This is a genomic window from Jatrophihabitans sp. (assembly GCF_036000465.1).
GTDB lineage: Bacteria > Actinomycetota > Actinomycetes > Mycobacteriales > Jatrophihabitantaceae > Jatrophihabitans.
This window is the reverse complement of sequence record NZ_DASYFV010000044.1, coordinates 112830-170500: the sequence shown is the minus strand read 5'-3', so window position 1 is coordinate 170500 and position 57671 is coordinate 112830. Positions and strand designations below refer to the sequence as shown.

52 protein-coding genes (2 of these 52 cut by a window edge) are annotated in these 57671 nt (G+C 71.4%); 31 read left to right on the top strand and 21 right to left on the bottom strand.

Annotated features, from left to right (window positions below):
- The 5 genes from VGN18_RS14695 to VGN18_RS14675 form a co-directional block, all read left to right on the top strand.
- Window positions 1–515, top strand: partial view of a redox-sensing transcriptional repressor Rex gene (locus VGN18_RS14695; protein ID WP_327540453.1) — the 3' portion only. Its footprint begins 274 nt before the window's first position; 515 of the gene's 789 nt are visible here — the last part of the coding sequence; its start codon lies beyond the left edge, outside the window; the stop codon is at window positions 513–515.
- A gap of 82 nt (window positions 516–597) precedes the next feature.
- The gene (locus tag VGN18_RS14690; RefSeq protein WP_327540452.1) at window positions 598–1893 is read left to right on the top strand and encodes a glutamyl-tRNA reductase; all 1296 of its coding nucleotides are present in this window, start codon (window positions 598–600) and stop codon (window positions 1891–1893) included.
- Window positions 1890–2813 carry a hydroxymethylbilane synthase gene (hemC, locus tag VGN18_RS14685; RefSeq protein WP_327540451.1) on the top strand — a complete coding sequence of 308 codons (924 nt, stop codon included), beginning with the start codon at window positions 1890–1892 and terminating at the stop codon, window positions 2811–2813. Before VGN18_RS14690 ends, hemC begins: the two co-directional genes overlap by 4 nt.
- The gene (locus VGN18_RS14680) at window positions 2810–4366 is read left to right on the top strand and encodes a uroporphyrinogen-III synthase (protein ID WP_327540450.1); all 1557 of its coding nucleotides are present in this window, start codon (window positions 2810–2812) and stop codon (window positions 4364–4366) included. The genes hemC and VGN18_RS14680 overlap by 4 nt, the downstream gene beginning before the upstream one ends.
- Before the next feature lie 217 nt (window positions 4367–4583).
- On the top strand, window positions 4584–4736 hold the full coding sequence (locus VGN18_RS14675) for a hypothetical protein (protein ID WP_327540449.1): 153 nt from the start codon (window positions 4584–4586) through the stop codon (window positions 4734–4736).
- Between the two features lie 10 nt (window positions 4737–4746).
- Here VGN18_RS14675 and VGN18_RS14670 read toward each other — a convergent pair whose 3' ends face one another.
- The 3 genes from VGN18_RS14670 to VGN18_RS14660 all read right to left on the bottom strand — a co-directional run bounded on the left by VGN18_RS14670 (window position 4747) and on the right by VGN18_RS14660 (window position 6531).
- Window positions 4747–4974: a hypothetical protein gene (locus tag VGN18_RS14670; RefSeq protein WP_327540448.1), complete on the bottom strand. Its 228-nt coding sequence runs from the start codon at window positions 4972–4974 to the stop codon at window positions 4747–4749.
- Window positions 4975–5005: 31 nt separating this feature from the next.
- Window positions 5006–5743 carry a hypothetical protein gene (locus tag VGN18_RS14665; protein WP_327540447.1) on the bottom strand — a complete coding sequence of 246 codons (738 nt, stop codon included), beginning with the start codon at window positions 5741–5743 and terminating at the stop codon, window positions 5006–5008.
- A 137-nt stretch (window positions 5744–5880) separates the two neighbouring features.
- Window positions 5881–6531, bottom strand: coding sequence for a DUF6318 family protein (locus tag VGN18_RS14660; protein WP_327540446.1), 651 nt, complete (start codon window positions 6529–6531; stop codon window positions 5881–5883).
- A gap of 124 nt (window positions 6532–6655) precedes the next feature.
- On the opposite strand from VGN18_RS14660, the gene hemB reads away from it, so the two are divergent.
- Genes hemB through hemL form a run of 3 tightly spaced genes read left to right on the top strand, consistent with a single transcriptional unit; the run spans window position 6656 to window position 9935 of the window.
- Entirely contained in the window at window positions 6656–7651 is a 996-nt protein-coding gene (gene hemB, locus VGN18_RS14655) for a porphobilinogen synthase (RefSeq protein ID WP_327540445.1), read from the top strand.
- Entirely contained in the window at window positions 7648–8583 is a 936-nt protein-coding gene (locus VGN18_RS14650; RefSeq protein ID WP_327540444.1) for a GNAT family N-acetyltransferase, read from the top strand. Before hemB ends, VGN18_RS14650 begins: the two co-directional genes overlap by 4 nt.
- 47 nt (window positions 8584–8630) lie before the next feature.
- Window positions 8631–9935, top strand: coding sequence for a glutamate-1-semialdehyde 2,1-aminomutase (gene hemL / locus VGN18_RS14645; RefSeq protein ID WP_327540443.1), 1305 nt, complete (start codon window positions 8631–8633; stop codon window positions 9933–9935).
- On the opposite strand, the gene VGN18_RS14640 is transcribed toward hemL, so the two are convergent.
- A complete protein-coding gene (locus VGN18_RS14640) occupies window positions 9932–10714 on the bottom strand; it encodes a maleylpyruvate isomerase N-terminal domain-containing protein (protein WP_327540442.1) in 783 nt (260 codons plus the stop codon). The genes hemL and VGN18_RS14640 overlap by 4 nt on opposite strands.
- A gap of 39 nt (window positions 10715–10753) precedes the next feature.
- Between VGN18_RS14640 and VGN18_RS14635 the strand changes: the two genes are divergently transcribed.
- From VGN18_RS14635 to ccsB, 5 genes are all read left to right on the top strand, one after another.
- Entirely contained in the window at window positions 10754–11383 is a 630-nt protein-coding gene (locus VGN18_RS14635) for a histidine phosphatase family protein (RefSeq protein ID WP_327540441.1), read from the top strand.
- 63 nt (window positions 11384–11446) lie between these two features.
- Window positions 11447–12037 carry a TlpA disulfide reductase family protein gene (locus tag VGN18_RS14630; protein ID WP_327540440.1) on the top strand — a complete coding sequence of 197 codons (591 nt, stop codon included), beginning with the start codon at window positions 11447–11449 and terminating at the stop codon, window positions 12035–12037.
- Window positions 12037–12792 carry a cytochrome c biogenesis CcdA family protein gene (locus VGN18_RS14625; RefSeq protein ID WP_327540439.1) on the top strand — a complete coding sequence of 252 codons (756 nt, stop codon included), beginning with the start codon at window positions 12037–12039 and terminating at the stop codon, window positions 12790–12792. The genes VGN18_RS14630 and VGN18_RS14625 overlap by 1 nt, the downstream gene beginning before the upstream one ends.
- A 2-nt stretch (window positions 12793–12794) precedes the next feature.
- On the top strand, window positions 12795–14363 hold the full coding sequence (gene resB, locus VGN18_RS14620) for a cytochrome c biogenesis protein ResB (protein ID WP_327540438.1): 1569 nt from the start codon (window positions 12795–12797) through the stop codon (window positions 14361–14363).
- Window positions 14364–14366: 3 nt separating this feature from the next.
- Window positions 14367–15377 (top strand): c-type cytochrome biogenesis protein CcsB, encoded by a 1011-nt coding sequence (gene ccsB / locus VGN18_RS14615; protein WP_327540437.1) that lies wholly within the window; start codon window positions 14367–14369, stop codon window positions 15375–15377.
- Between the two features lie 109 nt (window positions 15378–15486).
- Here ccsB and VGN18_RS14610 read toward each other — a convergent pair whose 3' ends face one another.
- From VGN18_RS14610 to VGN18_RS14575, 8 genes are all read right to left on the bottom strand, one after another.
- Window positions 15487–17571 (bottom strand): ArnT family glycosyltransferase, encoded by a 2085-nt coding sequence (locus VGN18_RS14610; RefSeq protein WP_349259920.1) that lies wholly within the window; start codon window positions 17569–17571, stop codon window positions 15487–15489.
- Window positions 17568–18779 carry a bifunctional glycosyltransferase family 2/GtrA family protein gene (locus VGN18_RS14605; RefSeq protein ID WP_327540435.1) on the bottom strand — a complete coding sequence of 404 codons (1212 nt, stop codon included), beginning with the start codon at window positions 18777–18779 and terminating at the stop codon, window positions 17568–17570. The genes VGN18_RS14610 and VGN18_RS14605 overlap by 4 nt, the downstream gene beginning before the upstream one ends.
- Window positions 18780–18799: 20 nt before the next feature.
- Entirely contained in the window at window positions 18800–19006 is a 207-nt protein-coding gene (locus VGN18_RS14600; RefSeq protein ID WP_327540434.1) for a ferredoxin, read from the bottom strand.
- A complete protein-coding gene (locus VGN18_RS14595; protein ID WP_327540433.1) occupies window positions 19003–20256 on the bottom strand; it encodes an NADH-ubiquinone oxidoreductase-F iron-sulfur binding region domain-containing protein in 1254 nt (417 codons plus the stop codon). The genes VGN18_RS14600 and VGN18_RS14595 overlap by 4 nt, the downstream gene beginning before the upstream one ends.
- Window positions 20253–20888 (bottom strand): hypothetical protein, encoded by a 636-nt coding sequence (locus VGN18_RS14590; protein WP_327540432.1) that lies wholly within the window; start codon window positions 20886–20888, stop codon window positions 20253–20255. Before VGN18_RS14590 ends, VGN18_RS14595 begins: the two co-directional genes overlap by 4 nt.
- Window positions 20878–21138: a hypothetical protein gene (locus tag VGN18_RS14585; protein ID WP_327540431.1), complete on the bottom strand. Its 261-nt coding sequence runs from the start codon at window positions 21136–21138 to the stop codon at window positions 20878–20880. Before VGN18_RS14585 ends, VGN18_RS14590 begins: the two co-directional genes overlap by 11 nt.
- 88 nt (window positions 21139–21226) lie before the next feature.
- On the bottom strand, window positions 21227–22561 hold the full coding sequence (locus VGN18_RS14580; RefSeq protein WP_327540430.1) for a HAMP domain-containing sensor histidine kinase: 1335 nt from the start codon (window positions 22559–22561) through the stop codon (window positions 21227–21229).
- A gap of 3 nt (window positions 22562–22564) precedes the next feature.
- Window positions 22565–23254, bottom strand: coding sequence for a response regulator transcription factor (locus VGN18_RS14575; protein WP_327540429.1), 690 nt, complete (start codon window positions 23252–23254; stop codon window positions 22565–22567).
- A gap of 166 nt (window positions 23255–23420) precedes the next feature.
- Here VGN18_RS14575 and VGN18_RS14570 point away from each other — a divergent pair, with 166 nt between their 5' ends.
- From VGN18_RS14570 to VGN18_RS14545, 6 genes are all read left to right on the top strand, one after another.
- Window positions 23421–24884 (top strand): menaquinone biosynthesis decarboxylase, encoded by a 1464-nt coding sequence (locus VGN18_RS14570; protein WP_327540428.1) that lies wholly within the window; start codon window positions 23421–23423, stop codon window positions 24882–24884.
- Between the two features lie 110 nt (window positions 24885–24994).
- Window positions 24995–27217, top strand: a complete 2223-nt coding sequence (locus tag VGN18_RS14565; protein WP_327540427.1) for an MMPL family transporter — start codon at window positions 24995–24997, stop codon at window positions 27215–27217.
- A 25-nt stretch (window positions 27218–27242) separates the two neighbouring features.
- Window positions 27243–28307: an alpha/beta hydrolase gene (locus VGN18_RS14560; protein ID WP_327540426.1), complete on the top strand. Its 1065-nt coding sequence runs from the start codon at window positions 27243–27245 to the stop codon at window positions 28305–28307.
- Between the two features lie 37 nt (window positions 28308–28344).
- Window positions 28345–29244 carry a menaquinone biosynthesis prenyltransferase MqnP gene (gene mqnP, locus VGN18_RS14555; protein ID WP_327540425.1) on the top strand — a complete coding sequence of 300 codons (900 nt, stop codon included), beginning with the start codon at window positions 28345–28347 and terminating at the stop codon, window positions 29242–29244.
- Entirely contained in the window at window positions 29241–29870 is a 630-nt protein-coding gene (locus VGN18_RS14550) for a UbiX family flavin prenyltransferase (protein ID WP_327540424.1), read from the top strand. The genes mqnP and VGN18_RS14550 overlap by 4 nt, the downstream gene beginning before the upstream one ends.
- 10 nt (window positions 29871–29880) lie before the next feature.
- Complete coding sequence (locus tag VGN18_RS14545) at window positions 29881–30354, top strand: Lrp/AsnC family transcriptional regulator (RefSeq protein WP_327540423.1); 474 nt, start codon at window positions 29881–29883, stop codon at window positions 30352–30354.
- Here VGN18_RS14545 and VGN18_RS14540 read toward each other — a convergent pair.
- Window positions 30351–30788 carry a hypothetical protein gene (locus tag VGN18_RS14540; RefSeq protein WP_327540422.1) on the bottom strand — a complete coding sequence of 146 codons (438 nt, stop codon included), beginning with the start codon at window positions 30786–30788 and terminating at the stop codon, window positions 30351–30353. The two genes, VGN18_RS14545 and VGN18_RS14540, sit on opposite strands and share 4 nt — an antisense overlap.
- An 8-nt stretch (window positions 30789–30796) precedes the next feature.
- Window positions 30797–31120 carry a hypothetical protein gene (locus tag VGN18_RS14535; RefSeq protein WP_327540421.1) on the bottom strand — a complete coding sequence of 108 codons (324 nt, stop codon included), beginning with the start codon at window positions 31118–31120 and terminating at the stop codon, window positions 30797–30799.
- Between the two features lie 212 nt (window positions 31121–31332).
- Between VGN18_RS14535 and VGN18_RS14530 the strand changes: the two genes are divergently transcribed.
- On the top strand, window positions 31333–32826 hold the full coding sequence (locus VGN18_RS14530) for a hypothetical protein (RefSeq protein WP_327540420.1): 1494 nt from the start codon (window positions 31333–31335) through the stop codon (window positions 32824–32826).
- Between the two features lie 6 nt (window positions 32827–32832).
- On the opposite strand, the gene VGN18_RS14525 is transcribed toward VGN18_RS14530, so the two are convergent.
- From VGN18_RS14525 to VGN18_RS14515, 3 genes are read right to left on the bottom strand one after another with little or no spacing between them, the layout of a single operon-like run.
- Window positions 32833–33732, bottom strand: a complete 900-nt coding sequence (locus VGN18_RS14525; RefSeq protein WP_327540419.1) for an SAM-dependent methyltransferase — start codon at window positions 33730–33732, stop codon at window positions 32833–32835.
- On the bottom strand, window positions 33729–34436 hold the full coding sequence (locus tag VGN18_RS14520; protein WP_327540418.1) for a TetR/AcrR family transcriptional regulator: 708 nt from the start codon (window positions 34434–34436) through the stop codon (window positions 33729–33731). Before VGN18_RS14520 ends, VGN18_RS14525 begins: the two co-directional genes overlap by 4 nt.
- Window positions 34433–36688, bottom strand: a complete 2256-nt coding sequence (locus tag VGN18_RS14515) for an MMPL family transporter (RefSeq protein WP_327540417.1) — start codon at window positions 36686–36688, stop codon at window positions 34433–34435. Before VGN18_RS14515 ends, VGN18_RS14520 begins: the two co-directional genes overlap by 4 nt.
- Window positions 36689–36820: 132 nt before the next feature.
- Between VGN18_RS14515 and mqnE the strand changes: the two genes are divergently transcribed.
- From mqnE to VGN18_RS14465, 10 genes are all read left to right on the top strand, one after another.
- Window positions 36821–37966, top strand: a complete 1146-nt coding sequence (gene mqnE, locus VGN18_RS14510) for an aminofutalosine synthase MqnE (RefSeq protein ID WP_327540416.1) — start codon at window positions 36821–36823, stop codon at window positions 37964–37966.
- Between the two features lie 169 nt (window positions 37967–38135).
- Entirely contained in the window at window positions 38136–38627 is a 492-nt protein-coding gene (locus VGN18_RS14505; RefSeq protein WP_327540415.1) for a hypothetical protein, read from the top strand.
- Between the two features lie 51 nt (window positions 38628–38678).
- Entirely contained in the window at window positions 38679–40511 is a 1833-nt protein-coding gene (locus tag VGN18_RS14500) for a DUF4012 domain-containing protein (RefSeq protein ID WP_327540414.1), read from the top strand.
- Between the two features lie 57 nt (window positions 40512–40568).
- Window positions 40569–40871, top strand: a complete 303-nt coding sequence (locus tag VGN18_RS14495) for a DUF4229 domain-containing protein (RefSeq protein ID WP_327540413.1) — start codon at window positions 40569–40571, stop codon at window positions 40869–40871.
- 313 nt (window positions 40872–41184) lie between these two features.
- Window positions 41185–41670: a hypothetical protein gene (locus tag VGN18_RS14490; RefSeq protein WP_327540412.1), complete on the top strand. Its 486-nt coding sequence runs from the start codon at window positions 41185–41187 to the stop codon at window positions 41668–41670.
- Between the two features lie 98 nt (window positions 41671–41768).
- Window positions 41769–42845, top strand: a complete 1077-nt coding sequence (locus VGN18_RS14485; RefSeq protein ID WP_327540411.1) for a hypothetical protein — start codon at window positions 41769–41771, stop codon at window positions 42843–42845.
- Window positions 42842–44911 (top strand): hypothetical protein, encoded by a 2070-nt coding sequence (locus VGN18_RS14480; RefSeq protein ID WP_327540410.1) that lies wholly within the window; start codon window positions 42842–42844, stop codon window positions 44909–44911. The genes VGN18_RS14485 and VGN18_RS14480 overlap by 4 nt, the downstream gene beginning before the upstream one ends.
- Window positions 44912–45322: 411 nt before the next feature.
- Entirely contained in the window at window positions 45323–45562 is a 240-nt protein-coding gene (locus tag VGN18_RS14475) for a hypothetical protein (protein ID WP_327540409.1), read from the top strand.
- Between the two features lie 78 nt (window positions 45563–45640).
- The gene (locus tag VGN18_RS14470) at window positions 45641–47047 is read left to right on the top strand and encodes a DUF4331 domain-containing protein (RefSeq protein ID WP_327540408.1); all 1407 of its coding nucleotides are present in this window, start codon (window positions 45641–45643) and stop codon (window positions 47045–47047) included.
- Window positions 47044–47367 carry a hypothetical protein gene (locus tag VGN18_RS14465; RefSeq protein WP_327540407.1) on the top strand — a complete coding sequence of 108 codons (324 nt, stop codon included), beginning with the start codon at window positions 47044–47046 and terminating at the stop codon, window positions 47365–47367. Before VGN18_RS14470 ends, VGN18_RS14465 begins: the two co-directional genes overlap by 4 nt.
- A gap of 6 nt (window positions 47368–47373) precedes the next feature.
- On the opposite strand, the gene VGN18_RS14460 is transcribed toward VGN18_RS14465, so the two are convergent.
- Window positions 47374–48231 (bottom strand): class II glutamine amidotransferase, encoded by an 858-nt coding sequence (locus VGN18_RS14460; protein WP_327540406.1) that lies wholly within the window; start codon window positions 48229–48231, stop codon window positions 47374–47376.
- Between the two features lie 11 nt (window positions 48232–48242).
- Window positions 48243–49529 (bottom strand): reverse transcriptase family protein, encoded by a 1287-nt coding sequence (locus tag VGN18_RS14455; protein ID WP_327540405.1) that lies wholly within the window; start codon window positions 49527–49529, stop codon window positions 48243–48245.
- 394 nt (window positions 49530–49923) lie between these two features.
- Here VGN18_RS14455 and VGN18_RS14450 point away from each other — a divergent pair, with 394 nt between their 5' ends.
- The gene (locus VGN18_RS14450; RefSeq protein ID WP_327540404.1) at window positions 49924–51216 is read left to right on the top strand and encodes an HNH endonuclease signature motif containing protein; all 1293 of its coding nucleotides are present in this window, start codon (window positions 49924–49926) and stop codon (window positions 51214–51216) included.
- A 110-nt stretch (window positions 51217–51326) separates the two neighbouring features.
- Here the strand turns inward: VGN18_RS14450 and VGN18_RS14445 are convergent, their stop codons facing one another.
- Both VGN18_RS14445 and VGN18_RS14440 read right to left on the bottom strand, forming a co-directional pair.
- Window positions 51327–53984: a fibronectin type III domain-containing protein gene (locus tag VGN18_RS14445; RefSeq protein WP_327540403.1), complete on the bottom strand. Its 2658-nt coding sequence runs from the start codon at window positions 53982–53984 to the stop codon at window positions 51327–51329.
- A 150-nt stretch (window positions 53985–54134) separates the two neighbouring features.
- On the bottom strand, window positions 54135–57671 hold the 3' portion of the coding sequence (locus tag VGN18_RS14440) for a DUF7594 domain-containing protein (RefSeq protein WP_327540402.1). 174 nt of this gene lie beyond the right edge of the window; the window shows 3537 of its 3711 coding nt (coding positions 175–3711); its start codon lies beyond the right edge, outside the window; its stop codon occupies window positions 54135–54137.

Sequence of the window (57671 nt, the reverse complement as noted above, 5' to 3'; positions counted from 1 at the left end):
GCAAGGACCTCTCCTTCCTCGGCTCGTACGGCATCCGCGGGGTCGGCTACGAGGTCACCACCCTCACCGAGCAGATCTCGCGGACGCTCGGCCTCACCGTCCACCGGGCCGTCGCCCTCATCGGCGTCGGCAATCTGGGCCAGGCGCTGGCCGGGTACGCCGGCTTCGCCTCCCGCGGCTTCCGGGTCGAGGCCCTGGTCGATGCCGACCCGAACCGCGTCGGCACCACGATCCGCGGGCTCGTCGTCGGCGACATCGCCGATCTCGCGAGCATCGTCGCCGAGCACGAGATCACCATCGCCGTGCTCGCGGTCCCGGCCGCGGCCGCGCAGGAGGTCTGCGACCGCCTCGTCGACGCCGGGGTCACGAGCATCCTGAACTTCGCGCCGACCGTCGTGTCGGTGCCGGCGCACGTCGACATGCGCAAGGTCGACCTCGCCGCCGAGCTGCAGATCCTCTCGTTCCACGAGACGCGCAAGGCCGCGGCGGCACTGGCCGAGGCGGCGTCGTCATGAGCGACGCGCGCGGGGCGAACCATGGGCACGGGTACGAACCGGCGACGGGCCCGAACGCCGTGAGTGACCCAGAGGTGGGCTCATGAGTGTTCTCGTGGTCGGTTTGTCGCACCGGACGGCGCCGGTGTCGGTGCTGGAGAAGGCGTCCGTTCCGATGGACGACGTCCGCAAGACGCTCGACGAGCTGCACGACGCCGAGATGATCAGCGAGGTGCTGCTGCTCTCGACGTGCAACCGCATCGAGGTCTACGCCGACGTCGCCCGCTTCCACCCGGCGGTCGCCGAGATCACCACCGTGCTCGCGCGCCACGCGGGGCTGTCGGTCGCCGACCTGTCCGACCACCTCTACGTCCACTTCGCCGAGGCCGCGGCCGAGCACATGTTCACCGTCGCCGCCGGACTCGACTCGATGGTCATCGGCGAGTCGCAGATCCTCGGCCAGCTGCGCTCGGCCTACGCGCTCGGCACCGAGATCGGGTCGATCGGCAGCGTGCTGCACGATCTCGCCCAGACCTCGCTGCGCGTCGGCAAGCGGGTGCACTCCGAGACCGGCATCGATCGCGCCGGCGCGTCGATCGTCTCGGTCGCGCTCGACCACGCCGAGGCGCAGCTGGGCTCGCTCGACGGGCGCCGCGCGCTCATCATCGGCGCCGGGTCGATGGGCGCGCTGTCCGGGGCGACGCTGCGCCGCCGCGGCGTCACCGACATCGTCGTCGCCAACCGGTCGGCCGAACGGGCCGAGCGGCTCGCGGCCAACCTCGACGGCCGGGCCGTCACGCTGGCCGAGGTGCCGGCCGCGATCGCCGGCGTCGACCTCGTCGTGTCGTCGACCGGGTCCACCGGGCTGGTCGTCGAGGCCGACGCAATCGGCTCGCGCACCTCACCTCTCGTCGTCCTCGACCTCGCCCTGCCGCGCGACGTCGACCCGGCGGTGGCCACCCTGCCCGGCGTCACCTATGTCGACCTCGACACCCTGCGCACCGACGGCGCGATGGTGAGCGAGGGCGAGGTCGAGTCCGCGTCGACGATCGTCGCCGCCGAGCTCCGCGCGCATCTCGCCGCCCAGCAGAGCCTGGCCGTCGCGCCGACGGTCACCGCGCTGCGGGCCCGGGCCAACCAGGTCATCGACGGCGAGCTCGTCCGGCTCGACGCCCGGCTGCCCGATCTCGACCCGGTCGCGCGCCGCGAGGTCGCCGACGCCGTCCGCCGCGCGGTCGAGAAACTGCTGCACGCGCCGACGGTCCGGGTCAAGGAACTCGCGGCCACGCCCGGTGGCGACCAGTACGCCACCGCGCTCCGCGAGCTGTTCGGCCTCGACCCCGCCGCAGCCGAGTCGGTCGTCGCCGTGAAGCAGCCTGCACGCGAGGGGGGCCAGTGACGGTAACCCGAACGCTGCGCGTGGGTACCCGCGCCAGCGCCCTCGCCCGTACCCAGACGGACCTGATCGCCAACGCGCTCGGCGTCCCGTTCGAGATCGTCCCGATCGTGACCGAGGGCGACCGCTCGTCGGCCGCGCTGACCCAGATCGGCGGCACCGGCGTCTTCGTGTCGGCCCTGCGCACCGCGCTGCTCGAGGACCGGATCGACGTCGCCGTCCACTCGTACAAGGACCTCCCGACCGCACCGGCCGACGGCATCGTCGTCGCCGCGGTCCCCGCCCGCGAGGACGCGCGCGACGCGCTGATCGCGCGCGACAACCTGACCCTCGGGGAGCTGCCGCCCGGCTCGCGGGTGGGCACCGGCGCGCCGCGCCGCGCGGCCCAGCTCAACGCCCTCGGCCTGGGGCTGGAGATCGTCCCGATCCGGGGCAACGTCGACACCCGGGTGCGCAAGGTGACCGAGGGCGAGCTCGACGGCGTCGTCCTCGCCTACGCCGGGCTGCGCCGTCTCGGCCGGGCCGACGAGATCACCGAGATCCTCGATCCGATCCAGGTGCTGCCCGCACCGGCCCAGGGCGCACTGGCCATCGAGTGCCGCGCGTCCGACCAGTCGGCGATCGACGTGCTGTCCGCGCTCGATCACGCCGACACCCGGGCCACCGTCACCGCCGAGCGGGCCCTGCTCGCGGCGTTGGAGGCCGGTTGCTCCGCCCCTGTCGGTGCCCTGGCGGAAGTCGCCGAAGGGGACGACGGGGTGCTCGAAGTGTTCCTACGGGGTTCGGTCACGGCGATCGACGGCAGTGCTGCCGTCCGGTTGTCGGCCACCGGACCCACCACCGATGCCGAAGGCGTCGGCCGGCGGCTTGCCGCCGAGCTGATCGCCGAAGGCGCAAACACCATGATGGGGAGCTCTACATGACCCGCGCGCGCAAGATCGTCGGCCGGATCACCTTTGTCGGTGCCGGCCCCGGCGACCCCGGGCTGCTGACGACCCATGCGGCGGAGGCGATCCGAGCCGCGGACATCGTCATCGCCGACGCGACGGTGCCGTCGACGATCACCGCCCTCGCCACCGGTGAGGTCCGTCCCGCCGAGACGGTCCCGGCCGAGACCGCGAAGGGCCTGCTCGCCGAGGCGCGCAACGGTCACAACGTCACCCGTCTCGTGGCCGGCGACCCGTTCGTCGACCAGGGTGCGGTGAAGGAGGCGCTCGCCGTCGCCAAGACCGTCGTCCCGTTCGACGTCGTCCCGGGCATCGCGCTCGGCGCCGGCACCGCGGCCTACGCCGGTGTGCCGCTCGGCGCCGTGCGCACCGAGGCCGACCTCTCCGACGTCGCGAACGCCGACTACGACTCGCTCGCACACGCGGCCGGCACCCTGGTGCTGACGGTCGAGGCGTCCGAGGTGCAGTACGTCGGCGAGCAGCTCGTGGCCAACGGCCTCAAGCCCGACACCCCGGTCGCCATCAGCTGCAGCGGCACGACGACCGGCCAGCAGACCGTCGTCGGCGTCATCGGCGAGCTCGAGCTGGCGGCGGTCGGCATGACCGGCACCGTCGTCGTCGCGGTCGGCAAGGCCGCATCGCAGCGCGAGAAGCTCGCCTGGTGGGAGTCGCGCGCGCTGTACGGCTGGAAGGTGCTCGTGCCGCGGACGAAGGAGCAGGCCGGCGCGATGAGCGACCGCCTGCGCGGCTTCGGCGCCGTGCCGGTCGAGGTGCCGACCATCGCTGTCGAGCCGCCCCGCACGCCGACCCAGATGGAGCGCGCGATCAAGGGCCTCGTCACCGGCCGCTACGAGTGGATCGTCTTCACCTCGACGAACGCCGTGCGCGCCGTCCGGGAGAAGTTCGAGGAGTTCGGTCTCGACGCGCGCGCGTTCGCCGGCGTGAAGATCGGCTGCGTGGGCGAGGCGACGGCCGACGCCGTGCGCGCGTTCGGCATCAAGCCCGAGCTCGTGCCGTCGGGCGAGCAGTCGTCCGAGGGTCTGCTGGCCGACTTCCCGCCGTTCGACGACGTGCTCGACCCGATCGACCGCGTGCTGCTGCCGCGGGCCGACATCGCGACCGAGACGCTGGCCGCCGGCCTGCGCGAGCTCGGCTGGGAGATCGACGACGTCACGGCATACCGCACGGTACGGGCGGCTCCGCCCGCAGCCGAGATCCGCGACGCGATCAAGTCCGGCGGCTTCCAGGCGGTCTGCTTCACGTCGTCCTCGACCGTGCGCAACCTCGTCGGCATCGCCGGCAAGCCGCACGCCCGCACCGTCGTCGCCTGCATCGGCCCGCAGACCGCGGCCACCGCGCGCGAGTTCGGCCTGCGGGTCGACGTGCAGCCCGAGTCGGCCACGATCCCGGCGCTGATCGACGCGCTCGCAGAGTTCGCGGTCGCCCGCGCGGCCGCCGAGAAGGAGAAGGCGGCCGAGCTGGCCGCCAAGAAGGCGTCCCGGCCGTCGAGCCGCCGGGCGTCCCGCTAGTCCCGTTGCCGGGGCCTGTTGCTGCCGCTGGTATTTCCCGGTGGGCAGCAACCGGCCACGGCACAAGCTGACAATTCGCGTTCACCCGGCGGTCGTCCGGCGCCTCTAGTCCTCGTCGCAAATCCGACGAAGGGGACATGATGCGCGCACGAGCACTACGCAAGAGTCCGGCTCGACCGTCTACGACACCGTCGTCTTCGCCGTCAACGGCACGAAGGTGTCGAACGCGAGCACCTCGAGTGCCTGGTTCCGGACGACCGCCTCGCTCGGGGCGTACGCCGGGCAGACGGTGACGCTGACGATGACCGCGACCAACGACAGCAGCCTGCCGACCTCGTTCTGGCTGGACGACGTGAGCGTGCTCGCCTGAGGCGCCGCGATCAGCTCTCGTCGTCGAGGTCCGGCGTGAGAGCCCGGCCGCCGGCGCCGAGGTGCGGGCGGGGCCGGCGGGGTTCCCGCACGCCCGCTCCGCCGCCGTCATCGGGCCCGGGGTCGTTACGACGAAGCTGCGCCATCTTCACTCGGACGGTCGAGGTGAACGGATCTTCGCCCTCGGTCCAGAGGTGCTCCAGGGCGGCCGCGTGATCGTCGGCAGGTGGCTCACCCATGGGACCAGTGAAGCACCGCTGTTCCGGTTCGTCAGGGGTTCGGGGGCGGGACCAGGATTCCGCGGGCTTGCATGAGCGTGATCGTGTGCTGGGCGGTCGGGCCGGTGATCGGCTGCGGGATGTCGGTCCAGGTCGCGTTGTCGAAACTGAACTGCGCGTGCCAGGTGACGGACAGCGAGATCGTCATCGGACCGGTGCGCTCGTAGGTGTGGCCGTAGTAATCGGCGCACTGGGCGGTGTGGCACGGGTCGCCGGTCTTGTCGTAGGGCTTGCCGGGGGTCGTGACGGTATCCGTGCTGCCGTCGCCGAAGTTCCAGGCCGCATGGTCGAACGCGATGCGCAGGTGCACCGTCCGGCCGACGATCTGCACCGCGCCGAGCGAGCGGTCGGTGCCGGTGCCGGCCCACAGCACGGTTTCGGCCTGGACGAGAGCCGTGGTCGTCCAGGCCGACCCGATCGCGACGTGCGGGAGCAGACGAAACGCCTGTTCCTGGATGTCGGCCATGGTGACGGCCGGGGCTGCCACGCCCGGGCACCAGACCACGGGGTTGCGCCACGCGCTGTTCACCAGTGTCAACGTGGCGAAGGCGGTCTTCACGATCGTCTTGTGGCTGAGCGGATCGATGGACGTGCACGACTGCGGCGGACCGCACTCTGCATTCCAGCCCTTGCTGGCGAGGGCTACCGCGCTGCCGCAGGCGATGGTCTTCGTGGGCGGACCGGTCGGAGCGGCCTCGCTGAGGTCCGGAAGGCAATGGCCCTTCAGCATGACGCCCTGCGCCCCACCCAGCACGCCGGTCGATCCAGCGATTACGCAAGGCGACCCGTCCGGCGACGTGGCGCCGGCGGGATTGCAGCTGGCAAATGCGGTCGCGAGCAGCGCGATCAACAAGGCGATCGCGGTCTTCATCGGAGAGTCAATTCGACTACCGACCAGGCGGCGTTGTGCCATCGCAGGTAGGGCCGCTCACGGTAGTCGGTGAAGGCTCCCTGACCGTCGATGAATCGTCCGGTGGAATCCACGACCTCGACGGACGTGACATCGAAATGCACGAACTCACTGGTCTCTGCCCCGTTTGGACCACCGAGCCCTCCAGGAACCAACTTGCGGATCGTGAAGCGGCCACCGATGAAGTGGCGAGTTCGAGAGCCTGCGCCATCGATCGCCTTCTTCAGGCTTGCGCAGCCCACGCAATCTGGTGCGGCGAAGTGGCGCATGTAGGTAGTGCTCGTCGTCGCGTAGGCCCAGTCGATCGTCTGGATGAAGAACTTGGCGAAGGCGGCGGCTCCGGCGGGGGTGTGCTTGGTCGCGGCGAGGGGCATGACGGGCGGGTGCTCGCCGGGCTTGATGTTCGGGCCGGTGGTCGGGACATCGGCCGGCACGGTCGGGGTGACCGGGGCGGGAGTCGTGGCGATCGAAGAGGTGGTCGGGACCGGCGTGCTCGGCGTGCTCGAGGTCTGCGCCGGGGTATGGGCGGGCGGGGTCGACGAGCTCGTGCAGGCAGCGACGCTGGCCGCACCCAGCAGGCATGCCGCAATTGCCCGGATTCTCCGCACGCCTAGATGATGCCCGAATCGGATGTCGGGCGACACCGGAAGCGGGCGACCTGTGGACAACGGTCCGCCGCTGCGGCCGGAGAAGCGGGGTGGTCGGAAGGTCGCCGCGCGTAAGGTCGAAAGCGTGCCGCTGCCCGAACTGCCGCCGTTCCCGATCAGCCGTCCGCGCCGCCTCCGCCGCACGCCGGCGCTGCGCCGCCTGGTGAGCGAGGTCCACCTGCGACCGAGCGATCTCGTGCTGCCGATGTTCGTGCGCGAGGGCATCGACGGCGCGCAGCCGATCAGCACCATGCCCGGCGTCGTCCAGCACTCGATGGACACGTTGGTGAAGGCGGCGGTCGAGGCCACCGAGGCCGGCGTCGGCGGATTGATGATCTTCGGCGTGCCCGAGCGCAAGGACGCCCGCGGCTCCGGTGCCGACGATCCGGACGGCATCCTCAACGTCGCGCTGCGGCGCCTGCACGACGAGCTCGGCGACGCGACCGTGCTGATGTCCGACCTGTGCCTCGACGAGTTCACCGACCACGGCCACTGCGGCGTGCTCGACGCGCAGGGGGCGGTCGACAACGACGCCACCCTCGAGCGCTACGCCGCGATGGCCCTGGCCCAGGCCGAGACCGGCGCCCATCTGCTCGGCACCAGCGGCATGATGGACGGCCAGGTCGGCGCGGTGCGGCAGGCGCTCGATGCGGCCGGTCACGTCGACACCGGCATCCTTGCCTACGCCCCCAAGTACGCCTCCGGCTTCTACGGCCCCTTCCGCGAGGCGGTCAACTCGAGCCTGCAGGGCGATCGCGCGACCTACCAGCAGGACGCGAGTCGCAGCGTCGCCGACGCGCTCGCCGAGGTCGCGCTCGACGTCGCCGAGGGCGCCGATCTGGTGATGGTGAAACCGGCGCTGCCGTACCTCGACATCCTGCGCGCGGTCGCCGACACCAGCCCGGTTCCGGTCGCGGCGTACCAGATCAGTGGCGAGTTCGCGATGGTCGAGGCCGCGGCCGAGCGCGGCTGGCTCGACCGCGAGCGCGTCATGCTCGAGACGCTGACCTCCATCAAGCGGGCCGGGGCCTCGGTGATCCTGACGTACTGGGCGACCGAGGTGGCTAACCTGCTCGGGTGAATTCCGAGGCGGCGTCGACGTACGACGAGCCGGCCCGCTCGTTCGCCGGCGTCTGGTTCTTCACCGCGCTGATGGTGGTCGGGTTCGGCATCGACGCCGTACTCAGCGGGCGGGGCGCCGTCACCCACCTGCCCGGCTGGCTGCTCGCCGCCGCGCTCGTGATCGGCGTCAACCTGCTCGTCGTGCACGCCGCCCGGTCGACGAAGTCGCTGCACCTCACAGCCGAGGAGTTACGAGTGGGGGACGAGGCGATCGGACGGGCCGAGATCGTCGGCGTCGGCATCGGCCATGACCCCGAGCTGCCCGTACTCGGCTGGACGACCGGCATGCCGCGGGGCGTGAAGGGCGTGACCGTGCGGCTCTTCGACGACCAGGACGTCGTGATCCCCACCCGCTTCCCCGAGCGGCTGATCGCGGCGCTCGGGATCGGGCAGTCGACCGAACGGGCCCCGGCCGAGGTGCGTCCGGCCACGGCCGACGACCTCGCCCGGCTGCCCGAGATCGACGAGCGGGCCGAGACGATCTTCCGCATCGCCGGCTACGACCTGCCCGAGTTCGCCGAGCCCGACGATCACGACATCCTCGCCGTGTTCGTCATCGAGAGCCCGGCGGTCGGCTACCTGCAGCTGGAGGAGCGCGACGGGCTGGCCTACATCCACGAGGTCGCGGTCATCCCCAAGTCGATGAAGCAGGGGCTCGGGTCGCAGCTGCTCGAGCACGCCTGCGATTGGGCCCGCGAGCACGGCTACGACGCGATCACCCTGACGACCTACGCCGACGTGCCATGGAACGCCCCCTTCTACGCCCGCCGCGGTTTCGTCGAGATGGAGAGCACTGCTCTCGGTCCCGAACTCGAGGCGACCCGGGCCCGGGAGGTCGAGGTCGGCCTCGACGCGGTCGGGCGGCGGATCGCCATGCGGCGCGACCTGTAGCGCCGCCGCCAGCATCGGGCCCCGGCCTCTTTGCGAGACTGGAAGGCGTGTCCGACGCTCCCGCCTCCGCTGCCCTGTTCGACCGCGCCCAGCGCGTCATCCCCGGCGGGGTGAACTCGCCGGTCCGGGCCTTCCGCGCGGTCGGGGGCACGCCGCGGTTCATGGTCAGCGGCAGCGGGCCCTACATCACCGATGCCGACGGCGAGCGCTACGTCGACCTCGTCTCGTCCTGGGGGCCGATGATCCTCGGTCACGCCCACCCGGCGATCGTCGAGGCCGTGCAGAAGGCGGCCGCCGAGGGGTTGTCGTTCGGCACGCCGACGATCGGAGAGGTCGAACTCGCCGAGGAACTCGTGAACCGCATCGCGCCGGTCGACGAGGTGCGCCTGGTCAACTCCGGCACCGAGGCCACCATGTCGGCGGTGCGACTGGCCCGCGGCTTCACCGGCCGCCACCGCATCGTGAAGTTCGCCGGCTGCTACCACGGCCACGTCGACTCGCTGCTCGCCTCGGCCGGCTCGGGCGTCATCACCCTCGGCCTGCCCGACACCCCCGGCGTCACCGGGGCACAGACCGCCGAGACGATCGTGCTGCCCTACAACGATCTCGCCGCCGTCGAGGCCTGCTTCGAGGAGTTCGGCGGCGACATCGCCTGCCTGATCACCGAGGCTGCCGCTGGCAACATGGGCGCGATCGCGCCGCTGCCGGAGTTCAATGCCGGGCTGCGCGAGATCACGCTGCGCCACGGCGCGCTGCTGATCATGGACGAGGTGATGACCGGCTTCCGCGTCTCGGCGTCGGGTTGGTACGGCCTCGACCCGGTCGACGCCGACCTGTTCACCTTCGGCAAGGTGATGAGCGGCGGGCTGCCCGCCGCGGCGTTCGGCGGTCGCGGCGACGTCATGTCCAGGCTCGCGCCGGCCGGCCCGGTCTACCAGGCCGGGACGCTCTCGGGGAACCCGGTGGCCGTCGCGGCCGGGCTCACCACGCTGCGCACCGCCGACGCCGCCACCTACGCCACCCTCGACGCCAACGCCCGCACCGTCGGCGCGATGACCTCGGCCGCGCTCACCGCCGCCGGCGTCACGCACCAGCTCCAGCACGCCGGCAACATGTTCTCGATCTTCTTCGCCGACGCCCCGGTCACCGACTTCGCGGGCGCCCAGGCGGCCGAGACGTGGCGGTTCAAGCCGTTCTTCCACGCCATGCTCGACGCCGGGGTCTACCTGCCGCCCAGCGCGTTCGAGGCCTGGTTCGTCAACGCCGCGATGGACGTCGATGCGATGGCGATCATCGAGGCGGCCCTTCCAGCCGCCGCCCGGGCTGCCGCCGAGGCCGCGCCACCCGCCTAGATGGCGTCGTTCACCACCGCCTGCAACCGGGCGAAGTCGTCGCGGTCGCCCTCGATCGCGACGTCCTCGAGCGTCGGCCGCTGCCACAGCCAGGCGTCGAGGTCGCGGGCCGTCGCCGTCACCGTGAACGTCGGCTCGCCCGACTCGAGCACGAGCACGCTCGGCTCGTCGGCGTAGACGGTGCCGCCGGGGTGCGTCCCGCTGAGCGTGCCGACCTGCAGGAGCAGGTCGGTCCTCGTGTCGGTCATGACGAGGCGCCCGACCGGGCCGGTCGGGGCGAACGTCGCCCATGCCGGGGTGCGCCCGCCGTAGAAGATCTCGAACCCCTCGACGACGCCGTCTGCGGCGAGGGTCGGGTCGAGGTCGGTGACCGCGCCGACGGTGAGCTCGGCGTCGAGGCGGTGGATGAGCGCCTCCTGGGCCATGCGGCGCCGGATGAAGCCCATCGTGTGGTCGTCGGACCACGTCCAGACCGGCACGTCGTCGGGGCTCGCCTCGAGCGCGGCGATCAGCTGCGCGCTCGCGGTGTCGAACTGGGCGAGCAGGCCGTCGTAGTCGTCGGCGCGGGGCGGCTTGGCCGCCTCGGACGGCCCGGGATCGTCGAGCCGGTCGCGCGCGACGACACCCCAGAACAGCTGCACCTCGGTCAGGTGCCAGAGCAGGTCGGCGGCCGTCCAGTCGGGGCAGCTCGGCACCGGCGCCGCCGGGTTCGCGTCGCGCAGAACGGTGACGAAACGGTCGGACTCGGATCGGACGTGGCGCAGGAAGTCGATCGGCATGAAACCGACGCTAGCCGGGTCGTCTGACACGATTACCGCGTGACGACAACGGTCCACCTGCTCCGCCACGGCGAGGTGCACAACCCCGACCGGGTGCTCTACGGACGGCTGCCCGGCTTCCGGCTCAGCGACCTCGGCGTGCGCCAGGCCCAGGCCGCAGCCGACTGGCTGCGCACCCGCGACATCGCCTACCTCGTCTCCTCCCCGCTCGAACGGGCCCAGCAGACGGCCCGGCCGCTCGCCGACGCCCTCGACCTCGAGATCGGCACCGACGAGCGCCTCATCGAGGCCGACAACCGGCTCCAGGGCCGCGCCGTCGCCGGGGGCAAGGGGCTCTTCACCGATCCGTCCAACTGGAAGTACTTCACCAACCCGATCCGGCCGTCCTGGGGCGAGCCCTACACCGAGGTCGCGGAGCGCGTGCTCGCCGCCGCCCGGGCCGCCCGCGAGCGGGCCGAGGGGCGCGAGGCGGTGTGCGTCAGCCACCAACTGCCGATCGTCGCCGCCCGCCGCAGCGCCGAGGGCAAGCGGCTGTTCCACGATCCCCGCAAACGGCAGTGCAACCTCGCCTCCGTCACGTCCCTGACCTTCGACGGGGAGGTGATCGTCCGGGTCGACTACGCCGAACCGGCGGCGGCGCTTCCGGCCGGCCACGGAGCGGGTGCCTGAGACAGGTCACAGCCGGCTGAGGGGGTGTCGCCGCACTTATCCGCGTCATTCACACTGGACGCGATGTCCGTGCGTCGAAACCTGCCCCGCGCCGCCGTCGCCCTCGCGGCGTCCGCGGCGCTGTTCCTGTCGGCGTGCACCGGCAAGAACGCGGTCGACCAGAGCGGCAACGGCGGCGGCTACCAGTTCAAGTCGGCCACGAAGCTCGGCAGCCTCGTCGCCCCGGCCGGTCGCGAGCAGGCTCGCAACTTCACCGGCGAGCTGCTCGGCGGGGGCAGGACGAGCCTCGCCAGCACGAAGGGCAAGGTCGTCGTCGTCAACTTCTGGGCCTCGTGGTGCGGCCCGTGCAAGGTCGAGACGCCGCAGCTCGACCTGCTCTACCGGCGCATCGCGCCCAAGGGCGTCGCCTTCCTCGGCATCGACACGAAGGACGACCGCGAGCACGCGCAGACGTTCGTCGACGGCTACAAGATCAGCTACCCCATCATCTTCGACGAGGCCGGCGAGACCGCGCTGCACCTGGGCAACATCCCGGCCAACCTGCCGTTCACGGTGTTGCTGGACAAGCAGGGCAAGGTCGCCGCGGTGTACTTCGGCGGCCTGACGGTCAAGGACCTTGACGGTCCGATCAACCAGCTCCTAGCGGAGACCTGATGTACCTCGCCGACGGTGGGTTCACCCACGCGGTGCAGGACGGCCCGCTGCTCGTGGCCGCCGGTGTCGCCGCGCTCGTCGGCGTGATCGGCTTCCTGTCGCCGTGCGTGCTGCCGCTCGTCCCGGGCTACCTGTCCTACGTGGCCGGGCTGTCGGGCGACGCCGAGAAGCCGAGCCAGCGCCGGATGGTCGTCGGGGCGCTGCTGTTCGTGCTGGGCTTCACGCTGCTGCTCATCGCCGAGGGCGCGCTGTTCGGTCAGCTCGGCAGCTCCATCCGGGCGCACCTGGCGGGCATCGAGCAGGTGTTCGGCGTGGTCACGATCCTGATGGGTCTCGTCTTCCTCGGTCGGATCGGGTTCCTGCAGCGTGAACTCAAGATCCACAAGCTGCCCCGGGCCGGCCTGGTCGGCGCTCCCTTGCTCGGCCTCGCCTTCGGGCTGGCCTGGACACCCTGCCTGACCCCTACCTTCACCGCGGTCTACACCCTCTCGATCAGCGAGGGGACGGCCGGCCGCGGCGCCGTGCTGATGGCGTTCTACTGCCTGGGGCTCGGCATCCCGTTCGTCCTCGTCGCCGTCGGCCTCGGTTGGGTGTCGAGCGCGCTCGGCTTCGTGCGCCGGCACCGGCGCGCGGTCAGCGGTGTCGGCGGCGTCCTGCTCATCACCATCGGCGTCCTGCTCGTCACGGGCACCTGGAACCACCTGATGACCCTGCTGCAGACCCACATCTCGCCCGCGTCCGGCTTCGAGGTATGAACATGCTGCGGACGGCGTGGCGCCGCCTCACCAGCATGCGCACGGCGCTCATCCTGCTGTTCCTGCTCGCCGTGGCGGCCGTGCCGGGATCGCTGCTGCCGCAGCGTCCGCTGAACCCGAGCAAGACCAGCTCCTACATCAGGTCACACGGCTCGTGGGGCACGTTCCTCGACCGCATCGGCATGTTCGACGTGTTCGGGTCGGTCTGGTTCGCCGCCATCTACCTGCTGCTGTTCATCTCGCTGGTCGGCTGCCTCATCCCGCGGATCAAGGTGCACGCGCGGGCGATGGTGCGCAAGCCGCTGCCGGCCCCACGGCACCTGTCCAAGCTGCCCGAGTCGGCCCGATTCGAGATCGCCGACGAGCCGGCCGTGTACGCCGCCGCGGCCCGCGAGGCACTGGGTCGGCGCTGGCGGGTCACCGAGCGCACCGAGGGCACCGGGGCGATCACGCTGTCGGCCGAGAAGGGGTACAGCCGCGAGACCGGCAACCTGATCTTCCACGTGGCGCTGCTCGCCGCGCTGCTGCTGATCGCGATCGGACGCCTCTACAGCTACCAGGGCACCCGCATCGTCACGCAGGGCGCGGGGCAGGGCTTCTGCAACACGATCTCGCAGTACGACTCGTGGCAGCCCGGCCGTTTCGCCGCCGAGGGCAAGATCTCGCCGGCGCCGTTCTGTATCGACGAGCTGTCGAAGTTCACCGCGACCTACGGTGCGAGTGGCGAACCGACCGAGTTCGCCGCCGACGTCACCTACCGCCCGACCCTCGGCTCGGCCGCCCGGAGGACCACGATCACGGTCAACCATCCGCTGCGGCTCGAGGGCGACCGCGTGTATCTCATCGGGCACGGGTTCGCGCCGAGCATCACCGTCCGCATGCCCGACGGGAAGGTCGTCCACGACAACCAGGTGTTCGTGCCCACCAACGCGACGACGCTGTACTCCGAGGGCGCGTTCAAGGAGCAGGGCATCCCGGGCGCAAACAAGGACGTCGGCATCACCGGCTTCTTCGCACCGACACCGGTCGAGACCTCGCCCGGCGTGTTCACCTCGTCCTCGCCCAAGGTCGACAACCCGGTGCTCGGCATCTTCGTCTACGTCGGCGATCTGAACGCCAACGGGCAGCCGCAGTCGGTCTACACGCTCGACACCACGAAGATGAAGAAGATCGGGGCGGTGAACCTGCGTCAGGGCGAGACCAGGAAGCTCTCGAACGGCGTCCAGGTCACCTTCGATGGTTGGGTTCCGTGGGCCAGCCTGCAGGTGTCGCACGACCCGGCGCAGGGTTACCTGCTGGTCGCGGCGGTCGCCATGGTGATCGGGCTGTTCGGCTCGCTCGGGGTCCGGCGCCGGCGGTTGTGGCTGCGGATCGCCCCGGCGCGCGGTGATGGGGGAAGTTCGCCTACCGTGGTGGACGTCGGCGGGCTCGCTCGCAGCGACTCGGGCAACTTCACGGCGGAATTCGCGGCTTGGCAGGAACGGCTGCGGCAGGCGGCGACGCCGACGCAGGAGATGGTGACCGGCTCGCAGGGGGCGGTCTCGCAGGGCGCAGGCGCAGGGAAGGACTGACGCGTGGCTGGCATCAACGGATCCATGGCCCATCTGTCGGACGGGCTGTTCACGACGGCGATCGCGACGTATGCGCTCGCGATGGTCGGCCACACCGCCGAGTACGCGTTCGGACGCGTCGGGCGCAAGCTCGAGGCCGCGCCCGTCCCGGCCAAGACGCTCGTCGGCGCGGGCGGTCCGCCGGTCGACGACGTCGCCCTGCCGCCGGCCGAGCCGCTGGCGAAGTCCAAGCGTCCCTTCGCCGACCGCATCGGACGCATCTCGGTTGTCCTGACGGTCATCGGTGCCGCCATCCACGTCGCCTCGATCTGCGTGCGCGCGATCGCCGTCGACGCGGTGCCGTGGAGCAACATGTACGAGTTCGCCTCCGTGGCCGGGCTCGTCGGCGTCATCGCGTTCCTGGCCGTGCTGTGGAAGGCGCCGGGCATCCGTCACCTCGGCGGGTTCATCCTGCTGCCGGTGATCCTGATGATGTTCCTGGCCGGCACGGTGCTCTACTCGCGGGCGCAGCCGCTGGTGCCGGCACTGCAGTCGTACTGGCTGGCGATCCACGTGACCCTCGTGTCGATCGCCGAGGGCGCGCTGATGACCAGCGCTGTGCTCACCGTGCTCTACCTGGTGAAGGCCCGTCACGACAAGCAGATCACCCGGCCCGACTACGAGCCGGGCGCGCTGGCCAACCTGGCCACCCGGTTGCCCGCCGCCGCCACGCTCGACAAGGCCGCCTACCGCGTCGTCGCGTTCTCGTTCCCGCTCTACACCGTGGCCGTCATCTGCGGCGCGATCTGGGCCGAGGCCGCGTGGGGCCGCTACTGGGGCTGGGATCCGAAGGAGACCTGGGCGTTCATCGTCTGGGTCGTCTACGCCTGCTACCTGCACGCCCGCGCGACTGCCGGGTGGAAGGGCCGCGCCGCCGCCTGGATCAACCTCACCGGCTTCTTCGCGATCACCTTCAACTTCCTGATCGTGAACCTGGTCGTCTCCGGCCTGCACAGCTACGCCGGCCTGAGCTGACGGCAGCGGCGCCCGCCCGCCCCGTCCGCCCCGCCCCGCCCCCGTTGAGTGGCGAGTTGATGCGATCAATGGCGAGTTGCTGCGCGCCACTCAACCGGGTACTCGCCACTCAACGGGACGGGGCGGCGAGGTCGTAGACGGTCTGGCCGCCGACGGACTGCGCGGTGTAGTGCGAGCTGACCCAGGACGCGATCTCGGACGCGCCGCCGGAGCCGCGACCGCCCGGGCCGCCGCCCCCGCCGGCACCACTGCCGATGAAGTAGCGGATCCGGCCGGCCTTCACGTAGGCCGTGAACCGGGCCAGGGTGGGAGCGGGGTCGGAGCCGCTGAAGCCGCCGATGGCCATGACCGCCTTGCCGCTGGCGAGTTCCAGCGGGCCGGCCGACATCGAGCCGACGGTCGCGGCCGCCCACGTCGTGGTCGTGTTCTTCAGCAGGGCCGTCAGGGCCGATGAGGTCGTGCCGCCGCCGAAGCCCCCGAGGCCGCCCGCCGCTCCGCGGGTGCCGTTCGGCGCGCCCGGGAACGTTCCGCCGCCCGGGAACGTCGCGCCGCCGGGCAACGCTCCGCCGGCCTCCGGACGGCCGGGGAAGCCGCCGATCGGGAATCCTCCGGGCGGACTGCCGAAGCGACGGTTCCCGCCGAACCCACCCGGTCGGGCGAAGGTGCTACTGACCGCGGGCCCGGCCGACGGCACCGAGCCGGTGTGCGGCGTCGCGGCGGTCTGCAGCGCGTAGGCCGCCGAGCCGCCGCCGAGCGTGACGACCCCGGCCGCAAGTGTCGTGACGGCCAGCCCGCGCCGCACCATCGATGCGGGCACGAGCAGCAGGGCGGCGGCGGCGCCGGCGACCGCGATGAGCAGGTAGGAGATCCACGGGTGCCACGTCGCCGATCGGTGCAGCAGCGTGTAGCCCCAGATGCCGGTGACGAGCGCGCCCGCGGCCAGCCCGATGCGGGCCGCGATCGTGTCGCGCCGGCGCCAGAGCTCGACGGCGCCGATCGCGACGACGGCCGCGACGGCCGGCGCGATCTCGACCGAGTAGTAGGTGTGGATGATGCCGCCGGCGAAGCTCAGCACGCCGCCGGTGACGAGCAGCCAGCCACCCCAGATGATCATGGCCGCGCTGGTGCGGTCGGTGCGCGGGCGCCGCTCCGTCGCGGCCGCCATGGCGAGCATCGCGACGAGCGCGGTCGGCAGCAGCCACGAGATCTGGCCGCCGTTGAGCGAGTTGAACAAGCGTCCGAGCCCGGTGCTGCCGCTGAAGTTCGCGCCGCCGCCACCACCCGGCCCGGCGGCCGAGTCGCCGGTGATGCGGGACAGTCCGTTGTAGCCGAAAGCGAGGCCGAGCGCGGTGTTGTCGCCCGAGCCACCGATGTACGGGCGTGACGCCGCCGGGGTGAGGTCGACGACCAGCACCCACCAGCCGGCGCCGACGATGACGCCGAGGCCCGATGCGAGCAGGTGCAGCAACCGCGTCCGCAGCGTGGTCGGCGCGGCGACGAGGTAGCCCAGGGCGAGCGCCGGCAGCACGGTGAACGGCTGCAGCCCCTTGGCCAGGAAGGCGAAGCCCATCACGAGCCCGGCGAGCGCGAGCCAGCGCAGCGACGCGACCTCGACCGCGCGGACGGTGCAGTAGGCGGCCGCCACGATCAGCAGCGTCATCAGGGCGTCGGGGTTGTTGAACCGGAACATCAGCACGGCCACCGGGGTCATCGCCAGCAGCGCGCCGGCGAGGAGCCCGGCCCAGTGGCCGAACCAGCGCCGCACCGTGGCGTGGAGCAGCCATACCGTGAGCACGCCCTCGATCGCCTGTGGCACCAGCATCGCCCACGAGTTGAACCCGAAGATCCGGGCCGAGATCTCCATCGGCCAGAGCGACGCGGGCGGCTTGTCGACGGTGATGAAGTTGCTCGAGTCGAATGAGCCGAAGAACATCGCCTTCCAGCTCGTCGTCCCGGCCTGGACGGCGGCGGCGTAGAACTCGTTGGCCCAGCCCGAGGCGCCGAGTCCCCACAGGTAGAGCAGGGCGGTGGCGCCGAGCAGGGCGCCGAGCATTCCGCGCTCGCGTCCGGTCAGGCCGGCGGCGACCGGGGTGGCCTCGGCGGCCGGGGACGACTGGTCGGGCTGCGGGAAGTCGTGGCCGGGCGTCGGTTCGCCGCCGATGCGGGGCAGGGGGCCGGTGTCCACGGATGTCATCGTGACGCCCCCGAACCCGAAGCGGCAGGGCGGCGGGCGAAGACCCACTCGCGGAGCAGGACGAATCGCACGGCGGTGGCGAGCAGGTTGGCCCCGACGAGCACGATCAGCTCGACCGCGCGGGCCGGGTGTGAGGTCAGCCGGCCGAGCAGCGCGAGCGCGCCGCTGGTCAGGGCGAGCCCGATCGCGAAGACGACCAGCCCCTGCAACTGGTGCCTGCCGTGCCCCTCCCCGCGCACCCCGAAGGTGAACCGGCGGTTCGCCGCGGTGTTCGCGACGGCGGTGACCAGCAGGGCGATCAGGTTGGCGCCCTGGGCGCCGAACCCGGGCCGCGCGAGCAGGAACAGCAGCGAGTACGCCAGCGTGCTGAGCACGCCGATCGAACCGAAGCGCAGCGCCTGCCGGGCCAGCTTCGGCGGCACGCCCGGCACGGCCACGAGCTCGCCGCGGCCGGTGGCGGCGCGCACGTCGTGCAGCGGGATGTCGCCGCGCAGCAGCGCGCGTCCGACGCGGGCCATGCCGCGCAGGTCGGCCATCGCGGTCGAGGTGATGTCGACCCGGCTGTCCGGGTCGTCGATCCAGTCGACCGGCACCTCGGCGATGCGCATGCCGCTGCGCTCGGCCAGGATCAGCAGCTCGGTGTCGAAGAACCAGGCCCTGTCCTGGACGTGGGGGAGCAGGGCCTGCGCGCAGTCGCGCCGCATCGCCTTGAAGCCGCACTGGGCGTCGGAGAAGCGGGTGCGCATCGTCGTGCGCAGCAGCAGGTTGTAGCTGCGTGAGATGAACTCCCGCTTCGGGCCGCGCACGACCCGCGACGTCCGCGATAGCCGCGAACCGATCGCGACGTCGCTGTGCCCGGACATCAGCGGCGCGACCAGGGGCAGCAGGGCGGCGAGGTCGGTCGACAGGTCGACGTCCATATAGCCGACGACGTGCGCGGTGCTCGCCGACCACACCTCGTGCAGCGCGCGGCCCCGGCCCTTCGCGTCGAGGTGGACGGCGCGCACGCCGTCGAGGTCGGCGGCCAGGCCGGAGGCGACCGTCCAGGTGCCGTCGGTGCTCGCGTTGTCGGCGATGGTGATGATCGACCGGAACGGGAACCGGGTGCGCAGGAACTCGTGCAGGCGGCGCACGCCGGGTTCGAGATCGCGTTCCTCGTTGTAGACCGGGACGACGATCTCGACGTCGATCGCCGCGAGTGCGGTCATCGGGGTTCCTTTCACGGACGTCAGCGGGAGCTGGTCGAGGTCAGGTACAGGGCCAGGGCCGGGCAGGCTGCGACCGTGCGCCGGACGGCGGCCTCGTCGGCGGCCGGGACGCGCGCGTCGCGCAGGACCGGGAAGCCCCACTCGTCGACCTCGATTCGTCCGGGAAGCAGAGCGTGGCACAGCCCGTGCCCGTCGCACCGGGTCCAGTCGATGTCGAGCGCGGTCATCGCCCGCCCCCGATCGGGAGACGGCCGAGGACGGGGTAACCGCAGGTGCCGTGGCGCTCGTGCCGGTCGGACTCGTCGTGCAGCAGGTGCAGGCCGCTGGTGACGAAGCGAGCGGCGCCGTCGGGGTGGGCGCAGGCGCCGCGCCCGTCGATCGACCGGGCGTGGCCGAAGGCGGCGCCGGGGGCCCCGGACCAGCCGGCCGCCGCGGCGGCGACATCGGCCGCCAGGGCGGGCAGGCCGAAGTGGCACGGGCCGCACTGGTGGGCCGATTCGCCGGCCAGCCAGGTGGCGACCCGGGCGAGCTCGCCGAGCGCGCAGGTGTCGCGGTCGACGACGAGCAGCACGCCGGCGCCGAGCGTGCCCCCGGCTGACCGCACGCCCTCGCGGGAGAGCCGGAGGGCGGGGACCGGGGCGTGCCACGCGCCGTGGTAGCCGCCGATGACGACGGCGTGCGGCTCGGCCGCCTGCGCCGCGGCGAGGACGATGCCGAGTGGCGTGCCGGGCGGGATCTCGACGACACCCGGGCGGCCGACCGCGCCGCCGACGGTGAGCAGAGTGGTGCCGGGCTCGATGCCGGTGCCGGTGTCGGCGAAGCGGTGGGGCCCGAGTCGCAGCAGCACGGCGACCTGCGCGAACGTCTCGACGTTCGACAGGAGCACGCCCTCGGTGGACGGCGGCGTGCGGCGCCCGGTGGGCACGGCCGGACCGCCCCGCAGCGCGCGGACCACCGCTCGCGCCTCGCCCGACACGAACCCGCGGGGTACCGCGCGGACGCGGACCCGGCGGGCGTCGGGCCGTTCGGCCACGGCGGCTCGGAGAACACCGGCCGTCGCCTCACCGTGCACCGCGACCGTGACATCGCGGGTTCCCAGCGCCGCCGCAACCGCGAGCGCACCGTCGAGCACGAGGTGCGGGGCACGGTGCAGCAGCACGCGGTCCTTCTGGCTGGCCGGTTCGCTCTCGGTGCCGTTGACGATCACCTCGCGCCCACCGCCGGCCGGCAGCGAGCGCAGCTTGGTGGCGAGCGGGAAGCCGGCGCCACCCCGCCCGGCCAACCCGCTCGCATCGAGACAGGCAAGGAGCTTGTCCACTTCGGCGGCGGGCATCGGGCCGTGGGTGGCGAGGTGGCCGGCGAGGTCGAGGTGTCCGGACGCCGGCAGCCCGGCCAGCAGCCGCGGCGCGCCGATCGACCAGGCGGCCGGCCCGTCCGCGACCGGTGGTGCCGTCGGTCGGCGCAGCAGGGCGGTCATCGCGAGGCTCCCGACGGGACGCGGACCGGTGCGGTCGTGCGGCGCGGATCGATCGGTTGTCCGATGTGCGCGAAGCGGTCGGCGCCGGTCGGCCCGGAGGTGCTGCGGACGGCGGCGATGCGGTACGCCACCGACCCGAGCACGCCGAGGAGGCAGAGAACGTAGATCAGCCGTACCCAGCCGAGCGCGGTGTCGCTGCCCGAGTTGACGCCGTGCAGCACGGCCGCGGCCCAGCCGGCGTAGGCGAGCGCGTGCAGGCCGCGCCAGCTGCGCGCGCCTCGGACGGTGCCGGCCATCTGTCCGCGGGCGAGGCCGAGCAGCCCGACGCCGACGAACGTGTACGCGGCGATCGTGCCGAGGCCGACCCAGGTGGGGCGGTACTGCGCGGCGAACGGGAGGAGCGCGTGCAGCCAGCCGACCTTCGCGTAGCTGTCGGCCAGGATCGCCCCCAGGTGCAGGCTCAGCGCCGTCAGTCCGAGCAGGGCGGTCACCCGGTGCAGGTACTGCACCACGTAGCGGGTCGACGCGCGGCCGTGATGCGAGACGAGCGCGCCGAGCGCGGTGGAGACGCTGAGCAGGACAAGCGCCGACAGCCCGGCCCCGCGGGCGGCGTACCAGATGTCAGGAGCCATGGGTCGCCCCCTGCGGTGCCTGGTCCGGCGGGAACGAGCCGAGCTGCGGCCCGCTGTCCGTCGTGCTGTCCGTCGGGCCGGACGTCGTGTCCGACGACGTACCGGTCGAGGTGTAAGTGGCGCTCGCCGCGGCGCTGCGCGAGACCCCGACGATCAGTCCGACCGTGAGCGCTCCGGCGGCGGTGGCGGCGATCGTGCCGGCGATGGCAGCGCGGCCGGCGAGCCGCTCGGCGGGGGTGCGCGGGGTCATGCCGATGACCTTGCCCGCGCCCGGGTCAGGCCGGGGTCACCACCACATCAAGCCTTCCCTAAGCCTGGCTGGGCGCCGCATGGGTGATCTACGGCGCGCCGAGATCCAGGACGATCGCCGCGCCGCCGGTGGCGCTCGAGCCGAGGTGCATCGCGCCGCCCGCACTCTCGGCGCACCGCCGCGCGATGTCGAGACCGAGACCGCTGGAACCGCGGTCGCTGCGCCCGCGCACCGGTTCGCTGCGGGGCAGTCCGGGGCCGTCGTCGGAGATCTCGAGCCGCGCGCCGGTCGGGGTCGGCGTCAGCGACACCGCGAACGCCGTCCCCTCCGGCGTGTGGGCGATGACGTTCTCGAGCAGCGCGTCGAGCGCGGCGGCGAGATCCTCCGCGCCGGCCCGCACGAGCAGCGGCGCCGGCGGGCGGGTCAGGGTGCAGGCCCGGTTCTGGTCGTCGGCCAGTGCCGACCAGAACGCGACCCGCTCGGCGACGACGGCCGACGCGTCGCACGACGGCATGCGTCCTTCCCGCTGCGGGCGGCGGGCCGCGTGGATGACCGCCGTGAGCATGCGTTCGAGCGCGCTGACGTGGCCGCCGACCCGCTCGGCCTCGGTCGGATCGCGCAGCGCCTCGGCGTCCAGGCGCAACGCCGTCAGGGGCGTGCGCAGCCGGTGCGAGAGGTCGGCCACCGTCTCGCGCTCCTCGGCGATCAGCTCGTCGATGCGATCGGCCAGCCGGTTGAGGGCGTGCCCGACGTCGGCCACCTCGCCCGGCCCGTCGGTGGGGGCCCGGGCGGTGGTGTCGCCGGCGCTGAGTTGCTGGGCCGTGGCCGCTGTCTCCACCAGGGGGCGGACGATGCGGCGGGTCATGACCTCGCCGGCGAGCACGCCGATCGCCAGCAGCGCGAGAGCGGCCCCGCTGAGGAGCAGCCACCACCCGTTCTCGCCCGAGTGCAGCTCGCCGTCGGAGGCGAAGACCCGCACCACGTAGAAGCCGCCGCGGAACGACGGCTCAGGAACGACCAGCTGCGAGAGCCGGCCGCCCTGCCACGACACCAGTGCCGCGTCGGGCGGACCGCCGCGACCACCGAACCCCGGCCCGCCGTCCGGCTCGCCCGACCCGCCGCTCGCGTCCGGCAGTTCGGCGACATCTCCCGGCGGCGACGTACCGAGCACCGATCCGTCGGGCAGCTGCACCGACACCCGCCGGCCGTCGCTGATCGAGGCGAGGTAGCTGGTGATGTCGTCCGACGTCTTGGCGGCGTCGGCGCTGCGCAGGTAGAGCCCGATCTTGCTGGTGTCGGTGCGCAGCGACGTCAGCGCATCGGCGTAGACGGTGTGCCGGATCAGCACGGCGAGCGGGATCGCGAACGCCAGCACGACCAGCGTCGTCATACCGACGACGAGCAGCAGGATGCGGCGGCGCACGGCTCAGACCGGGTCGGTCGGCGCGGCCAGCCGGACGCCCACGCCGCGCACGCTGTGCAGGTAGCGCGGCGCGGCCGCGGTCTCGCCGAGCTTGCGGCGCAGCCACGAGAGGTGCACGTCGACGGTGCGGTCGGAACCGCCCCAGGCCAGCTGCCACACCTCGCTGAGGAGGTCGCGCTTCGTGACGACCTCACCGGCCCGCCGGGCCAGCGCGAGCAGCAGTTCGAACTCCCTGCGGGCGAGCTCGACCGGCCGCCCGTCCACCGTCACCTCGTAGCTGCGGGTGTCGATCGTCAGGCCGCCGACGGTGATCACCGGGTCCTCGTCGGTGCGTCCGGTACGGCGCATGACGGCCCGGATCCGCGCGGTGATCTGGGCCGCGGTGAAAGGTTTGATGACGTAGTCGTCGGCGCCGAGGTCGAGCAGGCGCACCATCGACGACTCGTCGTCGCGGGCCGTCGCCACGATCACCGGCACGTCGCTGACCGCCCGCAGCATCGACAGCACGTCGGCGCCGTCGATGTCGGGCAGGCCGAGGTCGAGCAGCACGACGTCGGGCTTCTGCTCCACCGCCGCCGACAGCGCCGGCATGCCCGAGCCGACCGCCGAGACGACGTGCCCCTGGTCGCGCAGCGCGCGGGTGAGCGCGGTGCGGATCGCGGCGTCGTCCTCGACGAGCAGCACCTGGACCATGGCGGCGAGGGTAGCGGGAGGCGCTGGGTCGTCTTCTGAGTTTGTATTACGGCGTAAACGGAGAAGCCTTTCCGTTTACGCCGTAATACACACTCGGAGAAGAACGTGCACCGGCCGGGGCGGGCACCGCATCGGATCGATCGGACGCCACCCGGGATACTGAGGCGTGGCCTTCGCCGATCTGCAGGACTTCATCGCCGCCCTCGAGCGCGACCGTGATCTCGCCCGCGTGAAGGTGCCGGTCGACCCGCACTTCGAGGTCACCGGCATCGTCGCCCGAACGCTGCGCGAGAACGGTCCGGCGCTGCTGTTCGAGAACCCGACGCGAGGCCGCATGCCCCTGCTGCTCAACGCCTTCGGCACGCAGCGCCGCATGGCCCGCGCCCTCGGCGTCCACGACCTGGACGAGATCGGTCGCCGCATCGCCGAGCTGCTCAAGCCCGAGCTGCCCAGGGGCTTCGGCGGCTTCAAGGACGCGCTCGGCAAGGTCGGGCAGCTGCGCGCCGTACCGCCGCGGCACGTGAAGTCGGCGCCGTGCCAGGAGGTCGTCCTGCGGGGCAACGAGATCGACCTCGTCGAACTGCTGCCCGGGGTGAAGGCGTGGCCCGAGGACGGTGGCGTGTTCCTCAACCTCGGCCTGACGCACACGAAGCACCCCGAGACCGGCGCGCGCAACCTCGGCATGTACCGGCTGCAGCTGCAGGAGGAGCGCACCGTCAGCCTGCACTGGCAGATCCACAAGGACTCGACGAACCACGCGTCGATCGCCGAGCGCCGCGGCGAGCGGCTGCCGGTCGCCATCGCGTTCGGCTGCCCGCCGGCCGTCACCTACTCCGCCAGCGCGCCGCTGCCCGGTGACATCGACGAGTACCTGTTCGCCGGTTTCGTGCAGCGCGAGCGGGTCGAGCTCGTCGACTGCGTCTCGGTACCGCTGCAGGTGCCGGCCGCGGCCCAGGTCGTGCTCGAGGGCTGGGTCGAGCCGGGCGCGCGCCTGCCCGAGGGCCCCTTCGGTGATCACACCGGCTTCTACACGCCGGTCGAGCCGTTCCCGTTCATGAAGGTCGAGACGCTGACGATGCGCAGCGACCCGATCTACCAGTCGATCATCGTCGGCCGGCCGCCGCAGGAGGACGGCCCGCTCGGCAAGGCCACCGAGCGGATCTTCCTGCCCCTGATCCAGCTGACCGTCCCCGAGATCGTCGACTACGACCTGCCCGAGGCCGGCGTCTTCCACAACTGCGTGATCGTCTCGATCGAGAAGCGCTTCCCGAAGCACGCGCAGAAGGTCATGAACGCGATCTGGGGCGCCGGCCTGCTGAGCCTGTCGAAGCTGGTCGTCGTGGTCGACGCCGACTGCGATGTGCACGACTACGCCGAGGTGGCCTGGCGCGCGTTCGGCAACGTCGACTACGCCCACGACGCGCTGCACACCGTCGGCCCCGTCGACCACCTCGACCACGCCAGCTACGAGCAGTTCTTCGGCGGCAAGCTCGGCATCGACGCCACCCGCAAGCTGCCGACCGAGGGCTACCGCCGCGACGGCGGTTGGCCGACCGAGTGCGTGCTGGACGACAGCACCCAGGCCCTCGTCGAGCGGCGTTGGCGGGAGTACGGCATCACGCCCCGCTGACCGCGCGGAGCGGCCAGGACGTTCGGACCGGCCGGCGCTGACGTTGTTCCCTGGGCGGCACCGCCGGGTGCTGGCTGGATGAACGCAAGCGTCGGGCGAGAGGTGACGTCATGGCACAGCGTCGGAATCTGGCTGCATCGTTGGCTCGTTGGAGCGCAACCCACCGCGCGGCGGCCATCGGGTCGTGGGTGCTGCTCGTCCTCGTGACGGTGCTGATCGGCGGCGCGGTCGGGCAGGTGCACATGACCCGGGCCGAGTACGGCGTGGGCGAGTCCGGCCGTGCCGAGGACCTGCTCGTACAGGCCGGGGTCGACGCCCCGGCGCAGGAGCTGGTGTACCTCCACTCGGCGACGGCCGCGGTCGACCGCACTACCGTGCAGTCCCTGATGTCGGGCGTGACCGCCACGGGCGTGGTCACCGGCCTGCGGCCACCGGTCGTCTCGCCCACCGGGCGGGACGTGCTGATCGAGTTCGCAATGAAGGGGCCGCTCGACCAGGCCCAGAACCACGTGCAACCCGTGCTCGACGCCGTCGCGAAGGTGCGGGCGGCCCACCCGGCCCTGACCGTCGAGCAGTTCGGCGACGCCAGCGCCAACAAGTGGTTCGAGGACACCATCGGCAAGGACGCGACCCGGGCCGAGTGGACGGCCGTCCCGCTGGCCCTCGGCATCCTGCTGGTCGTGTTCGGTGCCCTGCTCGCCGCGGTGCTGCCGGTGCTGCTCGCGCTCACCGCGTTCCTCGCCGCCAACGGCCTGCTCGCCCTGATCAGCCACGCGATGCACGTCGACCCGTCCGCCAGCTCGGTCATGCTGCTGATGGGGTTGGCCGTCGGCGTCGACTACTGCCTGTTCTACCTGCGCCGGGAACGCGAGGAGCGTTCCCGCGGGCACGACCCGCGACGGTCGCTCGAGATCGCGGCCGCGACGTCCGGCCGGTCGGTGCTGGTGTCGGGGCTGACGGTGATGGTGGCCATGGCCGGCATGTTCCTGTCCGGCATGCAGCTGTTCGCCGGGTTCGCGGTCGCGAGCATCTCCGTCGTGCTGATCGCCGTCGTCGGTTCGGTGACCGTGCTGCCGGCACTGATGTCACTGCTCGGCGACAAGGTCGAGCTGGGGCGAATCCCGTTGCTGTCCCGTCGCCGGTTCTCGGCCGAGGGCGGGCGGTTCTGGCGCGCGGTCCTCAAGCCGGTGCTCGCGCACCCCGCCGTGTCGGCCGCGCTGGCTGGCGCCGCGCTGCTGGTGCTGGCCGCGCCCGCGCTGAGCCTGCACACCGAGACACTGAGCGTGGAGCAGATCCTGCCGACCAGCACGCCGATCGTGCGGAGCTACCAGCACATCACCCGCGCCTTCCCGGGCGGTCCCGCGCCGGCGGTGATCGTGCTGCGGACGGGTGACACCGCGGCACCGCGCGTCACCCGGGCGATCGCCGACCTGCGCACCGAGGTGTCGCGCCGCATCCCGACCGGGCAGGCCATCCGGGTGGTCGACTACGCGTCGGCCGGGCTGGTGCGGATCGAGGTCCCTCTAACCGGGTCCGGTTCCGACGCCACCTCCCGCGCCGCGCTGGGGGTGCTGCACGACCGCATCGTGCCGAGCACCCTCGGCCGGGTGCCGGGCGCCCACGCCTACGTCGGCGGCGCGCTCGCGTCGTCCCTCGACTTCACCGCGCAGCTGCGGCGCGGCATCGTCCCGGTGATCGTCGTCGTCATGGCGATCACTTTCGTGCTGATGCTCGTCGCCTTCGGCTCGCTCGTCATCCCGGCCACGACGATCGTGCTCAACCTGCTCTCCGTCGCGGCGGCGTACGGGGTGATGGTCGCGGTGTTCCAGTACGGCTGGGGCATCGCCCTGATCAATGCCACCGCGCCCGGGGCCATCGAGTCCTGGATCCCGCTGTTCGTCTTCGTCGTGCTGTTCGGGCTCTCGATGGACTACAACGTCTTCGTCGTCTCCCGGATCAAGGAGGCGCACGACTCGGGGCGGACGACGCGTGACGCCGTGCGCGACGGCGTGCGGGGCACGGCCAGTGTCGTCACCAGCGCGGCCGTGATCATGGTCACGGTGTTCGCCGTGTTCGGGACGCTGTCACTGCAGCAGTTCAAGCAGTTGAGCGTGGGCCTGGCGGTCGCCATCCTCCTCGACGCGACCGTCGTCCGGGCCGTGCTGCTGCCTTCGGTGATGGCCCTGCTGGATGATCGCAACTGGTACCTCCCGCGCTGGATGCGGCGCCTGACGACACGGGGTGGGACGGCCCCATCACCCGTCGAGTGGCGCAACCGGCCGCACGATGCGCACCGATGGCTCCCCGATGCCCGCGGCGCTGCCCGGAAGTGAGGCGTCGGGTCGCCGGGTCCGCAGGATGGCGCGGAGAGGTGCCGTCGCCGCGGCGGCGGTCGTGGGCGTGCTGGCGACCGCGGTCGGCGGCGGTCTCGCCGGACGCCACCTGGTCAAGGTCGGGCTCACGGGTCCGGCCGTCCTCGGCCTGATCCTGCTGGTTACGGGTCTCGGGCTGGGCATCGGGGCGGCCGTGGTCTCGTGGCGAGCCATGTCGCGATGGCGTCGGCTCTGGTTCGTGCCGGTCACGCTCGTCGCGCTGAGCGTCATGTGGTCGGTTGCGCTGGGCACGATGTACGCCTACTCGCCCCGCACCGGGCTCGGCTCGGCGACACCGGCCCGCTACGGTTTGCCGTACGCCGACGTCAGCGTCATGACCGGGGACGGCGTCCGGCTGTCCGGGTGGTACCTGCCGTCCCACAACGGTGCGGCGGTCGTGGTCGTTCCCGGCGCTGGCTCAACCCGTACCGCGGCACTCCCCCAGGCGGCCGCAGTCGCCCGCAACGGGTACGGCGCCCTGCTGATCGACCCCCGCGGTCAGGGACGCAGCGGCGGTCGTGTGATGGATCTCGGGTGGTACGGCGACCGCGACATCGCGGCGGCGGCCGGCCTGCTCGAGCACCGTCCCGACGTCGACCCGGCGCGCATCGGGGTGCTCGGCCTGTCGATGGGGGGCGAGGAGGCGATCGGTGCCGCCGCGGCGGTCCCGGCGCTCCGGGCCGTCGTCGCCGAGGGGGCGACCGGCCGCACCGCGGGCGACAAATCCGGCTGGCTGCCCGGCGGGATGAGCGGTGCGGTCCAGCGCTACCTGGACTGGATGACGTTCGGGACGACGCGGCTGCTCAGCCCGGCGCCCTTCCCGCCGACATTGCACAGCGCGATAGACCGAGCGTCCGGCACGTCGTTCCTCCTGATCACGGCGGGCGGTTCTCCCGACGAGGCGCGGGCGGCCGCCTACCTGGAGTCGGCGGCGCCGAGCCGGGTCCAGGTGTGGACCGTCCCCGACGCCGGTCACACGGGAGGCCTGGTCACCCGACCGCAGGAGTGGACGGCCCGCGTCACCGGGTTTTTGCACTCGTCCCTGACGTGACGGCGGGGCCGGGCCCGGCCGCTGGCAGAATCGGGGTGTGGACACCGCGGTCGCCCCGAAGCCCCGTAGTCGCGTCCGCAAGTTCCTCTCGCTCGTGATGATCGAACACTCGGTGTTCGCGCTGCCGTTCGCCTACATCGGCGCGCTGACCGCGATGTGGGCCCAGACGCGGACGGTGCACTGGGCGCAGCTGGTGCTCATCACCGTCGCGATGGTGTCGGCCCGGACGGTCGCGATGAGCGCGAACCGGATCCTCGACCGCCGGTTCGACGCGCTCAACCCGCGCACCGCCCGGCGCGAACTCGTCACCGGCGAGTTGTCGGTCAACAGCGCCTGGGTCGGCACGCTGGTCGCGCTCGTCGTCTTCCTCGGCAGTGCCGCCGCGCTCTCGTGGCTCTGCCTCGCGCTCGCGCCCATCGCGGTCGCGCTGCTCGTGCTCTACAGCTACGGCAAGCGCTTCACCGACTTCCCGCAGGCGCTGCTGGCCCTGGCCCAGTTCGTCGCGCCGGTCGGGGCCTGGATCGCCGTCACCGGCTCGGCCACCTGGGCCGCGACTGCGCTCGGACTCGCCGTCGGCACCTGGATCGGCGGCTTCGACCTCATCTACTCCTGCCAGGACGCCGCGATCGACCGCGAGATCGGCTCGCGCTCGTTCCCGGCGCGCTTCGGCATCCCGGCCGCCCTGCGCGCCTCGTCGGTCGTGCACGTCGTCACCGTCGGCGGGTTCGCCTGGTTCGGCGCCGCCGCCGGTCTCGGCTCGCTGTGGTGGACGGGGGTCGTGCTCACGGCCGGCGTGCTGATCTACGAGCACGTGATCGTCCGCGCCGATGATCTGTCGCGGGTCAACCGCGCGTTCTTCACCGCCAACGGCGTCATCGGCATCGGGCTGTTCGGCTTCGCGCTGGCCGACCTGATCGTGCACGGTCTCGGCCTATGAGGACCCCGTGGGTCGTCGGGGTGTCCGGAGCCTCGGGAACCCCCTACGCCCGCGCCGTGATCAACGGCCTGCTCGATGCCGGCTGCGCCGTCGACCTGGTCGTGTCCCGCGCGGCCCGGCTCACCATCCTCGACGAGACCGGCCTGTCGTTCCGCGACGCGCACTGGCGTGACGACCTCGCGACCTGGCTGAGCCGCGACCCGCACGACACCCGGTACTGGACGCCCGGTGACCTCGGTGCCGGACCGGCCAGCGGCTCGTACGCGGTGCGCGGCATGGTCGTCGTGCCGGCCTCGACGGCCGCCGTCGCCGGCATCGCGCTCGGGCTGTCGAAGGACCTGCTGCAGCGGGCCGCCGACGTCACCCTGAAGGAGCGACGCCCGCTGGTCGTGGTGCCGCGCGAGACCCCCTACACCCGCGCGACCCTGCAGCACATGCTGGCGCTGCACGACGCCGGCGCGGTCGTCCTGCCGGCCAGCCCGGGCTTCTACAGCGCGCCCGAGACGGTCGCCCAGCTCGTCGACTTCGTCGCGGCCAAGATCCTCGACGTCATCGGCGTGCCGCACGACCTGATCAAGCGCTGGACCGGCGCCTTGGGCGGCGCGCGCGCTGCGGAGGACCGGTAACGTCGCCGGCGTGGACACCGTCGATCGCAAGCTGCTCGATGCGCTGCGGGCCAACGCGCGCGCGACGTACGCCGAGCTCGCCCGCGCGGTCGGGCTGAGTGCCCCGGCCGTGCACGAGCGGGTGGCGAAGCTCGAGGCGAACGGGGTGATCACCGGCTACCACGCCGCGGTCGCGCCCGAGTCGCTCGGCTACGCGATGAACGCCCTGGTCGGCATCTTCATCACCGACAGCGCCGACACCGACGGCGTGGCCGCCTCGCTCGCGTCGTTGCCCGTCGTGGAGCACTGCTGGTTCGTCGCCGGCGAGGAGACGTTCGTGGTGAAGGTGCGGGTGCCCGATGTCGCCGGGCTGGAGGCGACGATCCGCGCGCTGAACTCGATGAGCGGCGTCGCCCGCACGCGCACGACCGTCGTGCTGTCGACGAAGTTCGAGGACCGCGTCCCGGCGGCCGAGGTGTCCGGGGTGCCGGAGCCGACGAGCTAGAAGTGGATGCCGGCCCCGGCGAAGCCGGTCGGGGTGTCGATCAGCTTGAACTGGCTGCCGAAGTTGACGGTGCCGTGCGCACCGTGCTGGTCGATGCTGCCGTTCAGCGTGAACGAGAAGGTGAAGTAGATCTCGCGGATCGGCGTCCAGAAGAGCTGGTTGTTCAGCGCGATGCTGCCACCCGCCCCGTTGGCCAGGCTGAACGTGCCGCCGGCGGTGAGCGACTGCTCGAGCCAGAGCGAGCCCTTGCGGCCCCAGGTGCAGTCGATGACGTGGATGCCGGCCTTCACCTGGATGTCCTTGAGCCCGGGCGGCGGCGTGATCTGGAACGTGTCGCCGAGCTTGCACTGACCCAGCTGGCCGAGCGAGAACGTCGGCGCGTAGCCGCTGACCGTGAACGCCCCGCCGGGGAACGTGATCTTCGGATCGGGCATGTCGACTCCTACGCCGTCTCGTCTTCGGATCCGGGCTCCCAGCCCGAGGCGACCAGGTCGTCGAGCGCGAGGCTCATCTCGTCGTCGGTGGTGTACTGCCACTCGAGGGTGACGTCGCCCGTGGTGGACTGCTGCTGGCTCGGGTCCTGAGCCGGGTCCTGGCTCTGCGCCTGGCCTGACGCCGCGCCCTGGGTGGCCGCCGTGCTGCTCGCGGCCGTGGCCGGATCGGCCATCAGCTCCCAGCGGGCCGGCTCGTTCGCGTCACCGGTGTTCTCGTTCCACCAGTAGTAGCCGTCCTCGGAGATCTGCGCACCGGGTGGTGGAGCGGTCATGGCTGCCTCCTCGGGTCGCCTGCCAGGGTGGCCCGACGTCCCGGCGGGCGTCCTGCCCCTTGGGGCAAGAATTCGGGCGGCGCCGCCCCCGGCTGAGGCAGCCGCCCCCGGCACCGGCTGAGCGTCGCCTGACGACGACGCCACCCGGGACCTCTCCGGCGCTACGTTCTGGCTCGGACTGATCCAGCCGCGCCCCGGGGGCCCCGAGACTGATGAACCGTGCGCCCGCCACCGCGTCGCGAACCGCCGGCATCGTCGGTGCCGCGTTCCTCGCGGTGTACGGGGCGCTCACGGCCGTCTCGCTGAGTGGCGCCGGGCTGTGGCGCGACGAGATCGCCACACGCATCTTCAGCGCGCTGAGCCCGACGCAGCTCTGGCGGGCGACGGGCCACGTCGACAGCGTGCTACGCGGCTACTACCTGTTCATCCACTACTGGCGGGTGTTCGGCGACGGTCCGGTGGCCCTTCGCTTCCCGTCGTGGATCGCCGGCGGTGCGATCGTGCTCCTGATCGTCCGGGCCGCGGCCACCGCGTGGGGCACCGCCGCCGGCGTGATCGCCGGCGCCTACCTGCTCCTGAACGCGCAGTTCCTCTACTGGGCGACGACGGCCCGCTCGTATGCGCTGGTCATGCTGCTCATGGTCGCGGCGACCCTGCAGGTCGACAGCCGCACGGCGCGGAAGACGTCGCGAGGGCGGGTGCTGACCTACCTGCTGGCCACCTCGGCCGCGGTGCTGCTGCAGCCGTTGGCCGTGCTCGTGGTCCTGGCGCAGCTCGTCGTCGTGCTCGTGACGCGCGCGTCGCGGGACGACTCGCGGATCGCGGCAGTGACGGTCGTGCCGATCGCCGCTGCGGGTCTGCTCCTGGTCGCGTCGCGGTCGCAGCAGCGGCAGGCCGAACTCGCGCGCGGCGGGTCGGTGCGCGGTGCGCTCCGCGTCATGAACACCCTGGTGGGCGGGACCGGCGTGGGTGCGCTCGTGCTGGTCGCGGTCGGCGTGAGTGCCCTCGTGCAGGTTCGCCGGCGTTGCCTCGATCGCCTGTGGCTGATGGGCCTGGCGCTGCTCGCGATCCCGATGGCGGGGCTGTTCGTGCTGTCGCGGATGACCGGGCTCGAACTCCTCGAGCGCTACAACCTCATGGCCACCGGCGCCTTCGCCCTGGTGCTCGGCGGGGGGACCGCGCTGGGTCTGAGCGCGGTGTCGGGTACCACCCGGTGGGTGTCGGTGGTTCTGGTGATCGGCCTCGTGGCGTCGATCAGCTACCCCCGCGCGCACGCGATGGTCACCGGCCGGGTGCGCACCGACGACTACGCGTCGGCGGTGGCCTACCTGCGCACGCACGCGCACCGCGGGGACCTGATCCTGCTCAACCAGACCTACCGCTCCGGCGGGTTCGCGGCGGGATTCGCGTACTACGCCCGGGACGGGGCCTTCAGTTCCTTCGTCGAGCGCGCGTTGACGAGCGGGGGCGAGCCCGACGTCTACGCGCGGACGGTGCTGCGCCCGGCGCCGCTGACCACCGCGGCCTACCGGAGCGCAGCGGGTCCGGCCGGGCGGGTCTGGTACGCCACCTTCCTGCCCCGGCCGTCGCGGACGCACCTGCCGTCCCCGGTCACGTCCGTCTGCCCGAGAGCACGAGCCGACGTCTCGTCGAGGTTCGGTGACATCACGCTGCTCGGGATCAGCTGCTCCCCGGCCGGGCGTTGAACCGGATCAGGCGAGCCGGGCGGCGGCGACGTACATGCCGGCGTCGCAGTGCCGGCCGGCGGTGGCGAAGCGCCGCGTCATGTCGGTGGCGACCGCCAGGTCGACGACCTCGAACCCGAACCCGGCGAGCAGACCGGGCGCGTGCGTGGCATCGATGCTGAACCCGATCGGTTCACCGATGACCCGCATCGCCCGCTCGCCGACCCGGCGCACCTGGTCGTAGGCGGCGCGCCCTGCGACCCGTTGCCAGAAGTCCAGCGCGAGTACCGATCCGCTGCCGCACACCGAGGCGAGGGCCTGCAGCGTGCCGTCGACCGCAGCGGGCGTGAGGTACATGCTCACGCCCTCCCACACCACGAAGGTCGGCGCGCCGATCCGGAAGCCCGACCCGGTCAGCTGATCGCGCAGGGACTGCGTCCGGAAATCGATCTCGACGCGCTGGATGCGGGCCCGGCCGAAAAGGTCCTCGTGCGCCGCGACGATCTGCGCCTTGCGACGCGAGAGCGGCGCGAGGTCGACCTCGTACACGGGACGCTGCCCGATCGAGCGGCGGAAGCGGTAGGCCCGGCTGTCGTAGCCGGCGCCCAGGATCATCACCTGCTCGACCTCGGGCAGAGCCTCGAGCAACTGCTCGTCGATGAACGCGTGCCGGCACAACCCCGAGGTCGCGAGCGCCGAGAAGGTCGAGCGTTCGGCGACGCGCACCAGTGGCTCGGCCAGGCGCAGGGGGGCCATGAGCCGCCGGCTCGTGCCGGACAGGAACACCGGGGCGTAGGCGTCGCTGACGATGCGCTCGTCCTCGGGTCGGCCGAGTTCGAGGGTGCGGCCGAACGTCGTCCACTGCGCCGTCGAGCTCGGGCGGTCGGTGGTGTGCAGTTCCCGCGGGCCGAAGCGGAGCAGGGTCACGACGCCGCGCCCTTCTGCTCGGCCAGCCAGGCCGCGACGACGTCGAGCGTCGGCTTGCCGCCGAGCAGATCCCCGGTGGCCTGGCCCAGGGCGGCCGCGCACAGCCCGCGGTCGGCGAAGGCCTCGATGTCGCCCCACGGCAGGTAGGGCTTGGCGATGACCAGCGACGCGATGCCGTGCGCGGCCGCCCAGAGCTGGAAGGTCACCGGCAGCGGGTCGCCCGCGGCGAAGATGCCGGCGTCCATGCAGTCGACGACCGTCTGCATGAAGTGGACGAACGACGAGCTGCGCAGCACCTCGTCGACCTCGTCGACCGGTTTCGGGCACGGGTCCATCGTCGCGAGCCGGTAGTGCTCCGGGTGGCTCACGGCGAACTTCACGTAGGCGAGCCCGAACGCCCGCAGCCGGCCGAGCGGGGCCTCGACGCCCTCACCGGCGGTGAGCATCGCGGCGTCCAGCTCGGCGAAGACGTCGACGACGACGGCGCTCAGCAGCTGGTTCTTGTCCTCGAAGTGCAGGTAGATGGACGGCGGGGTGACCCCGACCGCCTCGGCGACGGCCCGGATCGATACGGCGTCGGCGTTGGCCGACGCGGCCAGCAGGTCCTTGGCCGCCTTCACGATCTCCGGACGCAGCTGTTCGCCGCTGCCGCGCTGGGCGCGGCGGCGGCGAACGGGCTTGCGAGCGGTGGTGCCGGAACTCATCGCGTCGACGTCAACTCCTGCAGGGATTCGATGGTGTCGGGCACGGACGGGCCCTCGCTCAGACCGACCCTCGCGTGCAGCCGGGCGAGCGGCTTCGGGGCCCACCAGTTCCACCTGCCGGCGAGGCGCATGAAGGCGGGCACCAGGATTCCTCTCACCACGGTCGCGTCCATCAGTACCGCGAGGGTAAGCCCCGCGCCGAACAGCATCATGAACGACACCGTCGAGCCGGCCATCCCGGCGAAGACGATCGCCATCAGCAGGGCGGCGGCGGTGACGATACGGCCCGTGCGGCCGAGCCCCTGCGCGACGGCCTCGACGCTCGCCCCGGCGCTGCGGTCGGATTCCAGCCACGCCTCGCGGATGCGCGACAGCAGGAAGACCTCGTAGTCCATCGAGAGACCGAAGGCGAGGCAGAACATCAGCGGCGGCATCGTCGGCACCAGCGTGCCCGTCGTGGTCAGGTCGTTGAACAGGAACCCGAGGTGGCCGTACTGGAACACCCACACCATCGCGCCGAAGGTGGCCGACAGCGACAGCGTGTTCAGCACCAACGCCTTCAGCGGCAGCACCACCGAACCGGTGAACAGGAACAGCACGATGAAGGTGGCGAGGGCGATGAGGATCAGCGCGTAGGGCATGGCCGAACCGAGCGCGTGCAGGCTGTCCCGGTTGACGGCGGTCTGCCCGCCGTAGAGCACGCGCCACGGCGCCGGTACCGACTCCACCGAGTTGAGCAGTGCCTTACCGGCGGCGGACTGCGCCTCGACGTCGATCCGTACCGCGAGGTATGTCGCGTCGCCGACCTGCTGGCCGGTCGTGGGCGCTACCTCGCGTCCGTCGACGTAGACGCCGGCGGCCGAGCTGACCGACGAGACGTGATCGAGCCGCGACAGCTCCGCGGCGTAGCCGCCGATCGCGGTGGGGGCCGAGCTGACGTCCTTCGCCGCGATCGTGACGGTCGAGCCGGCGTTGGACGAGAACACGCCACGGACGTCGTCGCCGACCTGATGGGCCGAGGCGGAGTGCGGCAGCACGCGATCGTCGGGGTAGGCGAACTGGGCGTGCAGGAAGGGCAGTCCGAGGCCGACGAGCACCGCGGTGACGAGGAGCCCGACCGGCAGGGCCCGCTTCATCACGCCGCGGGCGAAGCGGTACCAGAAGCCCAGCTCGACCGGCTTCACGACCGGGGCGGGGCGGCGCAGCAACCGGCGCACGAACACCCGCAGGTCGAGCGCGTCGACCCGGGTGCCCATCAGCGTCAGCATGGCCGGCAGCAGCACGAGCGCCGCCACCGTCGCCAGCGCCACGACGGCGATGCCGGCGTAGGCGAACGAGCGCAGGAAGTACACCGGGAAGACGAGCATCGCTGCGAGCGACAGACCGACGGTGAGCGCCGAGAAGAGCACGGTGCGTCCGGCCGTCTGCATGGTGCGGCGCACGGCGGCGTCGGGGGCGACCCCGCGCCGGATCTCCTCGCGGTAGCGGCTCACCACGAACAGGCTGTAGTCGATCGCGAGGGCCAGGCCCATCGCCGTCGTCATGTTCAGCGAGTAGGTCGAGACGTCGGTCAGCATCGCGAGCCCGCGCAGCGAGGCCATCGTGCCGACGATCGCGAAGAGGCCGACCACGAGGGGCAGCAGCGAGGCGAGCAGGCTGCCGAAGACCCAGATCAGAGCGATGACGGTCAGCGGGATGGTGATCATCTCGGCGGTGGCGAGATCCTTCTTGGTCTGGTCGTTCACCTGGTCGAAGGCGTTGCCGAAGCCGCCGGCCCGGACCGTCACAGCGCCGTGCGTGCCGGCCAGCGGCTTGCTGATGTCGGCCGCGCGCTTGGGTGCCTCGGAGTCCGACCCCGCGATGCTCGCGACCACCAGGGCGGACCTGCCGTCGCGGCTGACGAGGCCGCGGGCCTGCGCCGCCGGGACGCTCCAGTAGGAGCTCACCTGGTCGGCGTAGGGCGATTTCCGGATCGCCGCGACGGCGGCGAGGCCGGCCTGGCGGGCCGCGCTGCTCGACGCGCCCTGCGCGCTCGTGACCTCGAGGACGAGGTTGCTCTGGCCGGCGTGGAACGTCTTCTGCAGCAGGTCGTCGACCTGGCTCGACGCCGAGTGGGGGTCGCGGAACCCGCCGGAGCTGAGGTGGCCGGCGGCCGAGGCGCCGTAGAGCGCGGCCAGCAGGAAGAGCAGGGCGGCCGTGGCCAGGATCCGGCGCGGGTGGCGAATGCCCAGATCGGCGAAGCGGGTCAGCATGGCGGGTCTCCTCCGATGATCGCGAACGGCGATAAGTTAGCAGCGATAAGTTAGCGGCGTCAACCCGGTGGTGCGGGTGATCTCACGTCCACCGGACGGGCATCGCGAAAGGGGCGCACGTACGCTCGGAGCATGCCGCTGAACGACTTCCGCAAGGCCGAGCTCACCGAGAAGATCGGGGCCGGCGAGCGTCTGAACCGCCAGGACGGTGAGGACCTCTACGACTCCGACGATCTCGCCTGGCTGGGCGGCCTGGCCCATGCCGTCCGGACGCAGAAGAACGGCGACACCGTCTTCTTCAACGTCAACCGGCACCTGAACCTGACGAACGTGTGCACCGCCTCGTGCGCGTACTGCAGCTTCCAGCGCAAGCCCGGCCAGAAGGACGCGTACACGATGCGCGTCGAGGAGGCCGTCGAGAAGGCGCTGGCGATGAAGGACGACGGGCTCACCGAGCTGCACATCGTCAACGGCCTGCACCCGACGCTGCCGTGGAAGTACTACCCGCGCGTGCTGCGCGAGCTGAAGCAGGCGCTGCCCGATGTCGCGCTCAAGTGCTTCACCGCCACCGAGGTGCACTTCTTCGAGACGCTGTCGGGACTGTCGGCCGACGAGGTCCTCGACGAGCTCATCGACGCCGGCCTCGAGTCGCTCACCGGCGGCGGCGCCGAGATCTTCGACTGGGACGTCCGCAAGCAGGTGGTCGACCACAACACCCACTGGGAGGACTGGTCGCGCATCCATCGGCTGGCCCACCAGAAGGGACTCAAGACGCCGGCGACGATGCTCTACGGCCACATCGAGGAGCCGCGTCACCGCGTCGATCACGTGCTGCGACTGCGCGAGCTGCAGGACGAGACCGGCGGCTTCCAGGTGTTCATCCCCCTGCGCTTCCACAACGACAACAACCGGCTCAGCCACCTGCCGATGGCCCAGCCCGCCGACGTCCTCAAGACATTCGCGGTCAGCCGGCTGATGCTCGACAACTTCCCGCACGTGAAGGTCTTCTGGGTGATGCACGGGCTGTCGACGAGCCAGCTCGCGCTGAACTACGGCGCCGACGACATGGACGGCTCGGTCGTCGAGTACAAGATCACGCACGACGCCGACGGCTACGGCACGCCGGACAAGCTCACGCGCGACGACTTGCTCACCCTCATCCGCGATGCCGGGTTCCAGCCGAAGGAGCGCAACACGCGGTACGAGGTGATTCGCGAATACGACCCGCCGGTGCCGCTCGAGCAGCGACGAGCCGAGCCGCAGGCGATTTGGGCCTGATGTCGCGAATAGACGTCCGGTAAAGGCAGGTCTTTAGACCCCTTCTTGAATCCCGACTTTCCGGGCGGCGGCGCAGCGGATATGGTTCCTGTGACTAGAAGGCAGTTCTTCGCGTCGCTGCCACAAACCGGGGGATAAAGAAATGACGACGTACAAACGTGCCGTAGCCGTGTTCGCTCTTCTGCTGGGCAGCGTGTTCGCGCTCATCGCCCTGGCAGCGCCGAGTAACGCGGCGTACACGCCCAAGATCACCATCAACAGCCCGGTCTGCACCTCGGGCACCGTGACCGGCAGCGGCTTCCAGCCGAACGAGGCCGTCACGCTGACCGTGAGCGGGACGACCGTCGGGTCGGCGAAGACCGACTCCACGGGCAACTTCACCACCACGGCGACGTTCCCGTCGAGCATCACGGGCAACAAGGTGCTCACCGGCACGGGCGCCGGTGGCGACACCGCGAGCACCCAGGTCAAGGTGAACACCGACTGCGGGATCGCCGGGCAGAGCTCGAGCCGGGCGAACCCGAGCTCCAGCTCCAGCAGCGGTACCCAGGGCCTGTCGGCCACCGGTGTCGCGGTCTGGACGATCGGCGGCCTGGGCGTCCTGCTTCTCGCGGCCGGTGCGCTGTTCACCTTCGGTGGCCGTCGCGGCCGTCGCGCCTGACGTTGCAGCTTTCACTCGGGCCCTCGGTAACGGGGGCCCGAGTGGCATGTCATGACTGAGAATCCCGAGAGCCCGGACACGGGTCCGCCGCCCGACCCGTCCGCCGTCGACGAGCTCGCGGCCGACACCGACCGGAAGCGGCGGCTGAAGCGCCGCCGCTACCTCGGCCTGGCGATGCTGTTCGTGGGTGCGCTGATCCTGCTCAGCGGGGCCTGGTTGGCGGTCACCGGAATGCTCGCGCGCAACGAACTCCAGACGGTCCGCAGCGAGATGCACCAGTTGCGGCGACAGATCTCGGCCGGCGACCTGCCCGGCGCCCGGGTCACGGCTGCCTCGCTCGCCGGGCACGCCGAGCGCGCGCACTGGCTGACCACCGGCCCGGTGTGGGCGTTGGCAGCCGACCTGCCGGCCGGTGGCGAACCGGTCGAGACCGTCCGGGGCATCACCTCCAGCGCCGACCTGCTCGCCTCGCAGGCGTTGCCCGGCCTCGTCCGGGCCAGCAAGGATCTCGACCCGGCCACGCTGCGCCTGCCCGACGGGTCGATCAACGTCGCGGCGATCGCGGCCAACGCGCCCAACATCGCCCGGGCCGACGCCGCGATGCAGGAGGCCACCGCGCGGGTCGCCGCGCTGCCGAAGCGAACCTGGATCACGACCGTCGACACCGCGCGATCCGACGTGCTGGCCCAACTCGAATCGCTCGGCAAGACGGTGCACTCGGTCGATCTCGGTGCCAGCATCGCGCCGAAGATGCTCGGCCTCGACGGGCCGCAGCGCTACTTCGTCGCCTTCCAGAACAACGCCGAGGCCCGCGGCACCGGCGGCCTGCCCGGCGCCTTCGGCATTCTCGTCGTCGATCACGGCCGGCTGCACTTCACCCATTTCGAGCCGGACAACACGTTGCGCCACGTCGACTCCGGCGTGCAGCTCGGGGCCGATTTCAACGGGCTCTACGGCGGCGACAAGTCGACCAACCTGTACGTCAACAGCAACGTCAGCCCGAACTTCCCCTACGCGGGACAGATCTGGGCTGCCATGTGGCAGAAGGTCAGCGGCGAGAAGGTCGACGGCGCCATCGCGCTCGACCCGACGGGGCTGAGTTACCTGCTCGAAGTCACCGGTCCGGCGACGCTGAAGGACGGCACCAAGGTCGGCGCCGACAACGTCGTCTCGCTGACCCAGAGCACGGTGTACTCGACGATCTCCTCCACCGCGGTGCGCAAGCAGTACCTGCTGCAGGTCGCGAAGGCGGTGAGCACCGAGATCGTCCAGGCCCACGGCAGCACGAAATCACTGGTCAAGGCCGCGGGACGCGCGGCCGGCGAGCGGCGGCTGCTCGTGTGGAGCCGCGACCCGAGCATCGAAGCGGCGCTCGACCAGACCTCGCTCTCGGGAACCATCCCGGTCACCAGCGCGCCCTACGTCGGTGTATCGGTGTCGAACGGGTTGGGCAACAAGCTTGACTATTACCTCGACCGCAGCGTCACCTGGCAGCGCACCGGCTGCGGGGCGACCCGCGACGTCACGGTCTCCATCGCGCTGACGAACAGTGCGCCGTCGAAGGCGCTGCCGCCCTACGTCGACCCGCCGGAGTACATCAAGGGCGGTAAGCCGGTCGGCGACAACGTCCTCGACATCAGCTACCTGGCGACCGCCGGCGCCACGCTCACGTCGGCCACGGACGGCGGCCGGGCGGTGTTCGTCTACAACGGGGCCGAGCGCGGGCATCCGACGTTCGCCCTGCAGGTGCCCGTGCCGCGGGGTCGCACCACGACGGTCGTACTGCGGTTGAAGGAACCGGCCGGCACGGGCGCGCCCGTGGTGCTGCGCCAGCCCCTCGTCCGCCCCCTTACCGTGAAGCTCGACGACGCCGGCTGTGGCTGACCTCGCGGCCGGGCGCGAAGTCGTGGGGGCCCAGGGCGGGCAGGTAGATTCGTCCGGGTGAGCGAGCAGAACACCCCGACCCAGCAGCCGACCTTCGGCGGCTGGATGGGCTCGATGTGGCTCTACACCGCGCTGCGGTTCGGCATGTTCTTCGCGCTCTGGGGGATTCTCGTCCTTCTCGGCGTGCACGGATTCCTGGCGCCGCTCATCGCGCTGGTCGTGTCCGTCCCGCTGTCCCTCGTCCTGCTGGCGCGGCCGCGGCAGAACTTCACCCGGCAGCTCGAGGCCCGGGTGCAGGCGCGGAAGGTCGATCGCACCGACCTCGATGCGCAACTCGACCCGGACTCCGAGGACGACTGAGCGACGGCCCGGCGGAGCCGCCCGAAAAGGTGCATTCGCTGCTGCGTAAGGCATTTGGCGACGAGCCGACCCTTTGTGACCCCTGCGCCCGGTGTGTCCGGGGTGTCGGCGAGCCGCGCTCGTGACCAACGCCGGCGCCCCGGATCGGTTACGCGGTCCAGCGTGATCGGGGACCTTCGGTCCGCATCGATCCAGGTCCATATCCCGGCGCGTGAAATTGTCGTTAGCCCCCTTGCCAGGTCGAGGACGAGGGACTGCGAGGGGCAGTCCCGGGAACCGCCTCTGCCTTCCACTTACCTCAAGGGGAATCGTCATGCGCAAGTTCTCGCTGAAGAAGGCCGCAGTCGTCGGCGCGGCCGGCGTCATCGTCGCCTCGGGCGCGGGTGTCGCGTTCGCGTACTGGACCGCCAACGGCACCGGTACCGGCACGGCCTCAACCGGCACGACGCAGGGCATCACGGTCAACCAGACGAGCACCATCGCCGGCCTCTACCCGGGGGGTGCGGCCGCGGGGCTGTCCGGCAACTTCGACAACACGAACGCCAGCAAGGTTTTCGTCAACCAGGTGAGCGTCGCGATCAAGAGCGGCTGGTCGTCGTCGCTGGTCGACGGCAGCAAGCCCGCGTGCACCGCCTCTGACTTCACGCTCGTCCAGCCGGCCGCCACTCAGGCCGAGATCGCCTCCGGCACCGCCGTCGGTTCGTGGGGCGGCGCGTCGATCGCGCTCAACGACAACCCGTCGGCGAACCAGGACAACTGCAAGGGCGTCAGCGTCCCGCTCGTCTACACGAGCAACTGACCCGTCCCGGTCGGGCCCGCGCGGCAACGTCCCGCGGGCCCGACCGGAGCCAAGTCCGACTCCACCCCCGGCCCAACGCCATGCGTCAAGGAGCAGCCATGAAGCGAGTCGTGCTGAGGAGATTGATCCTCTCCCTCGCTGTACTCGGTGCGCTCCTCGGCGCCGCGGCGGGCACGCTGGTGAACGTCTCCGGCGCGGCCGGTCGCCCGGACTTCTCGCTCGGGCTGGGCAAGACCCGCGTGAGCGTCCGGGCCAGTGAGTCGGCCCTCGTGTCCGTGCAGGTCAACCGCCTCAACGGTTTCACCGCTCCCGTCACCGTCTCGCTCGCCGGCGCCCCGCGCGGCTCGAGGGTCACGGTCACGCCCCAACCGAACGTCGACACGAACCGGCCGAGCACCTTCACGATCACCGTCCCGGGCAACACCGTCCCGGGCAGCTACCCGCTCACCGTCGTCGGCACGAGCGGCGTGCTGCGGCACACCGGCACGCTCACCCTCGGGGTGACCGCTGCGCCGGCCCCGCGCATCACCATCAGTGCCACGCCGTCGACCGTGAACGCGCGCCGCAACGCGACCGGGACGTTCGCCATCTCGCTCGGACGTACCGATGTCGCCGGCCCGATCGCCCTGTCGGTGCGCGGCGTGCCGGCCTACGCCACCGCCGTATTCGCCCCGGCGGTCGCCTTCGGCATCTCGTCCTCGCTGACCGTCGCCACCTCGCTGTCGACGCCGCTCGGCTCAGCGGATCTCGTGATCACCGCAACCTCGGCGACCGCGTCGGCGTCCATCACCGTGCACCTCGCGGTGTCGGCCGGCAGCGAGGGCGCGTTCACGATCACCGGCTCGCCGGACCGGCGCCTGGCGCCCGGCGTCACCGGACTCATCGACGTCAGCGTCACCAACCCGAACGCGCAGACGCTGCAGCTGTCGGCGCTCACGGTGGTCCTCGCGGCGGCGTCCGACCCCGGCTGCACCCTCGACAACTTCCGCGTCACCCAGTTCTCCGGGCCGTACCCGCTGACGATCCCGGCCCGCTCGACCCGCACGCTCTCGCAGCTCGGCCTGCCGCGCACGGCGTGGCCGACGCTGACGCTGCTCGACCTGCCGGTGAACCAGAACGCCTGCAAGAACAACTCGCTCGCGTTGAGCTACTCCGGCGTGGGCGGCAACCGATGACGCGACCAGTGCGCCTCGCGCTGGCCGTCCTGGCGGCGCTGGCCCTGGTGGCCGGAGCGAGCGTGAGCGCGTTCGCCTACTTCTCGTCGTCGGGCTCGGCCGGCGCGTCGGTCACGACCAGCACGCTCAACCCGCCGACCGCGGTCACCGCGTCGACGACGGCCGGGACCGGTGTCGTCCCGGTGTCGTGGACGGCGCCCACCAGTGGTGTCGCGCCGGTCGGCTACTACGTCACGCGTTCGGGGTCGGCGGCTTGCGGGTCGTCGGCGTCATCCCTGCGGACGACGACCTCGTGCTCCGACTCGTCCGTACCTCTGGGTACGTACACCTACATCGTTGTCGCCGTGTTCCGGTCGTGGACGGCGACGTCGTCGCCGAGCGCGCCGGTCACGGTGGCGCAGGCCGCCCAGGCGATCACCTTCACCTCGACGCCGGTCGCACCGACCTTCGGTGGCACCTACACGGTGACGGCGACGGGTGGGGCCTCCGGGCAGCCGGTCACGTTCTCCTCGGGCGCGACGCCGGTGTGCACCGTCTCGGGCCCGACGGTCTCGTTCGTCGGCGCCGGATCGTGCGTGGTCAAGGCCGACCAGGCCGGCAGCACCTACTACGCAGCCGCGCCCCCCGCGACGCAGTCGTTCACGGTGGCCAAGGCATCGCAGACCATCACGTTCACCTCCACGGCACCGGCGGCGTCCGTGGGTGGCGCGTCGTACACGGTCACGGCGACCGGCGGGGCCTCCGGCTCGCCCATCGTCTTCACGATCGACGCGACGACGAGCGGCAAGTGTTCGATCGCCGGCACCGTTGTCACGTTCCAGCACGTCGGCACGTGCACCGTCGACGCGAACCAGGCCGGCAACGGCAACTACGCCGCGGCGAACCAGGTCCAGCAGTCGTTCACGATCGGCCAGGGAGCGCAGGCCATCACCTTCACGTCGCCCGTCCCGTCGCCGGCCACGGTGGGCGGGGCCAGCTACACGGTGACGGCGACGGGCGGGGCGTCCGGCAACGCGGTGACCTTCACCAGCGGTTCGACCTCCGTCTGCACGTTGAGCGGCGCCGTGGTGTCCTTCATCGCCGTCGGCACGTGCCTCGTGCGGGCCGACCAGGTCGGCAACGCCGACTACCTCGCCGCCGGCCGGGTGCAGCAGTCGATCACCGTCGCGCAGGGTTCGCAGACGATCACCTTCACCTCGACCGCGCCGACGACTCCGACGGTCGGCACGACCTACACCCCGACTGCCACGGCAACGTCGGGGTTGGCCGTCACGTTCTCGATCAGCCCAACGTCGTCCTCGGTCTGCTCCTTCAGTGCACCGACGGTCACCTTCAACGCCACAGGCAGTTGCGTCATCAATGCGAATCAGGCCGGCGGGACGAACTACAGCGCGGCTGCGCAGGCCCAGCAGAGCCTCACAGTCGTAACTCCGAGCAAGTTCCTGGTCAGCGTCCCCTCGCCGGTGACTGCCGGTACGAACTTCTCGGTGACGGTCACGGCCGCGGACGTGGACGGCAACACGGTCACGGGCTACACCGGCTCCCACACGATCGCCATCACGTCGAACGCAGGCCCAAGTCCGAGTGGCGCTTCGCCCACCCTCCCGACCGGGACGGTGACTTTCACGAACGGCGTCGGATCGGTCAGCGTCACCCTGGTGAAGGCCGAGTCCGGCCGGACGCTCACGGCGACCGAGGGCTCGATCACCGGAACGTCGGCAGCACTCACCGTCACCGCGGGATCTGCGAGCCGCCTGTGCATCACGCAGAACCCGTTGTGTTCGGCCGGCAGTGCAGTCAGCGTCGCGAAGGGACAGACCTTCACCCTGACCGCGACGCTCGCCGACTCCCTCGGTAACCCGGTCAACGCGACCGCAACTGTCTCCGTGACCCTGTCACTCACTGGTCAGAGCTCGGTGACGCCCACCGCGGGGTCCATTTCCCCTGGTCAATCCGTGAGTGGAACCTTCGGTTGGTCGGCGCCGAGCGGAAATGGCAAGACAGCCACGATCACGGCGGCAGCGACAGGGCTGGCGTCCGGCACCATCAGCTTGATCACCGGCTGAGAGTCGGCGAGCCAGCGCTCGAAGCGGTGCTCGCAATGCGTGCATGGCGGCTCTGCCGGTCCGGGACGTGCCCGACGACCGTGCGGGACGTCCCGGGCGCTCCACACCTCGTCGATGACCGGGTTCAGTGGCCGCAGCGACCGACTCGTCGTGCCGGCGCGTCAGGCCTGCGCTGCGAGGTTCGTGTGGTGGAGGCCGAGTGATCGTTCGAGTGACAGGCCGGTTGTGCCGTATCAACCGATACGCCCGGCCTTGGCCGCGTTCGGTTCGTCCATCGGGTGCCAGCTTGGTCAACAGGGCTGGTCCGGCCACACGCTCCGTGCCAACCTCGCCGGTGAAACGGTCAGGGGCCGTCGCCGCAGCACGGAGTGCCGGTCGCGCGGGCGTCGCCCCACGGACTGAGGGGGAACCGTGAGCCGTCCTACTCGTCGCAACTTCCTGGTGTCCACCGGTGTCGGCGCGGCGGCCATCGGAGCCGCCGTCATTGCCCCCGACGACGCGGTGGCTTCCGGCCCAGCCGGGGCGACCGGGCCACTGGTCGCCTACGTGACCGACGTGCGGCGCGGGGAGATCACCCTCATGGTCGGCGAGCGCGATGTGGTCGTTCGCGACGTCGATCTGGCCGCGCGTCTGGCGCGGGCCGCGCGCTGACCGCCTGCATCAGCACCACTGATCGAGCGCAGCACCACCAGCCGAGAACACGCGTGTCCATCGCGGAAAGGTACGCCCATGTCCTCACATCGGGAGGCTCCCGAGATCTCGAAGGACCCGGTGGCAGACAACACCGACGTCTACGCCTTCGTCAGCCCGGACCGGACGGACTCCGTCACCATCCTGGCCAACTTCATCCCGCTGCAGGGCGCCGACGGCGGCCCGAACTTCTACGAGTTCGGTGACGATGTGCTGTACGAGATCCATGTATCGAACCGCGGCGACCGACGAGCCGACGTCACCTACCAGTTCCGGTTCACGACCGAGATCACCAACCCCGACACCTTCCTCTACAACACCGGGCCGATCGCCTCGATCGACGACCACGTGCACTGGACGCGCCCACAGTTCTACTCGGTGCGCCGTGTCGTGCGCCGCCGCGGTCACCACGGTGAGGACGACCTGGACGGGAAGGTACTGGCGCGCCGGCTGGCCTGCCCACCCGTCAACGTCGGGATCCGCAGCACACCGGACTACGCCGCCACCTTCACCGCGGCGGCGGTGCACGACCTGCCCGGCGGGCGGAAGGTCTTCGCCGGTCAGCGGGCCGAGGGGTTCCACGTCGATCTCGGCAGCATCTTCGACCTCGGCACCCTGCGTCCGTTCCAGAACCTCCACCTGATCCCGTCGGCCGCCGCGGTCGGGGTCAACGGGGGTCGCGCGCTCAACGTCCACAGCATCGCCCTGCAGGTGCCGATCAGCGACCTCGTCTCCCACGGATCCGTCCCGACCGAGGTCAGTTCGCCGCGCGCGGTGATCGGCGTGTGGTCCTCGACCAGTCGGCAGCGATCCCGTATGCGCCACGACGACGGCAGCCGCTTCGAGTCCGGCCCGTTCTCCCAGGTCTCGCGGCTCGGGAACCCGCTCTTCAACGAGGTCATCGTCCCGATGAGCGACAAGGACCGGTGGAACGCCCTGCCGCCCTCGGCCGACGACCAGTTCGTCAAATACGTGGAGCACCCGGAACTCGCCGCGCTGCTGCCGGTGCTGTACCCCGGCGTGTTCCCCCACCTCGCCGCGTATACGAAACCGCGGGCCGATCTGGTCGCGATCCTGCTCACCGGCATCCCGAGCGGCGTCGTACCCGGGTTCCAGAACTTCACCGGACCGCAGCCGGCCGACCTGCTGCGGCTCAACGTTGCGATCCCGCCGGCCGCGACCCCCAGCCCGTTCGGACTCCTCGGCGGTGATCTCGCCGGGTTCCCCAACGGTCGCCGGCTGACCGACGACATCGTCGCGATCGAGCTGCGCGCGGTCGCCGGCGCGGTACTGCCCCTCGTCGATCCAGGATTCACCGCCGACGGAGCGGCGGCGCTGCTCACCGACGGCACCAGCGACGACAACCAACCCTTCCTCGACCACTTCCCGTATCTGGGCACGCCCAACAGCGGATCGGAAGTCCGCCCGGGGACACCGGCGACGTGAGCGAGGACCACAACCGGCACGCCGGTCAGGGCGCGGTGCTGCTCGACATCGGTGGGGATGTCGGCGCGCTCGTCGTCCGTGCACCGGCCTCGCTCGCCGGTACGGAGATCGAGATCCGAGCGGTGGACGCGACCGGAGCGCGTCCGACCCATGTCGCGGTGCTGCCCCGCCCGACCGGCAACGGCCTCAGCCACAGCGCGGTCTTCGCCGAACTCGAGCGGGGAACCTACGAGCTCTGCCGGCGCCCGGACGGCCCCGTCGCGCTGCGGGTCACCATAACCGGCGGCGAGGTACAGCAGGCGGATTGGCCGATCGGGTAGGTCGCGTCAGGGCCGGACCTGCTGGGACGCCGCGACCTCGGCCTCCAAATCGCTCAGCGACAGCTGGTGCCGCGGCGGCCGGTCGAACTGCCGCCGCGCGTCGACGGTCAGGTCGGAGGCGACGTGCACGAGCTCGCCGGGGTCCAGCAGCCGCCAGCGGTCGTCGTCGTCCATGCGCTCGCTGGCGACCACGACGCTCGGCCGGCGGGAGAGGTGGTCCGAGCGGGCGTGGATGCGATCGGTCCGCGCATCGAAGTGGCTGCCCGCGTCTCGTTCGAGCAGCCACAGCTCATTGGTGTCGGGGTAGCGCAGCGCCCAGAGATCCGTGGCCGTGACGAGGACGAAGTTGACGCAGTAGACGGGCAGGTGCTCGGCGATCCAGGTGATCGCGGTGATGATGCCCTCCCCTATTTCGCCATTGTGGCGTGCGATCTCGGCGCTGATCAGCGCGAAGACGCGCTCGCTGTCGGTGTCGCCGAGCACGAGATGCGCAGCATCAAGATCGTCAAGATGGTTGTCCAAATCGTCGAGGCCCTCGACGACACCATTGTGCGCGAAGAGGCGTCCTTCCTGCTCGAACGGGTGGGTGTTCGCGATCGTGTGTGCGCCGGTGCTGGCGTGCCGGACGTGCGCGACGAACGTCGTCCCGGTGACGTCGCGCGCGGCGGCGGCGAACTCGGTGTCGTCCCAGGCGGCGATCGGCTGCTTGTCGACGACGGCCCGACCGTCGGCCTCGAACGCGCCGATGCCGACGCCGTCGGGGTTGCGATGGCTCTGCGCCGCGAGACTGTCCGGCGCGTCGAGCAACCAGAAGGTCGCGGTCGCAACGGAGTCTCCGGCGTGGAGTCCGAACAGGCGGCACATGGGGTCTCCCTTCAGGTCCAGTCGATGGAGTCGTACCCGGATCGGAGCTTCGCGCCCAGTGTCGGATCGAGACCGGCGACCCAGGAGATGCGGCCGAGCACGTACTCGGGGAAACGCTCGCGACCGCGGGCCTGGCTTCGCCAGCCGTGGACGGCACAGTTGTGCAGCAGTGCACGCAGGGCGTCGCGTTCGGGGCGGGGGATCGTCGGGTGGTCGTTCACGACCGCCCCGAGCAGCGCCTGCCGACCGGCGTCACCGAGCACCACCGTCTTGCGGTCGTTGAGGCGGAAGCCCTCGTCCTGGACGATGTCGTCAACGTGCTTGACGAATCGACTGCGCGCATTGCGCAGGGACGGGCCGCTGAAGGTGAGGTCGTCGACGTAGCGGGTATATCGCGCGTCGAAGCGTGAGGCGAGCCCGGCGAGACGACGGTCGAGGGAGTAGCTGACCAGGTTGGCCAGCGCCGGCGAGGTCGGGGCGCCCTGGGGCAGGTGTGGCACGGCGAGGCGTTGCCGCATCTCGACCGGCTGCGTCCGGGCGATGTCGTGCGGGACGACCGTCGTCACCAGTCCGGTGACGGTGTACGCGACCGCCTCAGGGAGGCCGGCGGTGCGGAGCAGGCTCCAGATCCGTCCGGCCGGGATGGACGGGAAGTAAGCCTCGAGGTCGGCCCGGATCACGGTGGTGGCTCGCACGTGCGGCTCGATCGCCGTGCGCACCGAACGACCGGCCACGCTGCCGTGCGCGGCGGAATGCACCGGGATGGGCGCGAGCAGGTGGCGCAGCAGGCGCCGCTGGATCTCCTTCAGCCGCGGCTTGGGGGCGGCGACGAGCCGGGCGCCGTCGCGCTTCGGCAGCGCTGTCCAGCGGTAGTGCCGAAGCGGCTCGGGCACCGAGCGTTGGAGCAGCCGGTTGTCGGCGAACCAGGCGAGCTCGCCCTGGTCGATGTCGAACAGCCGGGCCAGTGCGGCGAGATCGGGCAGTTCGACGACCGGCCACGGACGCGTCGCGAGCGTGGTCGGCACCGGCGTCCACTCGACGATGCGCAGGGGGCGACGGTGCTGCCGTGCGAGACGCCAGGCCGGGCGCGTCTGCAGGTAGGCAGCCAGCTCGCGTGGACGATCGGTCGGGGCGTCGCGGTAGGCGTCCAGGATCTGGTCGACGAGTGTGGCCTGCCATTTCGGCGCGGTGCGGCGGCCGAGCGCGGCCTTGGTGCGCGCGATCAGGTCCGGACGGGTCCACGCGCCGGCGAGCATGGCGGTGGCCAGGCCGGCGGCGACGTGTTCGTCCGGGGTCATGTCGTGGCGGGGACGGAGGCAGCCAAACCCTGCTGTGCGCGCCGAGGCTTGCACGACGTGCGACAACCGGCGAGCGACGCGATGGTCTGCGTGCGGTGATGACCCCGGGGTTGCCCCGGAGTGATCGGGTTTCCCCGACCGTCCTGCCTCCGTCCCTCCACGGCGGCAGCCTAATCAAGATCCGCCGACGTGTCCGGGTCGATTTCGGGCCGCCGCGGTGATCCGGACGGCGCAGTTGTCGTCGATCAGGAATACCGCCGTCGAAGCCGAGGTGATCAGCCGTTGGGTCCCGGCCTGCGGTGTCCACAGGACGCTGTCGACTCTCCTGCGGAAGTCTGGATTCGGTCTGTGGACAACATCATTTCTGTCGTACCCGAGTGCTTGAATCGAACTTATGAACGAGTCAGCGGTCGAGGCGGTGGCGGCGATGCACGCTGCGGTCGACTCGCTGCTGGAACTCGGGTGCGAATCGTTGGGTGAGGACGAGTTCCTCGAGGTCTGGCGCGAGCTCGAGGCGGTGTCGCGTCGCATGTCCGCGGTCGACCACCGGTTCGTCGCGCAGGCGGCGGCGCGGCATCTCGACCACCGGCAGGGCGCCTCCAGCCTGGTGTCGTTGATGCGGCAGGTGCTGCACGTCGGCGCGCCCGAGGCCAAGCGTCGGGTGCATGGGGCCGAGGCGGCTGGCCCGCGCGTCGGCCTGACCGGTGAGGTGCTGCCGCCGATCTTCCAACGGGTGGCCGCGGCCCAGTCGGCCGGCGCCATCTCGGCCGCGCACGCCTCGGTGATCGTGTCGACCATCGAGGGGTTGCCCGATCAGGTGTCGGCCGAGCACGGCGAGGCGCTCGAGGCCGGTCTGGTCGAGCAGGCGCGGCAGACCGATCCGGTCACGCTGGCCGCGGCGGCCCGACAGGCGGCGTACGCCCTCGATCAGGACGGTCAGCTGCACGATGCGGCGTCGCGCGAGAAGCGGCGCGACCTGCGGTTCTTCTTCCGCGCGGACGGGTCAGCCCGGATCGAGGGCGAACTCACCGCCGAGGCGGCCGAGCGGCTGCGCACCGCGTTGGACGCGTTCGGCAAACCGCGCCCGTCCGTCGACGGCGGTCAGGATCCGCGGACTCCGGGCCAGCGCCGCCACGACGCGCTGCTCGATCTGGTGAAGGCAGCGCAGCGCGCCCAGCAGGTCCCGGACGCCGGTGGCCTGACGACGACCCTGATCCTCACCGTGCCGGCGGCCGACTGGGCTCGCGGCACCGGCACCGCGACGACCGGGCACGGAGCGAGCGTCCCGGTGGCGCTGGCCCGGCAATGGGTTGACGGTGAGACACGAGTCGTCGGCGCCGTGCTCGACCGGATGCGCAAGGTGATCGCGTACTCGTCCGGTCACCGCATCTTCACCGAGGGTCAGCGGTTGGCGATGATCTCGCGCGATCGCGGCTGTTCCTTCCCCGACTGCGACGCGCCTCCCCAATGGTGCGAGTCCCATCATGTGATCCCGTGGGCCGGGGGCGGTCCGACGTCGATCAACAACGGGGCCCTGCTCTGCGGGTTCCACCACCGCGAGCACGAGCGCTCGGGGTGGTCCGGGGTCGTGATCGACGGGGTTCCGCAATGGATCCCGCCACGCTGGATCGACCCGGATCAGGTGCCGCGCCGCAACCGCATGCACGAGCAGGCGGTGCTGGTGTGAGCGACCCGAAGCCGACGCGCGATGGCGGCGCCTCCGGGTCGTTGCCCGCCCTGAAACCGTCGGGAGACATGACTCGCCGCGCCGGCGCCGCGGCGCGCCGGCACCACCGGTCAGCGCACCGAGACGAGCGTGTACGGGCTGTACGACGTTGCGAAGTAGGAGTTGCCGACGATGAGCGTGCGGTACGGCAGCGTGCCCCTCGCCGGGGCGATGATGGAGAAGATGTAGATCGAGGACGAGTTCACGGTCGTCCAGGCGCGCGTCGACCAGGTGGTGCCGACCTTGCTCTGCAGGTAGATCCGCACGCCCCAGCTCGCCGGGCTCACCCGTCCGTAGATCCGGAACACCGCGTGCAGCGTCGTTGCGCGCGGCGACGGCGCGATCGAGATGGCGTGCACGGCGTACACGTTCCGCAACTGGGAGAAGGCGTAGAAGTCCCACGGATCAGTCGGCGCGAACAGCCGGTACTGCGTCGACCGGCCCAGCCCGACCCGGAAGGACACCACCCCGGCCGAGGATGTCCGGGCCGCTGCGGGCAGCGTGGCGAAGGCTCCGGTGCTCCCGAGCGGGCGGTACTCCAGCTGGACGACGTGGTTGACCAGCGCCGCACCGGTGTCGGAGCGGGTGAGCATGCCCGTCACGGTGATCGCGGCCCCGCCCACGCCCGCTGTCGGGGACGAGGTGATGAGCAGCCTCGTCGGGATCCGCGGCGTGGTGATCGGGGCGGACGCGGCCGAGGCCGCGCTCGGGCCGACCGCGTTGGTCGCGACGACGGTGAACGTGTATTGCGTGTTCGGCGTCAGGCCGGTGAAGGTGCACGAGGTGGCGCCGGTCGTGGTGCAGGTCCTGCCGCCGGGCGCCGCCGTTGCCGTGTACGTCGTGATCGGCGAGCGGCCGTTGTCGGCCGGGGCGGTCCACTGGACGAGCGCGCTCGCCGGATTGAGCGGCGAGGCGGTGCCGATCGTGGGCGCGCCGGGCACGGTCGGCGGCGCCGCGATGGTCGCGGTGTCGAACACCGTGTTCGTCGGTGCGTCGATCGCGTCGACCCGCAGCGCGGCGGGCGAGACGCTCACCTTGACGTACTCGTACCGGGTGTCGGAGCGGGCGGCGCTCCACGCCGGCGCAGCGATGGTGAACGGGTTGTGGCCGTTGCCGCCGCCCCCGCTCACGACGTAGGTGACGCCGCCCGATGCGGCCTGGCCCCCCGTGATCGGGTAGCTACGCTCGTAGTTGTGGCTGTTGCCCGACAGGACGAGCGCGACGTGCTGCGACTCGAACAGCGGCACCAGGTAGGCGTCGGCCTTGTTCGAGCTCGCCGCCGCCGATGTCGAGCTGTACGGCGGACGCTGCATGATCACGATCCGCCAGGTGGCGTTCTGGTGGGCCGACAGGTCCTGCTTGATGAACGCGTACTGCGGGCTCGACGGGTCGAAGGCCACCTCGGAGTCGATCACCGTGATGTGCGCGTTGCCCCAGTCGTAGCTGTACCAGCTGTGGTTCGTCCCCGGCATCGGGAACGTGGCCCAGAACGCGCCGTTGCTGTAGTACTCCTGGTTGCCGTTGGCCGGGAACAACGCCTGGTTGCGCACGACCGGGCCGAACAGCTTGAAGAACCGGGCGTCGTAGTCGGAATACACGTTGGTGAAGTCCGGGTCGGGCAGGCCGGAGGATGCGTAGATGTTGTCACCCAACGTCTGCACGAACGACGTGCCGGCCGTGGCGATGTTGGCGGCGTTCTGCGTCTCGCCGGGGCTCGCACCACCGAAGTCACCGATCGCGGCGAAGGAGAACGCGGTGCCGACCGGCGCGGCGGTGCGGATGGTGGCCGCGGAAGAGGCGAGCGGGCCGCCGCCCACCGTGTACTGGTACGTGGAGCCGGGGTTGAGTCCGGTCAGCGTGACACTGTGATGCTGCACGGTGCCCGCGGGGTCTGTGACCGTGGTCGACGGCGAGCCCGGGCCGTACGTCACGACGCCGGGCGTCGCGATGTTCGTCCACCACGACACCACCGCGGAGGTACCGGAGACGTTGGAGAGGTACGGACCGCGCGCGATCGTGGCCGTGCCGGTGGCGAGGGTGGTGGTCCCGGCGGGTGCCTTGAAGTTGGTCGGCGCCGAGATCAGGCCCGCCGAGTCGATCGCCTCGATCGTGTATTTGTAGTACGTGCCCGGGTTCAGCCCGGTGTCCGAGTACCGCAGGCCGCCCGGCAGGTCGACCTCGGCCACCACGATCCCGTCACGAAGGACCTTGTAGCCGGCGACGTCCGCGGTCGGCGAACCGCCCCACTGGACGTCGACGCGGGTGTCGGAGAAGGTGTGCGCCGCGACGCTAGGGTCCGCGGGTGCGGCCGGCGGAGTGGTGTTGGCGTCGGTGAGCGTGGAGAACGTAGTGGTCTGGGCGGGCGACGTGTTGGCCGCGACGTCGAGCGCCACGACCTGGAAGGTGTAACTGCTGTTCGCGAACAGGTTCGTGGCCGAGTAGTGCGTGATGCCACCGTCCGTCGTCGCGATGAGTGACGCCGACGACGCTCCGGGCCCCTGCCGGTAGATCCGGTAGCCCTCGATGCCGAGCACGTCCGCCGACGCCCCCCACGACAACGCGGCCGAGTTCGACGCGATCCCGGTGACCGTGATCGGGCCTGGTTGGCTCGGGGTCGAAGGCGGTATGGCGCCGCCGGCGGTTCGAGGGATCGCGAGCACCGTCACCCCCGCGAGCAGAGCGATGATCGCCACGACGCAGCGCCGAACGGGCAGCACAGAATCAGCCATACGCATGGTGTGGATCCCCCCGGACAACCCCCGCCGGCTCGAGTTCGCCGACGAAATGTGAACAGGAAGTTACGTGCCGGCGACGCGCCGCACCTCATACAAACGCACGATCGGGCCTACGCCGGATTCATGACGCGATCTTGATCCTTCTCAGGGTTGGTCGGTCAGCGTCCGGAATGCGACCACGCCGGCCGCCCAGTACATCGCCGACCCGAACGTGCCGGTGATGCCGATCGGGTCAGCCGACGAGAGCGTCTGGTAGCAGGTGCGGACGGTGACCACGGTGCCGGTCGTGACCACCTGGGGCTGCACCGTGAACCCGGGCGTCGAGATCGTCATCGTCTGGGTGCTGCCGTGTCCGGACACGAACCCGACCACGAGATCGTGCGGCGCCGGCGGGGTCAGGCTGCCCGAGGGAGCGCTGGAGCCCGTGTTCGAGGCGCCGACCGCGGCGTCGAGCGGGGTCGCGGCCACGACGCCGGAGTACTCCAAGACCTGGAACGCCGTCGACCCGGCCGCGGCAAGGCGCAGCGTCACCGCACTCACCGGTGCCGACGCGACGGTGAACCACAGTTCGCCGTCGGAGTTGTGGCCGGACTGGAAGTACGCGCCCGCCCGGGTCCAGGTGTCGCCGGCCGGGTCCACGATCGACGACACGTGGTTGGTCGCGCCGGTGTAGACGCCGGCAGCGATGACGAGCAGGTGACCGGTGGCGGCCGGGGCGGCGAAAGTGGCGGTCAGGCTCGTCGCCGCCGCGGCCTCGCTGCCGACCGCGGTCTGGATCAGTTGCACCGGCGTGGTCGAGGTGGTCACCGTGAGCGTCACGGTGACGGTGTGGGTCGCGGTGGGGCCGACGGCGGTGACCGTGATCGGGTAGGTGCCGGCCGGGGCCGACGACGCGGTCGTGATCGTCAGCGTGGAGCTCTGCCCGGTGTCGATCGCGGGCGGCTCGAAGGCGGTCGTCGCGGCGGCGGGTGCGCCGGACGCGTCCAGATCGACGGTCTGGGCGTTTCCGCTGGTGACCAGCGTGCTGATGGTGCTCGTGGTCTGGCCGCCGGCGGTCACCGACACCGACGGGGGACCCGCCGTGAGCGAGAAGTCGTCGACGCTCGTCGACGCCGGCGTGGTCACGCTCGTGTTCGCGCGGGCCGACTGGTTGCCGGCGGCGTCGAGCGCGGTGACCTGGTAGGTGTACGTCGTCGCCGGCTTGACCGCGCTGTCGGTGTAGGACGAGGCGTCGCCGGGGAGCACGGCGAGCGCGGTCGCGCTCTGGTTTCGATACACCTTGTAGCCCGTCACGCCGACGTTGTCGGACGCGGCGCTCCAGGTCAGCGCGACGTGACCGCTGTCCGGGGCCGTCGCGGTGAGGTTGCCCGGAGCCGACGGCGCGACGCTGTCGCCGGCGCACACCACTTGCAGCTGCGGGACCTGGGCGGGTGACCCGCCTTCGCGGGAGAAGTACCGGGCTCCGTCCGAGCTCGTCGACTTCAGCCGCAGCCCGACGGGGCCGTCGCCGGTCACGAGCGGCGTCGCGTCGAAGGAGTACGTCGTGTTCAGGGCGACGGCCGAGGGCACGCTCGACACCTTCGCGCCGGTGTCGGCCGGTGCGGTGTTCCAGGTGACCGCCGACTCGGTCCACGAGGTGCTCGTGCCGTAGAGGTCGCCGCCGTAGACCGAGTTGTCGTTCGGGGTCGACCCGACGGTGAGGCGCAGGGTCGCGGTGCTGATCGTGCAGCCTGCGGTTCCGGAGACGTCGAAGCGCAGCAGGACGTCATTGACCGGGCTGTTGTCGACCGTGAGCCGCGATGTCGTCCCGAAGTTGACCGTCGGCTGGGACGCGTCGACGGTCGTGTCGGCCGTGGCGGTGAAGGTGAGCGTGCGGCCGCCGCCGGGCGTAGCCACGGTGACCGAGGCCTTGGCCGACTCGTTGCCCGCCGCGTCGACCGCGCTCACCTGGTACTGGTACGAGGATCCCGGCGCGGCGGTGTCGTCGGTGAAGGCGGTCGGCGGGCTGCCGTCGGCCGGTGCGCCGGGCAGCGCCACCCCGTCGCGGTAGACGTTGTAGCCGACGACGCCGACGTTGTCGGTGCTCGCGGTCCAGGTGAGATTCACCTGGCTGCTGCTCGGCGCCGTCGCTGTCAACGAACCCGGGGTCGACGGAGCGGTGCCGTCGGGGGCGCCGGTCGTGGACGCCGTGGCCGGGGCGGACGGCGGTGACGTGTTGCCGGCCGAGTCCACCGCGACGACGGTGTAGGTGTACGTGCTCGCCGGCGCGACGGTGCGGTCGGAGAAGGTGGTGCCCGTCTGGTCGGTCACCTGGGTGCCGTCGCGGAAGACCCGGTAGCCGGTGACGCCGACGTTGTCGGTGGCGCCGCTCCAGCTGACGTCGATGCGGCCGGTGGTGACGGCCGTGGCCGTGACGGTCGTCGGCGCCGTCGGCGGCACGGTGTCGGTGCTGCCGCCGCCGACGGTGTAGGTCTGGACGTCGAAGGTGCGGCCCAGCTCGTCGGTCGGGGCGACGGTGACCTGGCCCCCGTTCACGGTCACCTTCGCGAAGCCGAAGACGTGGTCGAGCGACAGGCCGGCCGGCGCGGCTCCGCAGTGGGACCCGCCCGAACCGAGGGCGTACGCGTCGAAGCTGCTGCAGCCGCTCACCGAGCCCATCGCCGCGCCGCCGTTGCCGAACACGTAGCTGACCATCCCGGCCGGGTCGGGCTCGTTGCGCTCGTAGCCGTGCGCGTGGCCGTTGAAGACGAGCGCGACGTTGTTCTGGTCGAGCAGGCCCTGCAGCGTCCCGGCGCCGCCCTGCAGGAAGGTGTCCGACGGCTGGCCACCGGAGTCGGCGTAGAGCGGGTAGTGCCAGAACGCGAACTTGACCGCGTTGGGGTGGGCGGCCAGGTCGGCCTTGAGCCACGTGTACTCGCCGCTGGTCGGCGTCCAGTGCTGGTCGCGGTCGTTCTGGTAGACCGTGGCCGTGCCGATGTTGCCGTCGGACCACGCGGCGGTCAGCGCGTAGAAGCGGGCGCCACCGGCGTCGAAGGCGTACCACATGCTCGGGTAGTTCTTGGCCGTCGTGCCGTTGATCGACGGGTAGGGCTCCATCGCGTAGCGACCGCCGGAGGTCGACGCCGCGTGGCCCTCCGGCCAGTTCACGACCTGCACGCTGCCATTGGTGAAACCGTGGTTGCCGGTCACGTTGAAGACGGGCAGCGAGCGTCCGGGCACGGCCCAGAACGACGGGCCGAAGACGGTGCTCCGGTCGGCGCCGGCCTGCTGCAGATCCCCGTACTCGGTCTGGCCGCCGCCCGGATAGGCGGTGTCACCCGTCATCACCGCGAAGCGGGCCCCGCTGGTGGCCATCCGGCTCAGCACGTTGGTCTGGTCCGGGTTGCCGTTGGCGTAGGCCTGGCCCCAGTCGCCGAACACGTCGAAGGAGAACGGCGCCGAGGACCCGGCGGCGACCTGGGAGGTGAAGACCGGGGACGGGTCGGAGCCGAGCAGGTCGGTGCCACCCAGCAGCGGGCGGTAACAGTAGGCGGTGTCGGGTGTGACAGGAATGGTGGCCGCCCACTGGTACTCGGGTTTGGACACGACCGTGATGCTCGTGCGGGTGGCCGCGGTGATGTGCGCGCTGCACGACCCGGCCGGCCCCCACGCCACGCTGCCCGTCGTCGCCGAGGTGTCGGT

Coding starts and splice junctions, on each gene's coding strand:
- VGN18_RS14585 (WP_327540431.1), bottom strand. CDS start 21,138: ATGACCCCGCGCACCCCCGCCGAGCGGCTCGCCGGCCGCGCTGCCATC.
- VGN18_RS14590 (WP_327540432.1), bottom strand. CDS start 20,888: ATGGCTCCTGACATCTGGTACGCCGCCCGCGGGGCCGGGCTGTCGGCG.
- VGN18_RS14530 (WP_327540420.1), top strand. CDS start 31,333: ATGAACCGTGCGCCCGCCACCGCGTCGCGAACCGCCGGCATCGTCGGT.
- VGN18_RS14470 (WP_327540408.1), top strand. CDS start 45,641: ATGTCCTCACATCGGGAGGCTCCCGAGATCTCGAAGGACCCGGTGGCA.
- resB (WP_327540438.1), top strand. CDS start 12,795: ATGCTGCGGACGGCGTGGCGCCGCCTCACCAGCATGCGCACGGCGCTC.
- VGN18_RS14480 (WP_327540410.1), top strand. CDS start 42,842: ATGACGCGACCAGTGCGCCTCGCGCTGGCCGTCCTGGCGGCGCTGGCC.
- VGN18_RS14455 (WP_327540405.1), bottom strand. CDS start 49,529: ATGACCCCGGACGAACACGTCGCCGCCGGCCTGGCCACCGCCATGCTC.
- VGN18_RS14560 (WP_327540426.1), top strand. CDS start 27,243: ATGGCGCGGAGAGGTGCCGTCGCCGCGGCGGCGGTCGTGGGCGTGCTG.
- VGN18_RS14500 (WP_327540414.1), top strand. CDS start 38,679: ATGACTGAGAATCCCGAGAGCCCGGACACGGGTCCGCCGCCCGACCCG.
- VGN18_RS14625 (WP_327540439.1), top strand. CDS start 12,037: ATGTACCTCGCCGACGGTGGGTTCACCCACGCGGTGCAGGACGGCCCG.
- mqnE (WP_327540416.1), top strand. CDS start 36,821: ATGCCGCTGAACGACTTCCGCAAGGCCGAGCTCACCGAGAAGATCGGG.
- VGN18_RS14445 (WP_327540403.1), bottom strand. CDS start 53,984: ATGGCTGATTCTGTGCTGCCCGTTCGGCGCTGCGTCGTGGCGATCATC.
- VGN18_RS14670 (WP_327540448.1), bottom strand. CDS start 4,974: ATGGGTGAGCCACCTGCCGACGATCACGCGGCCGCCCTGGAGCACCTC.
- VGN18_RS14535 (WP_327540421.1), bottom strand. CDS start 31,120: ATGACCGCTCCACCACCCGGTGCGCAGATCTCCGAGGACGGCTACTAC.
- VGN18_RS14665 (WP_327540447.1), bottom strand. CDS start 5,743: ATGCTGAAGGGCCATTGCCTTCCGGACCTCAGCGAGGCCGCTCCGACC.
- VGN18_RS14515 (WP_327540417.1), bottom strand. CDS start 36,688: ATGCTGACCCGCTTCGCCGATCTGGGCATTCGCCACCCGCGCCGGATC.
- VGN18_RS14540 (WP_327540422.1), bottom strand. CDS start 30,788: ATGCCCGATCCGAAGATCACGTTCCCCGGCGGGGCGTTCACGGTCAGC.
- VGN18_RS14610 (WP_349259920.1), bottom strand. CDS start 17,571: ATGACATCCGTGGACACCGGCCCCCTGCCCCGCATCGGCGGCGAACCG.
- VGN18_RS14605 (WP_327540435.1), bottom strand. CDS start 18,779: ATGACCGCACTCGCGGCGATCGACGTCGAGATCGTCGTCCCGGTCTAC.
- VGN18_RS14450 (WP_327540404.1), top strand. CDS start 49,924: ATGAACGAGTCAGCGGTCGAGGCGGTGGCGGCGATGCACGCTGCGGTC.
- VGN18_RS14550 (WP_327540424.1), top strand. CDS start 29,241: ATGAGGACCCCGTGGGTCGTCGGGGTGTCCGGAGCCTCGGGAACCCCC.
- VGN18_RS14690 (WP_327540452.1), top strand. CDS start 598: ATGAGTGTTCTCGTGGTCGGTTTGTCGCACCGGACGGCGCCGGTGTCG.
- VGN18_RS14640 (WP_327540442.1), bottom strand. CDS start 10,714: ATGCCGATCGACTTCCTGCGCCACGTCCGATCCGAGTCCGACCGTTTC.
- VGN18_RS14595 (WP_327540433.1), bottom strand. CDS start 20,256: ATGACCGCCCTGCTGCGCCGACCGACGGCACCACCGGTCGCGGACGGG.
- VGN18_RS14600 (WP_327540434.1), bottom strand. CDS start 19,006: ATGACCGCGCTCGACATCGACTGGACCCGGTGCGACGGGCACGGGCTG.
- VGN18_RS14575 (WP_327540429.1), bottom strand. CDS start 23,254: ATGGTCCAGGTGCTGCTCGTCGAGGACGACGCCGCGATCCGCACCGCG.
- VGN18_RS14630 (WP_327540440.1), top strand. CDS start 11,447: ATGTCCGTGCGTCGAAACCTGCCCCGCGCCGCCGTCGCCCTCGCGGCG.
- VGN18_RS14680 (WP_327540450.1), top strand. CDS start 2,810: ATGACCCGCGCGCGCAAGATCGTCGGCCGGATCACCTTTGTCGGTGCC.
- VGN18_RS14485 (WP_327540411.1), top strand. CDS start 41,769: ATGAAGCGAGTCGTGCTGAGGAGATTGATCCTCTCCCTCGCTGTACTC.
- VGN18_RS14565 (WP_327540427.1), top strand. CDS start 24,995: ATGGCACAGCGTCGGAATCTGGCTGCATCGTTGGCTCGTTGGAGCGCA.
- VGN18_RS14520 (WP_327540418.1), bottom strand. CDS start 34,436: ATGAGTTCCGGCACCACCGCTCGCAAGCCCGTTCGCCGCCGCCGCGCC.
- VGN18_RS14460 (WP_327540406.1), bottom strand. CDS start 48,231: ATGTGCCGCCTGTTCGGACTCCACGCCGGAGACTCCGTTGCGACCGCG.
- VGN18_RS14490 (WP_327540412.1), top strand. CDS start 41,185: ATGCGCAAGTTCTCGCTGAAGAAGGCCGCAGTCGTCGGCGCGGCCGGC.